This window comes from Dactylosporangium sp. NPDC005572 (assembly GCF_040605515.1).
Classification (GTDB): domain Bacteria; phylum Actinomycetota; class Actinomycetes; order Mycobacteriales; family Micromonosporaceae; genus Dactylosporangium.
Map to the genome: position 1 here is coordinate 1 of NZ_JBEXCY010000022.1, position 57,671 is coordinate 57,671.

The following is a 57,671-nucleotide window of genomic DNA, read 5'->3' on the forward strand; positions in this document are numbered from 1 at the left end:
GAGAGGACGCCAGCCCGCCGCCGCGAAAAGCCAATAAACCGCCAAAAGCGGACACAACCCCGGCGGCTGCCCGGCACCGGGGCCCGGTGCTTGGCGACACCTCGCTGCGCTTCGAGCCGCCGCCCCAGGACGTCATCGCGCCTGAGGACGCCCAGCCGCCGGCGCCGCCGCGTCCGCGGACGCCGTCCGCCACACCGTTCGCTCCGCCCGCCGGCCAGAGCCCGTTCCGTTCCGGCCCGCCGCCGGTGGACCCGGACCCCCCGTCCCGGCCGCGGTCCGTGCCGGCGGCATTCGGGGATCCGACGGTGCTGAAGGAGCCTCCCGCAGCGGGGCGGCCCGAGGTTGCGAAAGCGGTACCGAAGCAGGCGGTGCCCAGGAAGGTCGACGAGGTCGTCACGGCTGAGGCCGACCGGGTGGAGGTCACCCGGACGGAGGAGCCCGCGCCGGCTCCTGCCAAGAAGGCGCCGGTCAAGAAGGCGGCGAAGAAAGCGGTCAAGAAGGCGGCGGCCAAGGCGGCCCCGGAGACCGAGCAGCTCGATCTCCTCGGCGACACGCCGGTCAAGAGGGCGACCAGGAAGGCGGCGGCGAAGAACGCGCCGGCGAAGAAGTCTGCTGCGGCTGCCGAAACGCCGATCAGGGAAGCGTTGATCGAGGCACCGCCGAGGCAGGAGCCCCCGGAACCGCCCACGGTGATGGAGCCAGCCGCGGTCGTGGAGGCTGCCCCGGAGCCGGAAGCGGTGGTGGACGCTCCCGAGCCGACCGCCCCGGCCGTGGTTGTGGAGGTCCCCGAAACGGCCGCCATTCAGCCGATCGCCCCGGAGCCGGTTGTGGTCGTGGGGCCCGCCTCTGAACCGTCTGCCCCGGTCACGGACGCTGTCGCCTCGGAGGTCGCCCCGGCGTCGGCCGCGGTCGTGGAGCCCGCCTCTGAACCGACTGCGCCGGAGCCGGCCCTGGTCACGGAGGCCGCCCCGGCACAGGCCGTCGCCTCGGAGGCCGCCCCGGAGTCGGCCGCGGTCGTGGAGTCTGCCTCGGAGTCGGACGCTGCCTCGGAGACTGCTCCTGAACCGGCCGCCGCCGAGCCGGTCACGGAAGCCGCAGTCGAGCCGGTTGCATCGGAGCCGGTCGTGGTGGAAACCGCTCCCGAACCGGCCAGCCCCGAACCGGCCGTTGTCGTGGAGGTCGCTGCCGAAGCGGGCGGTTCTGGGTCTCGTCCCGCGGGTGGGGTGGGTGGTAATCCGGCCTACCTTCCCGAAGTGCTGGCGCTTGCGGCCGTCCGGCGGCTCGGTGAGGAGGCTCGGCGGAAGGTCGGCTGGTACAAGGCCACCTACCCCTCCGCCACCAGCGACGCCGTTGCGCGGGCCGTCACGATGGAGTTCGTGCGGCGGGCGCGGCGGCACGGGGCGGCCGCGGGTGCGGTCGGGGCGGTCGGGCTCGTTGTCGAAGGGGCGGCGCTCTCGTGGCTGCAGGCGCGGCTCGTGCTGCACCTCGCCGCTGTGTACGGGCACGATCCGGTCGGCTCCGAGCGGGCCGCCGAGCTGCTCGTGATTCAGCGGGTCCACGGCAGCGTCGAGACCGCCGAGGCCGCCATCCGGGCCGCGCAGCAGGCCGGTCCGGGTGTCGGGACCGCGCGGCTCGGGGCGCCGCTCGTGCGGGTTGTCGGGCAGGGGATCGTGCGGGCCGCGGCCGCGCGCCTGGCGAAGCGGGTCGTGCCCGGCGCCGGGCTCGTCGTCGGGGCGCTCAGCGCCGCCCGGGCCACCGAGCTGCTCGCCGCGCGAGCCATCCGCTACTACCGGCGCTGAAGGGCGCCGAACGGCGCTGCGAAAACGCGGTGCAGAGGGCCTGACGCCGGCAGTACCGTGGCGTATGGCAGACATCGAGCAGCTCCTGCACGCCAGACTGGCGCGTGCGTTTGCAGCAGTGGCCGGTGGGCCCGTCGATCCTGCCGTGCAGCGATCCCAGCGGGCCGACTACCAGTCCGGTGCCGCGCTCGGGCTGGCCCGGTCGCTGAAGACCGACCCGCGTGCGCTCGCCGCGAAGGTGCTCGAGCACGCCGACCTCGACGACCTGTGCGGTGAGATCGCGGTGTCCGGGCCCGGCTTCATCAACCTCACGCTCGCCGACGACATGCTCGGGCGGATGGTGGCGGGGCTGGACGACCGGCTCGGGGTGTCCACGGTGGACGAGCCGGAGACCGTCGTCGTGGACTATTCGGGGCCGAACGCCGCCAAGGAGATGCACGTCGGCCATCTGCGGTCGACCGTCATCGGCGACGCCGTGCTACGACTGCTGGAGTTTCTCGGGCATCGGGTCATCCGGCAGAATCACCTCGGCGACTGGGGCACGCCGTTCGGGATGCTCATCGAGCAGCTGGCCGGTGACGAGCGCGCCGGCATCAAGGAGCTCGGCGAGCTCTACGTGCAGGCGCGGCAGCGGTTCGACGCCGAGCCCGGGTTCCGGCAGCGGAGCCGGGAGCGGGTCGTGCTGCTCCAGGCCGGTGACGCGGACACGCTGCGGCTGTGGCGCGCCGTCATGGAGACGTCCCGGCGGCACTTCCTGGCCATGTACGCGCGGCTCGGCGTCCGGTTGCAGGAGGCGGACTTCGCGGGGGAGAGCAGCTACAACGCCGAGCTGGACGGCATCGTCGGCGACCTCGACACCAGCGACAGCGACGGCGCCGCCTGCGTGTTCCCGCAGGGGTTCACCAACCGCGACGGCGGCCCCCTGCCGCTGATCGTCCGCAAGCGCGACGGGGGTTACGGCTACGCCGCCACCGACCTCGCGGCCCTGCGGCACCGGATCGAGGACCTGAAGGCGACCCGGATCCTGTACGTCATCGGCGAGCCCCAGCACCTGCATCTGCAACTGGTCTTCGCGGCCGCCCGGGAGGCCGGCTGGCTGGTGCCCCCGGTGCGGGCGGAGCACATCGGGTTCGGCTCGGTGCTGGGCACCGACGGCAAGCTGCTGCGCAGCCGCGAGGGCGGCACGGTGAAGCTGTCCGACCTGCTGGACGAGGCGGTCGAGCGGGCCGCCGTCTACAACCCCGACCCCTCCATCAGCGAGGCGGTCGGCATCGGCGCGGTGAAGTACGCGGACCTGTCCAACGACCGGGCGCGGGACTACGTGCTCGACTTCGACCGGATGCTGGCCCTGAAAGGGAACACCTCCGTCTATCTGCAATACGCACACGCCAGAATCCGGTCGATCCTCCAGGAGGCGAACGCCGAGGCGACCGAGCCGACGATCGAGCACCCAGCGGAGCGCAAGCTGGCACTGGAGCTCCTGCGGTTCCCGGCCGCCGTCCGCACGACGAGCCAGACGCTGGAGTTCCATCACCTGACCGGATACCTCTTCGGGCTGGCCGCCACCTTCACCGGCTTCTATGAGCATTGCCGCGTACGGGGGAACGGCAGCCGGCTCACCCTGTGCGAGCGCACGGCGAGAACGCTCAGTACGGGTCTCGGACTCCTCGGGATCGCCGCCCCGGAGCGGATGTAGCCTGAGGCGCATGACCGTGCTGTCCGCCGTTCACCAGCAACTCGTCGAGACGGTGCAGGCCGGGGCCGGGGCCCGCGTCGAGGACCGCGTCGTGCCGTATGAGCACGACGGCCAGGCCCTCGAGGGGTACGCCGCCCACGACACCGCGATCGTCGAGCCGAAGCCGGCCGTGCTGGTGATCCACGACTGGACCGGCCTGCGGGAGTATCCGAAGGCGCGCGCCCAGATGCTCGCCCGCCTGGGCTACTTCGCGTTCGCGGCCGACCTGTACGGCGCCGGCCGCCGCTTCGACGGGCACCAGGAGTCGGCGGCCGAGGCCGGGAAGTACTACGGCAACCTCGACCTCATGCGGGCGCGGGTGCGCGCGGCGTACGACGTGGTCGCCAAGGACCCGGCGGTGGACCCGGCCCGGATCTCGGTCATCGGCTACTGCTTCGGCGGCTCGGCGGCGCTCGAGTTCGCCCGGACGGGCGCACCGCTCGCCGGCACCGTGTCGTTTCACGGCCGCCTGCTCACGCACGAGCCGGCCGACGTGGCGGCGATCAGCGGGTCACTGCTGATCACGACCGGCGCGGCCGACCCGGTCGTCCCGGACGAGGCGATCGAGCAGTTCCAGAACGAGCTGCGCACCCGCCCGGAGCTCGACTGGCAGGTGACGAACTACTCCGGTGCGCAGCACGGGTTCACCCTGCCGGGCACGCCGGCCTACCACCCGGTCGCCGACCGCCGGAGTTGGCGCGAGATGGTCGCTTTCCTGGAGGAAGTCAACAACGGGTAGAGCGGGCCCGGCGCCCCTGACGGCCGGACCCGCTCCCTTACCCCTCCCAGAATCAGGTCAGACGGCGCTCCACAGCGCCGGGACGTTCGGGGGCTCCCAGCCGACCTGCGAGGTGTGTCCCTGCAGGCAGCGGTACGTGATGCCGCCGTAGGTGACGGTCGCGCCGGTCGCGTAGCTCGTGTACGGCGCCCAGGTGCCGCCCTGCGGCGGGCTCGACGTCGAGGTCGCCGTGGGCGTCGGGGTGCCGCCGCCGGAGGTGACCAGGGCCAGGCCGTAGGCCTGGAGGATCTCGTTGACCGGCTGGTAGTACATCGTGCCGCCGCTCGTGCAGTTGCCCGAGCCGCCGGACGTGACGCCCTGCGCCTGGCTGCCCGACATCCAGGAGCCGCCGGAGTCACCCGGCTCGGCGCAGGCGTTGGAGCGGACCAGGCCGGTGACCGTGCCCTGCGAGTACGTCACCGATGCGTTCTTCTGCTGGATCGTGCCGCACCGCCAGCCCGTGGTGGAGCCGGAGCGGCACACCGACGCGCCGACCGCGGCCTCGGTCGAGCCGGCCACCGCGACGCTGCCGCCGCTGTAGTTGTTGACCAGGCCGCGCGGGGTGTTGCCGGCGTCGACCTGCACCCAGGCGTAGTCGTTGCCCGGGAAGCTGGAGCCGCGGAACGTGCCGCCCGGCTGGGTCGTGCGGGCGCCGGTCGTGCCGCAGTGGCCGGCGGTCACGAACCCGCCGTTGACCGAGAAGCCCACCGAGCAGCGGGTGCCGCTGCCGATGTAGTACGCGTTGCCGCCGACGACGTCGATGTACGGGCGAGGGTCCTCGCTCGTCTTCTCGACCCGGACGGCCGCCCGGTCGACCCCGCTGGCCGCGAGGAACCCGCCGGCGTCGCCGGTCGAGCTCAGCACGACGACGGCGTTGGTGGCCAGGTCGGCGTACCAGCCCTTGACCGTGCGCGGCGCCGCGGCCGAGTGCCGGTCGAGGGTCGCCACGGCGGCGTCGAGCTGGGCCTCGCTGCGGGCCACCACGAAGGGGACCGCGCCGAGCGCCCGGACGAACCGTTCCTGTGCGTGGTCGGTGATGGCGACGGTGACGGTACCGGCATCGGGTGAGAGCCAGGTGCCGCCGTACGTGCCGCCGAGGGTCTTGCGCAGCACCTGTTGGGTGCGGGCCGCGCGGTCTTCGTTGGCCAGGCGGGTACGCGCCTGGGCGGGGGTGATGTGCAGGTCGCGCTGCATGGCGCTGAACACGGCCGGGGCGATGCCCGGTGGGGCCGCCTCGGTGGCCGGTGCGTTGCCGGCGGCGTTGGCGTACGCCAGTGCGCCGGCGGTCGTGGCCAGGGCGGTGGCCACGACCGTGCACAGGACCAGTGACGTCTTGCGCATCGCGGATCCTTCCTTCGGACGGGGGTGGAGACCGGCACCGGGACGGGGAGGCTCAACCCGGCATCCCGGCGCCGGTGGCGCGCGCAACAAGCGAGATAACTGTAGTTACTATCGCTGTTGCGTGAACGGTAGGACGCGCATCGGGGACTGTCAACATGGCAAGGTGAGTCGATGACGGACGACGAGACGCTGGGCGCCCGCGTGCGGCGGCTGCGCCTCGACCGCGGCCTGACCCAGAAGGACCTGGCCGAGCCGCGGTACACCCGCGCCTACCTGGCCGCGGTCGAGGCCGGGGTCCGCGCGCCGACCGACGAGGCCCTCGCGCACATCGCGTCCGGGCTCGGCGTCGACCCGGACGATCTGCGGCACGGCCGCCCGCCCGGCGCCGCCGAGGCGCTCACCCGCACGCTCGCCGAGGCCCGGGTGCGCCTGTCCCGCGGCGAGACCGGCGCGGTCGAGGAGATCGCCGCAAGCGCCGAGCGCGACGCCGAGCGGTACGCGCTGCCCGAACTGCGCTGCCGGGCCGTCTACCTGACCGGAGAGATCGAGCTGCATCGCGGTCGGGTCGCGGAGGCCGCTGCCGCCTATCATCGAGCAGGCTCGATGCTGCCGGACGGGCAGCCGGACCTGCGCGCGGCCGTCAAGGCCCGCGAGGCGTACTGCCTGCAGATCGACGGTGCGACCGGCGCCGCCGTGGCGCTGCTGGAGGCCGAGCTGCGCACCGTGCGCGCCGCCGCCGAGCCGGACCCCGACGCGCAGGTCCGGCTGACCAGCGCGCTCGTCTACACGTTCCTGGAGCAGGACTGGCGCGAACGGGCCCGCCGGCTGGAGCGCGAGGCCCTGCCGCTGCTGCCGCACGTGGTGAACCGCGAGTGGGTGGCCCAGTTCATCGCCACCGTCGCCCAGCTGCGCCGCGAGCACGACCTGGCCGAGACCGAGCGGCTGCTCGGCGAGGCCCTCGCCATCTACACCGACCTCGGCCTGACCCGCGAGATCGGCATCTGTGAGTGGGCCCGCGGGTACGTCCTGCGCCGCGTCGGCCGGGCCGGCGAGGCCGCCGACTGCTTCGAGCGGGCCCGCACGGTCCTCGGCGACGTCGGCGCGGTGCAGGACCACGCGGGCGCGACGCTGGAGCTGGCCGAGGTACGCCGGCTGGAAGGCGCCCTCGACGAGGCCGAGCGGCTGGCCCGGGCCGCCGCCGACATCTGCCGGCAGACGCATCACGTCGAGTGCATGGCCGAGGCCGACCGGCTGCTCGGGCGGATCGCCGCGGCGCGGGGCGCCCCCGACGCCGAGCGCCTGCTGCGCAGCGCGGCCGACCGCTACGCCGCCGCCGGCCTGGCCGCCGAGCTGGTCACCACCAGCCGCCTGCTCGGCGAGCAGCAGCGCGTCACCGGCGACCTCGCGGGCGCGGCCGAGAGCTTCCGGCGCGGCCTCCAGGCCGCCACGAGACTCGCATGACGACCGGCATCGGCGCGCGCATCCTCGCGCTGCGCACCGGCCGCGGCCTCACGCAGCGCGACCTGGCCGAGCCCAACTACACGGCCGCGTACGTCTCGTCGGTCGAGAACGGCCACCGCGTCCCGTCGAGCGACGCGCTGGCCCACTTCGCCGCCCGGCTGGCCGTCGACGTCGCCGAGCTGTCCACCGGCCGCCGCCCCGGCGAGGCGCTCGAGCTCGACATCGAGCTGCTCACGATGAGCCATTCGCAGCAGTGGTACTCCGGGATCGCCGCGTCGTCCACCGAGCCCGGCGAGCGGCGGGCGGAGGCATCGATCGTCCTCGGCCGGATCGAGTCCGCGGTGGACGCCGCCGCCGCGCACTTCGAGCGCGCCCACCGCCTCCTCGCCGACGCCCCGCCCCACCACCGCGCCGCCGCCGTGGCCGGGCGCGCGTGGTGCGCCCGCCGCCAGGGCGACCCGGGCTACGCGGCCTACCTGCTCGGCGCGCTGCGCGACGAGCTGGTCCGCGCGGAGCTTCCGGCGCCGGGCGCGCTGCTGGCGGTACAAACGCTGCTTGGTCTTTGTCAGAACGACCTCGGCGAGGATCCCGCGCCCGCCGTCGCGACGGCCCTGGAGCTCGCACCGGCCGGCGACCCGGCGCGCACGGCCGAGCTGCACCTGACCGTGGCCCGCACGCTGGCCGCGACCGGCGACCCGGGCGGTGCCGCGGCGGCCCTGGACGCGGCCCGTCAGGCGCGCCTGGCGGACTGGCTGGCGGCCCCGATCGCCGAGGTGCGCCGCCTGCGCGGCCGAGCCAGGCTCGCGACGGGCGACCTGGGCGGCGCGCTGGCCGACTTCACCGCTGCGTCGGCCGGCCTGCCGGGCGACCCCGACCTCGCCGCAGACCTCGCCGTCACGTACCGCGCCCTGGGCAGCTCGGCAACCGCGGCCGCGCTGCTGGCGGACGTCGCGTCCGACACGGCGGCGGTCCACCGCGCGCGGGCCCTCCTCGACCCGGAGGCGGCCGAGGGCCACCTGCGCGCGGCGATCGCCCTGCTCAAGCCGACGGGCCCGCGCCGCGACCTGGCCGACGCGGTGCTGGCCCTGGCCGACCACCTCACCGCGGCCGGCCGCACCGAGGAGGCCCTGGACACCCTGGCCGACGGCCTGGCCGCGGTCGACGCACTCGGCCGGCCGTCATGACACTGGACCCCGGAGCGCCGCGCGCAGGCCGCGTGACTCAGGGCTCGACCGTCGGCACGCGGCTCGCCAGCGTGCTCAGCCCGCGGGCGAGCAGCCGGGCCTCGCGTCGCCGGGCGTACTCCAGGTCGAGTACCAGCTCGGGGTCGAGCCGCTCGGTCGGCCGCTCGGCCAGCGCGAGGACGCCGGCGGACCAGCGATGCAGGTCGCGGACCGCGAGGCTCAGCCGGCGGTGCACGGCGGCCTGGCCCGCGCGCAGCGGATCGGCCGCCCACGGTGCGGTCGTCCGGGCCATCAGCCGGGGCACGCCGGTGCGTTCCAGCTCGGCCTCGACCCTCGCGGGTCCGGTCGAGCGCTCGTCCTTTCGTAGCAGCGCCACGGCCGCGCGGGACCGCAGCTCGACGACCGCGTCGTCCGGCCAGCCGTCCGGCAGGCCGAGCCGGCGGTGGCAGGCCCGTACGACCCAGGCCCGCAGGTTGCTGGGTGTCGAGCGGCTGCGCTCCACGCCGTCGACCGCCACCGTCACGCGGTCCGGCCCGAGCACCCGGTGCGCCGCGGCGATCCAGCTGCCGAGCGCGGCCAGCGGCTCGTCCCCGTCGACCAGACGCTCGTAGTCGACCGCGACGACGACCGCGTCGGCGTCGAGCAGCTCGGCCCGCAGCAGCGCGGCGACGCCGGACGCCGCCGGGTCGGGCGCCTGCTGGCGCGGGTGCAGCGTCGCGCAGGTCAGGACCGGGCCGGCCGGGCCCTCGGCCGGGAGCCCGAGCACGGCCGGGTCGCGCAGCCGCCCGGCGAGCACGGCCGGCTCGGTGCGCGCCGCGTGGCTGACGAGCGCGGCACGGCGCGACACGGCCGAGCGGGCCTCGTTCCAGCCGAGGTACCGCGCGGCCACCGGCTCCAGCGGCCGCGCCTCGGGGAGATCCGGCGGGGCGGGGTGGTGCCGCAGCGCCGCGCGCAGGGCGTCGTCGTCGCGGCCGGACCGGTACACCGGCACGGAAGCGTCGGCGGGCAGCGGCTCGACCCGGATCGGCGCGGCAGCGACGAGGTCGTAGGGCGAGTTGCCGTACCACAGCAGCGGCAGGGCCGCCGCGTCGCGCGTCGACAGGGAGACGACGACGATCCGCTGCGCGACGACGGCCCCGGCCAGGACCGCCTCGACGTCGGCGAGCAGCCGGCCCGGTACGACGGCGTGCCGGACGGGATCGGGGAGCGCCGCGAGGACGCCGGCGAGCGCCGCCCACCGCCGCGGCGCCTCGGTCACGCCCGGGTGCCGTACAGCACGCGGCCGGTCTCCGGCGGGTCGACAATGCGCGGGAAGCGCAGTGTCCACAGCACCTTGCCCTCCTCGGCGGGCGGCACGCCCGGGACGGCCAGGCTCGTCTCGTCGAGTTTGCGCTGCCCCACGAGCTTGCTGTACCACAGGTGCGGCGGCCGCACGGCGAGGTCGTAGTCCCGGTTGCGGATGTGGCCGCTCAGCATGTCGTAGGTCTCCGCCAGGCGCTCCAGCCACCAGCTGCCCTTGGCCGGCAGCGGCAGCGGCACCACGCCGCGCAGCAGCTCGTCGACGTTCGCGAGGGCCCTCATCTCGGCGGCCGAGCCCGCGTCGGCCTCCAGCAGGTCGTTGAGGCGCTGCCCGATCTCGGTCTGCAGGATCTGGGCCTGCTTGGTCTCGAACCGCTGCAGCCCGTCCTGCCCCGCGAGCAGCGACGCGCCGCCCACCCAGACCGACGGGTCGTGCGCGGCCAGCCAGACGAACCGCCGGACCAGCTCGTGCAGCTTGCGCCGGTCGGGCCGGGTCGGGTCCTCCAGCCCGGCGACGGCCGCCGCGGACAGTTCGACCGTGCCGCGGAGGTCATCGCCGGCCCGGCCGAGGACCGGCAGGCCGGGCACGAACTCGTTCGTCGGCGCGTAGCCCGGGTCCAGCCGACGAACCGCCCCGACGGCCCGCTCCCTGATCTCGTCGGCGTCGCCCGTGGCCACGCGCAGGCGCAGCAGGTGGATCCGCGCCCACGTGTCCCAGGCGGGTTCGCCGCTCTCCTCGGCCGCCCGGAACTGCCGGGCGAACGGGCCGATGACGTCGTCGGCGGCCAGCTCGCGCCACAGCGCCGCCAGCTCGTCGGCGAGCCGCTCGGCCGGCGGCCGCTCGACGACCACCGGTTCCGGCTCCGGTTCCGGCTCCTGGATGACGACCTCCGGCGGCGGTGGCGGCTCGTCCCGTACCTCCGCGACCGCCGGCTGGGAGCCGCCGCGGGAGAGCAGCGCGAGCAGCGCGTCCTCCACCGGCCGGAGCGACTCGACGCGGTGCTCGTTGAGATCGGCCAGGAAGCGCAGCACGTTGCGGCGCACCAGCTGGTCGTCGGGGCCGCGCAGCGCGTCCAGCAGCAGCTCGTCGAGGCGCGGTGACGTGTCCATGTCAGGCATCAGTGCATCCCGTTGAAAGGTTCCCAGGTAGGCCGGAGCTCGGCCTCGCTGCGCTGCATCGCCGCCTTGAAGACGACGCCGGCCGTGCGCTCGACGTCGCGCAGCTTCTTCGTGCTCCAGTACCGCGGCGTGCCCCGGTGGATGGTGGCCCGGCCCCGCACGTCGAGTCCGAGGACGTACGGCCCCGAGGTCTGGTCGGCCGGCCGGGAGACGTGGAGCGACCCGATCGGCACGTCGCGCGGCCCGCCGCCGGCGCCGCCCGGGTGCCGCAGGTACAGGTTGTAGTCGCCGTCCTTCGACGGGGCCGGAAGCGGCGCCGAGAGCCGCCCCGGCACGCCCGGGCTGTCCTGCTCGTCGAGCTCGTGGAAGAACAGCGGGAACTGCTCGACCAGCGGCCGCTTCGCCGGCCAGGCCGGGAACACGAGCCGCTTGCCGTCCTTGGCCTCCGGGTCGTCGGGCGGGGCGTCGACCACGATCTCGCACGAGAGCGAGCGCAGCCGCCCCTCCGCCTCGTCCCAGTCGTCGTACAGGTCGGCCCGGAGGTCCAGCGCGTGGGCGGCGGGCACCAGGTAGTGCGGGTCGCCCTGGCAGATGTTGACCCACGGCTTGAGGTTCTGATCGATCTGCAGCTGCATCCGGACCCGCGACTCCCGGCCGGAGCTCGGCTTGGCCAGCCAGATGCCCGGATCGGGCCGGAAGCCCTCCTGCTCGCGGGCGTAGGTCTCGTACCGGAAGACGCCCCACTGGATCGACTCGGTGTCGTCGATCGGCCGGTGGACGTCGAGCAGCGGGACGAGCGGGCCCCACGCCGACCGCACGCCGATCAGCGCGCCGTCGTCGAGGTCGTCCATCCGGATGCCGCCCGAGATGAGGTCCGACCACGTGCGGCCGAGCTTGAGCTGCTTGAAGCTGCACGGCAGCGTGTGCCGGAGATTGTCGACGTCGATGCTCACGATGGTGCGGCCCTCGGTGAGCTCCTTGCGCTCGTTGACCACGCCGCCGACCCGCAGGCCCAGCGAGTGGCCCCAGCAGGCGCCGATCGCCGCCGCCTGCTTGGCGTACGCGCTCTCGACGGTGAGCGCCGCCGGGTTCCAGCGCAGGCGGGTCGCGTCGGCGTCGCCGCCCGGGAGGTCCTTCGTGACCACCTCGCGCATCAGCGGCATCTTGCTCGTCTGGCCCGACAGCATGACGCGGTCGAGCCGCTCCGGGTCGTCGAGCGTGGAGCGGGCCAGCCAGCCCGCCAGCGAGACGGCGCGGGCGAGCACCGGCCGGGCCAGGGTGACGAAGTCGCTGCGGGACAGCGGGATGCCGGCGGACGGGACGAGCGCGGCGAGCTTCTGCTTCGTGTTCACGTCGACCGGGTTGAGCACCCGCTGCACGGCCTCCCGCGGGATGACGTAGTCGCCGTCGCGGTCGGCGCCGAGCTCGATCTTCGCCGTCTCGGCCAGGTCCCACAGCTGCTGGAACGGCAGGCGATCGCCGTCGGCGGCGTAGTGGGTGGGCACGGCCTCCCGCAGCGCGTCGACGAGGTCCGGCGGGACCGGGTGGGCCATCGGCGAGCGGACCACCCGCGGCGCGAGCCGGGCGCCGCGCAGGTCCTCGGGCAGTGAGGCGTCCACCTTCTCCCGCAGCTGGGCCCGGGCGCCGCTGTTGCCGTCGTGGGCGTCGCCGGCGAGGAGGGCGTCGACGATCGCCGCCTTGAGCCAGTAGAACACCCGCAGGGTGAGGTAGTCGCCGCCGAGCTGCGGATGCCCGGTCGAGTTGATGACCTCGGGCCGGATGACGTAGAAGCGGCCCTGCACCACCTCGTCCACACCGTCGAACTTCGGCGTGACGTCGACCAGAGTCAGCCGGATCAGGGCCAGGTCGGTCGTGCCGGCGCCGATGTCGATCACCAGCATGTTCTGCCGCCAGGTCGGCGGCTCGCCGGGCCGGGTGTCGACCCGGCGGGACTGCGCGCGCAGTGTCTCCGCGCCGAACTCGCGCCGCTTGCCGCCGAAGTCCTGCATGAGGAAGAACAGGCCGGCCGCGACGCCCTCGTCGTAGGCCATGACGACGTTGGTCACGTCGAGGCAGTGCTCCAGGAGCGTCCGGAGGTGGCTGCGCTCGTGCGGCGGCGTGGTGGTCGGGTAGGTGACCACCAGGTCGTTGAGCCACTTCGGCTCGCCGTCGCGGTCCTGGTGGGCGTACCCCTCCGACTCCCGCACGAGCTGGTGGTACACGTGCACGATCAGGTTGTCGGTCGAGGCGGCCTGCTGGCGGTCGTCGAAGACGTCCTTCAGTACCTCCGGCTTGAGCAGCTTGGACTTGAGCCGCTGCCAGACGTCGGAGCCCTTGCCGCCGAGCTCGATCGCGAGCGGGTTGCGCTCGGTGATGCGCACCGTGCTGGCGATCTCCTTGCGCGGCTCGCGCCCGGGCCGGCGAAACTCGACCTGCCGCAGTTGGTAGTCCCACATGGGCGGAACCCGGAACGCCTTGTCGTAGCAGGCGAGCAGCCGCGGCGCGAGCCACAGCTTCAGCGGCTTGTCGGCGGCCGAGAGCCGGCCCTCGAAGGCGAGGCTCACCGCGTCGAGGAGCGGGTCGGTCGAGTCCTCCCGGGCGTCGCCGGTGCGCATCCGGCCGATCAACAGGTCGGCGAGGCTGCCCGCGTCGTCGGCGTCGGCGTCCGGCACCGCCGCGTTGACCTCCTTGACCAGCGTCTCGAGGTGCGTGAGCCAGTCGGCCCGCAGTTCGGGCGGGGCCGGCTCGCGCAGCAGGTCGGCGAGCTGCCGGCTCAGCGACTCGGCCTGGCCCTCGTCGAATCCGCTCAGGGTGAACGTCCGGGCGTCGAACAGGGCGACCGTCGACGCCGACGTGCCGAAGTCGATGGCGGCGAACCCGGTGTACGGGTCGCGCTCGCCGGCGCCGCGATGGCGCAGCGGCGCCGGCAGCCCGCGGCTGTCCGGGTCGGCCCCGACGATCGGCGGCGCGGGCGTGCCGCGGGGCGCGAACTCCAGCGTGACGAGCACGCGCTCGGCGATCGGGGTGCCGGCCTGGTCGGTGTAGGAGTACCGCCAGGTGACCTCGACCGGGAAGGCCGGACCGTTCGCCGGCGCGAGGTACGGGTCGAGCGCCTCGACCCGCAGCGTCCGGTCGCGGCTCACCTCCTGCCGGCCGTGGACCCACTCCGATGCCGCGGTGGCCGCGTCCCAGGCGGAGCGCAGCGCGTGACGCAGGTCGCCCCGGTCCCCGACGGCGTGGTACGTCACCTCGGCGATGCGCACGTCGCTGACCTGACGACCGTGCCCGCCCGGCTCCGTCTGCAGGGCGACGACGGGCAGGGCGTACGCGCCGTCCCGCTCGAACAGCCGGAACTTGTGCCCGCCGAGCGGCTGGACGTTGGGGTCGGGCGCACCGTCGTGCGCACCCGGCCGCTCAGTCGTCAGATCGATCATCGCGTTCCTTCCACTCGCGCAGCACCTCGCGAAGCGGCGACTCGCCACGCGGGGCGTCGCCGGACTCGGTGTCGCCGCCCGGCTCGGCCGGGAACATCCGTCGGATCTCGTCGGTGCGCAGCAGGGCCAGGGCCGCCTCCGCGATCGACTGCTGCAGACCCCGGTGGAACTCCTCGATCTCGGCGACGAGCTTGGCCGCCACCACCGCCTTGGCGGCGTTGTTGAGATCGCGGCGCTGGCGGAAGACGTAGGACTGGTGGCGCACCAGCTGCGCCTGCCGGTCGCCGCCGGGCTCCTTGATGGCGGGGTGCCAGGGGAGTGCCCGCTCCTGCGCGGTCGGGAAGCCGGCCAGGATGCCTTCGGCGGTCGCCTCGTCGAGCTCCGCGTTCTCGTCCGGGAACGGCTCGCTGGTCCAGCTCACGTCGGTGATCGCGGCGAGCACCAGGTGCCGGTTCTCCGCCTCCTCCGGGTCGTCGCTGATCCGCACCAGCCCGTCGCCGAGCAGCTCGGCGATGTCCGGGTCGTTGAACCGCTCGCGCAGCTCGGAGGCCTCGTCGTTGCGATCGGCGATCCACTGCTCGACGGTGGCGGCGAACGCCGTCTGGCCCTGCTGGATCTGCTCCTTGCAGGTGAGGGCGAACGGCTTGCGGAACGACTCCGTCGTGCTGTGCTCGCTCGCCCGGCCGGAGCGGACCTTGCCGGGCAGCCGGAACTTCGAGCTGAGCTCGGTCGCCTGGTCCTTGCGGATCAGGCCGCGATCGCTGCGCAGCAGCAGCGCCTTCCAGACGTCCCAGGACGCGACGGCGGTGTCCGTCGCGGTCTGGATCTCGGTCAGGAGCTCGTTGCCCTCGGTGGTCCTGATGGCCAGCGGGTCGCGGAACTCGGCGACCCGGGCGGTCAGCTGGTCGTGGTGCGCGCGGAGGTCGTCGCTGAGCGCGGTGAGCTTGAAGCGGGCCTGCTCCGCGGCGCCGGCCGCCTTCGGCAGTCCCACGTCCGGCAGCGTCCGGCACAGCCGGGTCAGCGCGTCCTTGAGCCGGTCCGCCTGCCGCTGCAGCCCCTTGAGCTTGTTGTCCAGGCCGTGCGCGGTCGCGTGCCGCTCGATGAGGCGGCGCAGGTGGTTGAAGCCGCCGTCGGCGACGAACCCGGCCATCGTGGCGACCCAGGGGCTGTCCGGCTCCGCCTCGGCGACCCGGGTGCCGATGTCCCGCCAACGGGCGACGACCTCGGGCACCGCCTGGCGGGCGGTCGCCAGCTTGGCCGACTCCTCGTCGGGGAAGCTCGTCGGGATCCTGCCCAGCTCGATCGCGACCACGGAGGACGTCAGCACGATGCGGTCGTCCTGCTGCCGGACCAGGTCGACGGCGCCGTTGTAGAACTCCTTGAACTGCTGGGACGCGGAGCGCAGCTCCTCCATCGTGACCGGGCCGGCCGACGGCAGCACCGGCTGGCCGACCTTGTCCAGCGCGTTGCCGACGGCCAGGATCGACTCGCGCAGCTCGGCCCGGTCCCGGCCGTGCTGCTCCAGCATCGTGTAGAACGTGTCGGGCACGTTCGTCCCGGCCTTCGCCGCGTCGTAGACGGTGAGGATGGTGTGGGTGTCGCGCAGCACGCTGCGCGAGAGGAACTCGTCGCGCTTGGCCGACCGGCGCGCGGTCAGGCCGGGGAAGTCCAGTAGCAGCACCTCGTTGTCCCCGGTGAGCCCTTCCAGCGGCCAGCACAGCGGGTCGACGAGCACCCGGTAGCGCACCCGGCGGATGAGCGGGAACGTCCGGCGCAGCGCCGCGCCGTCGGTCTCGACGTCGCCGGCCGACAGGGCGCCGCCGCCGGGGCGCGGCGGGAAGGTCTTGCTGACGCTGGTGCCGTCGCCGAGGTCGAGGGCGTCGCGGACGATCGTCTTGTCCACGCTGATCGACGACTTGAGCAGCTCGCGGCCGCAGAGATGCCCGTCGCGCACGGCGAGCAGCTCGATGACGATCTTGCGAACTTCCAGGTTGTCGACGGGCTCGCCGTGGTCCGGCCAGATGTGCGTGCGGCACCAGGCGTCCAGGCGGTTCCAGCCCTCCGCGATCGGGTCGTACCCGTCGAGGGCGGGCAGGATGTCGTCGCGCTTGATCGCTCGTACCGCGGCCGCCAGCTCGCCGAGCATGTACTCGACGCAGCGGGTCAGCTCCGACTCAGAAAGGTAGTCGATGGTGGCGTTGCCCTGCAGTTGCGTGGGCTCGCCCGGCTTGCCGGGAAACAGGTACAGCGCGGTGACATTGCCGGTGCTCGCCCGCTGCTCGACCGGCAGCAGGTCGGGCCGGCCCAGCAGGGTGCCGATCAGCATGGACTTGCCGACGCTGAACTCGCCGACGACGCCGATCGCGATGGGGTCGCGCACCTGGCGCAGCAGATCGTGGGCGTGCTGCTCGACGTCCTGGCAGAGCTTCGAGACAGGGCCGGAGTCGGGGAGTTGTTCGGCACCCAGCGCCGCGATCACCGCGTCGCCGAACTCGCGTGCCTGGGCCACGGAAATGGTCAACTGCACTCCTCGAGCTGAGCCGGCCGATGCGGTGCCGGTGGCAAAGGCGTGGCGCCCCGATGGTGACGGAGCCCGCTGCGTTCGCACAATGGCCTGAACTCTCGACCGGCGGGCGCTCATCGGTGGATCACTCTCGACCGAAGCGGGGGTGGTTTCCGCGTCGGCCCGGCCCGACACTCGGGTGGCCGAGCCAGTCGACGCCGAACGGTGGACGATGACTACCGCCTCGCCCATTGCCGCTGCCCGTACTGACGAGACCGTTGTCGACCGCGTCGGCCGGGTGCCGCACGTCGCCGGCGAGCTGCTGAGCCTCGCCGAGGACACGCCGGAGCTGGGCCCCTGCCGCGCGCAGCTCGTCGCCCTCGCCGCGGCGCTCGACCCGGACGCCCCCGACGAGGGGTGGGCCGACCTCGACGTGGTCGCCACGTTCGGCCGGCCCGAATCCGTGGCGCCCGCCCAGCTGCCGCGCCAGTCGTGGCGAATCGCCCTCGACGAGGCGCCGGCCGTGCTCGTGTTCCTCCCGGTGCTCATCACCTGGTTCGGGCTCGCCATCGCCACGCTTGCCTACGGTCGGATGCTCGCCGACCCGGCGACCCGTGCCGCCGCCGAGGGGCGCAGCTTCCTGCAGCTGTGGCAGGAGGGCTTCGGCGGCAAGCTGCCGACCGTCTTCGACTTCGGTCACATCGCGTTCGGCGCCCTGGTGCTCATCGGGCTGCTCATCATCGTGACCGTCGTGGGGCTGGTGCTGCGCCGCCGTGACGACGCCCGCCGCCAGGCCCGCGCCGCCGAGGTGAGCGCCCAGCTGCTCAACGCGCTCGTCCGCGCCCAGCTGGTGCTCAACCAGCGGCGGCTGGCGTCACCGGTCCGCTTCGCCGCCGAGCTGTCCCAGGCCGCGCTGCTGCTCGGCGAGCTGCTCACCCGCACGGGCGCGGCCCAGGACAGCACCGCGAGCCTCGCCGACCGCAACGCCCGGGCCGCCGAGGAGCTCTCGACGTCCATCGTGGAGCTGCGCGGTGCCGTGTCCACACTGGACCAGACCGGCGCCGGGGTGCGGCAGGCCACGGAGACGCTCGACGCGGCGACCGCCCGGCTCAGCGACGATCTCACCCATCGCGCCACCGCGGCCGCCGACCGGCTCGAACAGGCGACCGCCGCCACCGTGGGCCGGCTCGACGCGGCGAGCGAGCAGGCCACCACCAACGTCGGCCGGTTGCAGACGGCCGGGGAGGCGACCCTGCGCGAGGTCGCCGGCCGCATCGACGGCGTGCTCGGCGACGTCGCCGTCCGCATCGGCACCACCACCGACGGCCTGCGCGCCGCTGGCGAGCGGTTCGCGGCGCAGATGGCCGACTCGTCCCGCGACGCGTCCGTCCACATCGGCGAGTTCTACGGCGACGCGGTCGCCACGGCCGCCGTCACGCTGGCCGCCCGGATGGCGGAGGCCGGCCGCGAGCTCGACGCCGCGGTCGAGGTGATCCGGGCGAGCGCCGAGCGCAACGCCACGACGGTCGAGTCGGCCACCGGCGTGTACACCGCACTCGCGGCGGCGCTCACGGAGGCCACGACCGCGCTGCGCGACTCGGCGTCGCTGATGAACGCCTCGGTCGAGCGGCACGCCGGCGTCACCCGCGACTCGGAGTTGGCCATCGGCGCGCACACGGAGCGCCTCGCCGCCTCGGCCGACGCCATCGACGGCACCGGCCGCTCGCTGGTCGCCAGCACCGGGCGGATCGACGAGGCCGGTGTCGAGGCCGCGCGGCACGCGAGCGCGGTGCGCGAGCTCGGCGAGCTGATTCGCACCGTTCTCGGTGAGGTCGGGACCACCGCGCGGGCGGCCGAGGCGACGGCGGACGCGGCCCGGCGGGCGGCCGAGCAGACCGAGCGGACGCTGCGGAGCATCGAGGCCCGCGGCGAGGCGCAGGCGGCCGACCTGCGCGAGGAGGCGGCGCTGATCGGCGCGGCGGTCGACCGGCTCGCGACGGTCTTCGACGGCGTCGCCGCGCGGCTCGCGCAGCCGCCGGCCCCGGCCCCGGCGTCGCCGCCCACGGTGAACACCCCGGGCGCGGCACCCATCAACGATTGGACGGAGTGGTCATGAGCGGACACGTCGTGGCCGAGATCCTGCTGTCGATGGTCAGCCTCGGCCTGCTCGGCTGGGTGCTGTACCTGCGGCGCCGCCCGGCGCCGCTCCCACCGCCGGCATCCCCTTCGCTGCCGCCTTCGCCCGCGCCGGACCCGGTCTACATCGACCGGCCGGTGATCGAGGAGCGGATCGTCGTCCAGGAGCGGGTCGTCTACGCCGATCCCGTGGAGCCGGACCTGGCGATCGGCCCGATGGAGTACCTCGCCGAACCGCAGGCCCTCCCGGACGTCCCCGACGCCGTGCACGACAGCATCCTCGACGGCGCCCGCCTCGGCGGCCTCGTGGTGCGCGGCGCGGCGGTCCGCGGCGACCTGGCCCGTCGCGAGGCGCGGCTGCGCCGCCAGGCGATCTCCATCGCACTGCTCAACCAGTTCAACCCGCCGGTCCTGCTGTCGACGATCGCCACCGGACTGGCCGGGGCCGAGCGCTCGCAGGTCGGCGCGGCACAGGTCTGCCGCAGCGCCCAGATCAAGGTGGCCGACCGGGCCCGCGAGCTCGACGCGGCCTGGCGCAACGGGGCCGGCGAGGAGATCGGCGCGCTGCTGCGCGAGGTGGCCGCGGCGCTCGCCGACGCGCTCACGCTGGCCGCCCGGCACCGCAACCAGCCGGAGAGCGCGCTGGCCACCGAGGTGACGTGCGTGCTGTCCCGCCTCGGCGACATGCCGGCCCGCCAGCACCTGGCGTTCGGCGTCGGTGCCGCCCCGGTGCTGCGGCTGAGTCCGGAGAAGGGCTTCGAGGAGCTGTTCCGGCCGGCGCCCGCCCCGTCCGGCCGGTCGCTGCTGCCGCAGACCCCCACCGCCGTGTCCTGGCAGGCGTTCGAGTCGCAGGCGGGCGAGGTCATCGTCGCGTGCACGGCGAGCACCGCCGAGTTCCTGCGCCGCGAGCAGGTCCGCGACCGCATCGTGCCGCTGTGGTCGCAGGAGGAGCCGCCGGGGTTCGCCGCGTTCCTGGCCCAGCTCGGCATGACCCATCCGGCGTACCGGGAGGACCGCGCCGCCGTCGGCCTGTGGGACGGCCGGAGCCGCAAGCAGTGAGCGGCCCGCGTTCGGTCCTGCTCAACCCCCGGGTGCTCGCCGGCTGGCTGTTCGCCGACCTGCTCGCCGCCTTCGTGCTGATCGTCATGGGCTCGCACATCACCGCGCCGGACCCGCTGGCGGCCGCGGCGTCGCCCTCCGCGTCGGCATCCGCGTCGCTGCCGGCGTCGCCTTCCGCGTCGCCGAGCGCCGCCCCGTCACCCTCGGGACCGCCCGGCGGCCTGGAGAGCGAGCCCATCGCGATCGAGCTGCCGAACACCGCGTCCGTCGAGACCATCCGGCAGGCGATCGTCGCGAGCGGCAAGGCCCAGCTGCTGCAGGGCCGCCGCGCCGGCATGGTCCTCACGTTCGGCAAGGGCGGCCTCGCCACCGGCAACGCGGAGGCGCACCAGGTCAACGCGAAGCTTCCCGCGGTCTATCCGGACCTGTTCGGCGGGAACACCGTGTTCCGCGACTTCATCACCACCCGGGACGTCACGAACATCGAGATCTTCCTGATCGCGCGCTGACCGGCCCGCCGGCGGCCGAGGGTGAGACGACCGTCGCAGACCATCCCGGAATCCGGGGGTCTACAGTGGGGAACCGATATGCGATACGTGGCAATCGGGGACAGCTTCACCGAGGGAGTCGGCGACGAGCTGCCGGACGGGACGGCCCGCGGCTGGGCCGACCTGGTGGCGGCGGGGCTCGCCGAGGTGACCGGCGAGACCGTGCAGTATGCCAACCTGGCGATCCGCGGCCGCCTGCTCGAGCCGATCGTGACCGAGCAGCTCGAGGTGGCCCTGGCGATGTCGCCGGCGCCGACGATGATCACGCTCAACGGCGGCGGCAACGACATGATGCGCCCCGGCACCGACCTGGCCCGGCTGATCGCGCTCACCGAGCGGGCGATCGTGCGCTGCGCCGAGGCAGGGGTGCGGCTCGTCGTGCTCAGCGGCGCCGACCCGTCGGCCCGGCTGCCGTTCGGGCGGGTGATGCACCGGCGGGCCGAGGCGCTCACCGCGGCCGTCGCCGAGCTGACCGCGCGGCACGGCCTGCTGTTCGTCAACTGCTTCGGCGACGAGGAGGTCCGCCGCGCGCCGTACTGGTCGCCCGACCGCCTCCACCTCAACGCCCCCGGCCACCAGCGGGTCGCCGGGCTGGTGCTCAACGCGCTCGGCCACCCGCGCGAGGCGCACCGCGTCGACCCCGGGCCGGTGGCGGCCCAGGGGCTGTTCACCGAGGCCCGCTACTACCGCGAGCACGTGCTGCCCTGGGTCCGCCGGCGGGTCGGCGGGCGGTCCTCCGGCGACGGCCGCGCCGCGAAGTACGCGACGTGGCGGCCGATCCCCGGGAGCGGTTAAATCACCGGGTGACCTCCGACGCACCCGGCTGGGACGCCATCGACGCCGCTCTGGAGCGGCTCTATCCCGGTGTCGAGCCGAAGCACTTCGCCACCCTGATCAAGTGGCGGCTCGGCGGGCCCGACCCGCTCGACGGCATCAGCTACTACCCCCGGCTGGATCCGGTGCCGCACTGGCACATCGTCAGCTACGGCATGACCGAGCTCTACGAGAAGGAGTCGGAGAACGCCGAGGAGTCCGGGTGGGGCTTCGAGTTCACGTTCCGGCTGCGCCGCGATCTTGACGACCCCGCGGACCAGGACCCGCCGATCTGGGCCGCCAACTTCCTGCAGAACCTCGCGCGGTACGTCTTCGAGACCGGCAACTGGTTCGAGGTCAACCACCACATGGACCTCAACGGGCCCATCGCGCTCGACCAGGAGACGCTCATCCGGGCGATCGCGTTCACCGAGGATCCGGAGCTCGGCACGATCGAGACCCCGCACGGCATCGTGCAGTTCCTGCAGATCGTCGGCCTGACCCCCGACGAGTACGCGGCGACCCAGGCCTGGAGCGTCCGGGACCTGCTCGACCTGCTCGCCGAGCGGCTGCCGCTGCTGGTCACCGACCTCGACCGCGGCTCGGCCATCGACGACCCGGTCATCGCCGAGGCGGTCGAGGAGGGCCGCCGCCGCGACGGCTCGGCCACCGGCACCCTGGCCGTCGCCGAGTTCTCCTGGCGCCCCGACGGCGACCTGATCCGGCTGGTCGTCGGCGCGCACATCGCCGAGCGGGTGGCCCAGACCCTGCTCGGCCGCCTGCCGTTCGGCCGGGCGCTGACCGTCAACGGCCCCGACTCCACGGCGGTGTTCACGTCCGGCAGCTACTTCGTCGGCGCCGAGGAGGAGTCGAGCACGCTGGAGGTCGTGCTCACCGTGGAGGCGCTCGACGGGCTGGCCGCGGTGCTGATCCCCGAGGCCGGGGTGCGGGCGGTGCCGGCCGCCGAGTCGCTGGTCGTCGAGATCACCCGGTCCGGCCTGCGCGACAGCGACGGTAATGTCGTGGAGACGATCGGCTGACGCACTATCGTGTGCGGATGTGCGGACGGTGACGCTGGTGCTCGTCGACGGTTCGGGATCGGTGCTCGGCTCGTTACCCGCCTTCGACGTCGATCTTCCGTGGTGGGCCGAGGTGGCCGACGTCGTCGACGGCGCCCGTGAGCGGTTCGGTGCCGACGTCACCGTGCTGCGGCTGCTGCACGCCGACCGGCCGCAGCAGCCCGGCGGTGCGGTCACCTACCTGGCTTCGGTGCGCGGCCCGGTGTCCGGGCTGGCCCCGGCCGACGTGGACCTGCACCCGCATCCGCGGCGTGCGCCGTACGCGGAGGTCGGCGGGCCGGAGGCGAGCCTGCGGTGGGCCGCCGCCGAGCTGCGCGACCTGGGCCTCGGCGCGCCGGTGCGCACCGTTCAGCGCAAGACCTGGAACCTCTCCGCGTTGTGGCAGCTCGACGGGGTTTCCCGGCGGTACTGGCTGAAGCATCTTCCGCCCTTCCTCAAGGCCGAGAGTGAGGTGCTGGCCTGGCTCGGGGTGGTCGCCCCGGGGGCCGCACCCCGCCTGCTCGCCGCCGACGGCACGGGGCGCCAGCTGCTCGGCGACCTTCCCGGCGAGGACCGGTTCGGCGCCCCGGCGGCCGAGCGCTTTGCGATGGCCGATCTGCTGCACGGGGTGCAGCGCTGGGCCCTCGACGAGCCGCCGCTCGGTGTTCGCGACCGGCGGGGGGTGCTCCTGTACCGCCAGATCATGGTCGCGGCGGAGCCGTGGCTCGCCGAGATCTTCGGCCTCGGCGACCTGCTGAGCGGGCTCCCTTCGCGGTTGGCGGCGGTGGCCGACTGCGGCGTGCCGGACACGCTCGTGCACGGCGACTTCCATCCGGGCAATGTGCGGGCGGCTCCGGGTGTACCGCCGGCGGTGCTGGACTGGGGCGACGCGTTCCTCGGCCACCCCGCATTCGACATCCTCCGCCTGGTCGAGGGCCTGCCCGACGCCGATGCCTCGGCGTTGATCGAGCACTGGGCCGGGCTGTGGCGGCGGGTGGCGCCCGGCAGCGACCCGATCCGGGCGGCCTCGCTGCTGCGGCCGGTCGCCCCGCTGCTGGGGGCCGCGGTCTACGCCAACTTCGTCCACAACATCGAGCCTAGTGAATGGCCATACCATTCGCTCGACGTCCCCGACTGCCTCCGGACGGCCGTCAACCTGGGCTGATCTGGTTTGTCGTACCGGTGCTGTACAACTACCCGCGTGGATCTGGACTTGGATTTCGCGCAGCGGTCGGCGGCGCCGGTGATCGCGCCGGTGCGACCCCGGAAGCTGGCCAAGGTCCCGTTCGTCGAGCTCGCCGACGGCCGCCTTCAGGGCGTCGTGTCGAGCGGCTCGGACATCGAGCGGGTCTATGTCTCCTCGATCGGTGCCGGCTCGCACGGGCTGAGCTGCAGCACCAACAACAACCGGCCGTGCGGTGGGTTACGCGGCTCCTATCCGTGCAAGCACCTCCAGGCGCTGCTCGACGAGGCCGTGCTGCAGTACGGGGCCGATCGCGTCGCCCGCTACCTGCGCATCGAGGTCGAGGAGGGCAAGAGCCTGCTCCAGGGCCTGCACTCCCACCACGAGCCGTCCCCCGCCGCCACCGTCTTCAGCAGCTTCCTGCGCCACCTGGCCTATCTGGAGCTGCCCGTCACCACCGACCCCATCCCGGAGCTGCACTGGTTCCCGGGGACAGGAGCTCGCTGATGCTCGCCCTGCTCGACAACACCGAGGACGAGGGCCTTCCCGAGGCGCTCGACCTGCTCGCCGCGGTGGACGAGGGACTCGTCGCCGGGTTCGCCCGTGTCGACGAGGACCGCGCCGCCGCCCTGACCGCCCTGGCCGGCGCCTTCGCCGGCAGCCCGCTGGCCGACCGGGTCGCCGAGGCCGTGGAGAAGATCGCGGCCGGCTCGATCGCCGACGAGCACCTGTTCGCCCTGGCCGCCGCCCGCGTCGCGATCCTGGGCGCAGCCCACGACGCGCTGCTCGCCCGGGCCGACGCTGCCCTGAGCCGCACCCGTGCGGCCTGGTCGGGCGAGCCCGGCCCCGCCGCCGCGGCGGTCAACCTGCTCGCCGGCAGCCGCTCCTGGCTGCGCGAGCTGGCGATCACCGGCTGGCGCGGCGTCGACCACGACCTCGTCTCGGCCGCCGGCCAGGTGATCGAGGCGACGCTCGCCGACCCGGAGCTGCGCCGCCTGGCCGTGCTGCTCGACGGGCTCGCCGCCGAGCTGCGGGCGTCCAGCCCCATCGCCACCCTGGAGCGGGTGCCGGTGCGCCGCTGGGCCGACCTGTGGAGCCGCGCGCTGCTGCTGGCCCAGGACGGCGGGCGCGCCCAGCGGGCCGCCGGCGCCGAGCCGGTGACGGGCCGCCTGCTGGTGCTCGGCGCCGACGTCCACGAGCACGGCACGGCCGTGCAGGTCCAGGTCCACGGCGTGCTGGAGGCCGGCGGCGCCGAGCCGCGGCTGGTGCGCGCGAGCGTCGCTGCCGCGAAGGTCGACACGATCGTCGGCCCGGCCGTCTGGGGGCTGTTCCAGGGCCAGCCGATGCTCATGACCGCGCTCGCCGAGCGCCGCAGCCTCGACCTCACCGACATGCCCCTGCTCGCGAGCGGCGACCTGGTCTGGCACGACGACCGGGCCAAGCCGGGCGCACCGGCCGAGCCGTTCGCGACCGCCCGGGTGCTGCTCACCGGCGCGCTGGCCCCGGCCGTCCCGCCGCTCGACCGGCACCCGGCCCGCATCGCCGAGCCGGTGTTCGTCGAGGGCCAGAGCCCGATCCCGGTCGACACCACGCGGCTGCCCGCCTGCGGGCCGCTCACCCCCGAGGCCGTGACCGCCGCGTCCGCCGTCATCGGCCTGCTGCGCTGGGACGCCGGGCGGTGGACGGTCCAGCCGATCTCGGTCGAGACGACGGTGAAGAAGAAGACCGCCGCCGTCCATACCACCGACTGGGCGCTCGGCCCGACCGACAGCAAGGCCGCGAAGGCGGCCGGCGAGGCGGTGCAGGTGCTGCGCGAGCGCGCGGGAAGGCTGCTGCGCAAGTGAACGCCGCCGACGAGAACCGCCGCCAGGTGCTCTACTGGCGGATGCTGGGCCGGCTGTTCGAGGCCGACGAGCAGCTGTCGCTGGAGTCCGCCAGCGTCGCGATCGTCAACGACATCGGCCTGCCACCCGCCCTGCTCGACCCGGGCGTCTCGGTCGACAACCTGGTGCAGCGCCACCCCGAGCTGGCCGACGAGTTCGACGGCCTGATGAAGCCCGAGGGGGAGGGCGCGGGCGACTCCGGGGACGAGGTCCGCCGGGCCGCGCTGGTGTCGAAGCTGCTCGTCAACGTCTTCGCCACCGGCACCGGCAACGTGAGCGCCACCCAGCTGGCGACCTGGCAGTCCGACGCCGGCTGGTTCGAGCGGGCCCTCGGCATGGACCCGGGCGAGCTGCGCGGCCGGCCCAACGCGGGCGGCCTCGGCTCGGTCCTGGCCGGCCTCGAAGGCGACCTGGTCAAGCGGATGCACCTGCGGGAGGTGCTCGCCAACCCGGCGCTGGCCAAGCAGCTCACCCCGAGCATGTCGCTCATCGAGCAGCTGCTGCGCGACAAGGACAACCTCTCCGGCGTCGCGCTGGCCAACGCCAAGGCGCTCATCCGGCGGTTCGTCGACGAGGTCGCCGAGGTGCTGCGCACGCAGGTCCAGCAGACCAGCGTGGGGGAGATCGACCGCTCGGTGCCGCCGAAGCGCGTGTTCCGCAACCTCGACATCGAGCGCACCATCTGGAAGAACCTCACCAACTGGAGCCCCGAGGACGAGCGGCTCTACGTCGACCGGCTCTTCTACAAGCAGACCGCCAAGCGCACCACGCCGGCCCGGCTGATCGTCGTGGTCGACCAGTCCGGCTCGATGGTCAACGCGATGGTCAACTGCACGATCCTCGCCTCGATCTTCGCGGGGCTGCCCAAGGTCGACGTCCACCTGATCGCCTACGACACGCGGGCGCTCGACCTGACGCCGTGGGTGCACGACCCGTTCGAGGTGCTGCTGCGCACCCGGCTCGGCGGCGGCACCGACGGCACGGTCGCCATGGCGCTCGCCCAGCCCAAGGTCGCCGACCCGCGCAACACCGTCGTGGTCTGGATCTCCGACTTCTACGAGTGGCACCAGCAGCCGCTGTTCGACTCGATGCAGGCCATGCACCGGTCCGGGGTCAAGTTCATCCCGGTCGGCTCGGTCAGCAGCGGCGGCCAGCAGAGCGTCAACCCGTGGTTCCGCCAGCGCTTCAAGGACATGGGCGCGCCGGTGCTGTCCGGGCACATCAAAAAGCTTGTCACCGAACTCAAGAGCTTCCTCGCTTAGGAGAAACCCCTCATGACCGACATGCTCCGCGCCCCCGCCGAGGTGAAGTACGCCGAGGAGCTCGACTGGCTGGAGTCGATCGACGACTCGCCCAAGCCGTTCACGTGGCGGCTGAGCCCCAAGATGGTGCGCCTGTTCGTCCTCGGCTCCGAGCGGGCCGACGGGCTCGACCGCGAGATCTCCCAGAAGTGGTTCGGCGACCGCAGCTTCGTCGAGCGCAGCATCGTCACCCTGGCGTCCGACCGCGGCCTGCTGCTCATCGGCGACCCCGGCACCGGCAAGAGCTGGCTGGCCGAGCTGCTCGCCGCGGCGATCTCGCGCAACTCGACGCTCGTCGTGCAGGGCACCGCGGGCACGACCGAGGACCACATCAAGTATTCGTGGAACGTCTCGATGGTCATCGCCAAGGGCCAGTCCCGGTCCTCGATGATCCCCTCGCCGATCATGACCGCGATGGAGCGGGGCGTCATCGGCCGCTTCGAGGAGCTGACCCGGTCGACCAGCGACGTGCAGGACGCGCTGATCTCGATCCTCTCCGAGAAGTACATCTCGATCCCGGAGCTCGACCAGGACAACATCGTCTTCGCCCAGCCCGGCTTCTCGATCATCGCCACCGCCAACAGCCGCGACCGCGGGGTCAACGACCTCTCCTCGGCGCTCAAGCGGCGGTTCAACTTCGTGCGCATCCCGGTGGTGACCAACAAGAAGAGCGAGGCGGAGATCGTCCGCTTCCGCACCAGCGAGCTGCTGCGTCGCCACCAGATCGAGCTCGACGTCCCGCCGAACCTGCTCGACATCCTGCTGCAGAGCTTCGCCGACCTGCGCGCCGCGGCCGCGTCGGCGACCAGCGACGACGAGAAGCTGGAGTCGGCGCTGTCCACGGCCGAGCAGATCGGCGTGCTGGAGGACGCGATCCTGCACAGCACGTTCTTCGGTGACCGCACACTGCGGGCCGAGACCCTCGCGGGCTCGCTGGTCGGCTCGCTCGCCCGGCGCAGCCCGGAGGACCTGGCGATCCTGAACAAGTACTGGCACGGCGTCGTCGAGCCGCGCAGCAAGGAGGACGGCGGAGACTGGCCCCAGTTCCTGGAGGGCGGCCGCCAGGCGATCGCCACCCTGTCATGACCGAGCCGTTCAACGCACTGCGGACCCAGCTGGTGGAGGCGGCCACCGCCTTCGCCGCTGGGCCCAGCGCCGTGCCGGAGATCCTGGCCGGCATCGTCGACGACGTCGACCGGGCGCTGCGCGAGGAGCTGGAGATCTTCCCGGTCTGCCACCACTCGCCGGCGTCCGGCCTGGCCATGGTCCGCCGCCTGCGGGAGAAGCAGCCCAAGGTCATCTACCTGGAGCTGTGCGAGGACCTCCAGCCCCTGCTCACCGAGCTGCGCAACTGCAAGCTACCGGTGGCGCTCCAGGCGTTCGCGTCGGAGCTCGACGGGTTCCCGAAGGATTGGGGCCCGCTGAGCATCGTCGCGCCGATCACCGAGGCCTCCGCCGAGTATCAGGCGATCGCCTACGCGCTCGACACGCCCGGCGTGGAGCTGGTGCTGGTCGACCGCTCGACCGACCACGTCTTCCAGTGGGAGCCGCAGGAGAAGCCGGCCGCGGCCGGCTCCGAGGACGCCGAGGTCGACCTGCACGGCGACGCCGTCGGCATCGAGATCGGCGACCTGCGGCCGCGCTTCGCCGAGCTGGAGGAGCACCTGCTCCACCACGGCAAGGTGCGGCACTGGTCGGAGTGGTGGGACCAGTATGTCGAGCAGCCGCTCGCCGGCGCCGACTACGCCACCTACCGGCAGGTCATGGTCCTCATCGGCAGCCTGTTCCGGCGGCTCTCCCCGCCCGCCGCGCGGCGGGTGCGGGTCGACGAGGACCGCGAGCGGTACATGTGGACCCGCATGCGCCAGCACCTGGCCGCGTCCGGCGTCGACCGGGCCGACTGCCTCTACGTCTGCGGCGCGTTCCACGCGGCCAGCCGGGTCGCCGAGTTCGGCACCGCCGACGGCGTGACCGACTTCGACATCTCGGCGCGCTCAGCGACGAAGTGGCTCTACGGCCTGATCCCGTCGAGCCACTCCGCGATCGAGGCGCAGTTCGGTCTCGCCTCGGGCTCGGTGTCGATCGCCGCCGCCACGTGGGCGAAGGCGGTCACCCGCTCGCGGCTCACGCCGTTCCAGCTCACCGGCCAGCAGGGCACCCGCAAGCGGGCGGCCAAGGCGCTGCCGGCCGTCGCGTCCGCCGATGCCGCCGAGCCGGTCGCCGACCGGCTGTCGGGGTTCCTGGCCAGCCCGCCCACGCTCGACGGGCTGGACGAGGAGGAGCTGCTCGGCTGGTGCGTCGACATCGTGCGGCTGGCCCGCCGCAACGGCTACCTGGCCAGCACCGCCGACGCCATCGCGATCTTCGAGACGTCGATCCTGCTGGCGGGCATGCGCAACCGGGCCCGCCCGACGCCGTACGACTTCCAGGACGCGGCCGTCACCTGCATCGAGAAGGACTCCGTCCCCGGCCGCCGCGACGTGCGGCGCCTCTGCGAGATCCTGCTCGGCGGCGACCGCATCGGCCAGGTCGGCTACGACGCGCTGCCGCCCTTGGCCCGCGACGTCTACGACCGGCTCGCCCCGATCGGCCTCGACCTGCAGCGCAACACCGTGCAGCGGGCACTGCTCGACCTCAACGCCCGGCCCGAGCTGGTCCCGTGCTCGCAGCTGCTGTGGATGCTGCGCTACCTGCTGCCCGACGGCGCGGTCCGCCCGATCATGGGCACCCGCCGGCTCGGCGAGCGCTCCATCCAGGAGAGCTGGGACCTGGCCATCGGCAAGCACCAGCGGGTGGTCATCGAGCTCGGCTACGAGGGCGTGACCGTCGAGCAGGTCGTCGAGCAGCGGCTGCGCCGCTCGGTCTGGGCCCAGGACGCGACCGCGGCCGTGGCCCTGCGGGCCGTCGAGGACTCGATCCTGTTCCTCGGCAGCCGCCGCTTCACCGACGAGCTGGGCGCCCGCGCGGTCGAGCTGCTGGCCGCCGAGCGCACGGTCGACGACGCCCCGGAGGTCCTGCGCCGCATCCGCCGCCTCCTGGCCCACTACCGGGCGACCGAGCCCACCCTGCCGGCCTGGTGCGAGTCGTTCGTGAAGGCCGGTTACGCCCACTACTGCACGCTGCTCCCGACGGCGTTCGTCGACGACGAGACGGGCGTCCGCCAGGTCGCGGCGATGCTGGGCTTCCTGTTCACGATGGAGGGCCTGGCCCTGTCCCTGGGCTGCGATCGGGCCCAGCTGGAGCTCGCCGTCCGCCAGTCCCACCCCGAATCCCCGGCGAAGGTCGCCCTGCTCTGGTCGGCCCACCACCAGCTGGGCCTGCTCCCGCTGCCGGAGCTCCGCGCCCGCTGCGCGGCCCTGCTGGCCAACCCGCTGGTGGTGCCGTCGTTCCCGCAGTACCTGAGCGGCTTTGTCCAGGCCCTGGAGCCCGCCCCCAAGCTGGCCCCGTTCGTGGTGGAGCTGATCTCGAACGCCTTCGCCAAGCTCCCCGACCCGGTCCTGCTCCCGTGGCTCCCGACGCTGATCACCACCCTGCGCGACCAGGCCGGCGAACTGGTCCCGGTCCTGATCCGCGAGGCCGGCCGCACGTTCCCGGCCACCCTCCCGGCGGTCGACGCCTTCGTTCCCCCGTGGATGTCGGCCAAGCCCACCGCACCGAAGGGGCCGGCCGTCGCGACGTCCGGCCCGGTTCCGGCCTTCCTGTCGGCGCACCCGGCCACGACGGACGCCCTGGCAACGCTGCTCGGCCTGGACCCGACCTGGCAGCCACTGACCACCGCACCGCCGTCCCCCGCGCCGCTGGCCCTACTGTCCGCCCACCCGGCGACCGCCGAGGCCCTGGCCGAGTTGCTCACCGCCTGACGCCCTGCCCCGCCCGGCCGTGGACCCCAGATCCCCGGCCGGGCGAGGCGACCCATCGGTGTCGATGATCGTGGGAAACATCTGGCTGCCCTGGCAACCGGATGTTTCCCACGATCATGAAAGCGGACCTACGGGGCCCAGGCGGCGTCCACGGACCAGGTTGTGTCGGCCAGGAACGAGGACGGGTTGTCGTACGTGCTCGCGCCGCCCGGCGTTGCGAGCCATAGTTCGGCGTTGTAGTGGCGTAGGTACTGGCCCGGGAAGTTCCAGGCCGTCAGGCGGACGCCGCCCGTGGCCGACTGAGCGCACCATGTGGCGTCCGCGCGGAACAGGGCCGAGTTGTCGTTCGTGTCCATCCTGACCCGGAACGCCTGGTGGCGCAGGTAGCGGCCGGGGTAGTTGCGGGACTCGAAGGAGTAGCAGGACGAGTCGGCCAGGCCGGGGACGATGCGCCACGTCGCGTCCTGCTTCAGCAGCGTCGTGCTGCTCGCGGTCACCACCTCCGTGTAGCCCAGGCTGTTCTGGTGGCGGATGTACCGCGTCGTGCAGCAGGCCGTCGTCGCGCGGAACGAGCGGTACACATTGGAAGGCAGGGAGACGAACGAGCCCGGGTTTGCCGATGCGGCGATCAGGGCCTGGTTGCTCGCCCGCAGGCGGGCGGCGTCCACCTTCACGACCTGGCGGTCGTAGGTGAGCAGGCCGTTGACCTCGTTCTCCACGTCGGTGATCTCGGTGTAGACGGAGGCGGACAGGCCCGACGGGAGGCCGCCGGTGCGCAGTTGCTCGTAGAGGCCGTTCAGTCGGTCGTTGAGGCGGGTCGCGTTGCCCTGGTCCTCGTAGCTGAAGCCGTTGCCGGGGGACCACTCGTGGCCGGAGACACGCAGTCCGAGGCCGCCGAACTCGCCCAGCACCGCGGCGCGGGTCGAGGACGGGCGGGTGGCGCCGGGGCCGACGTAGACGTGGAAGTCGACCACGTCGCCGTTGCCGCCGTCGACCGAGCCGCAGCAGTTCACGCCGCTCATGTTGTTCACCAGGCGGGACGGGTCGTAGGCCTTGACCTCGTTGGCGATCCGCGCCTGGTCGTACTGGCCCCAGCCCTCGTTCTGGTTGACCCACATGACGACCGACGGGGAGCTGCGGTGCTGGTCGATGATCCGGTCGTACTCCAGCTCCCACTGCGTGCGGGCCGCCGACGACGGTACGACGCCGGTCGGCATCGCCGGCATGTCCTGCCACACGAGCAGGCCCAGCTGGTCGGCGGCGTAGAACCAGCGCTGCGGCTCCACCTTGATGTGCTTGCGCACCATGTTGAAGCCCAGGTCCTTGTGTGCCTGGAGGTCGTACCGCAGCGCCGCATCCGTCGGCGCCGTGTAGATCCCGTCCGGCCAGTATCCCTGGTCGAGCGTGCCGGTCTGGAACACGAACTGGCCGTTGAGCAGGATGCGCCGCTGGCCGTTGACGACGCCGGTGGAGATCGAGCGCATGCCCGCGTAGCTGCCGACCGAATCGACCACCGTGGAGCCGCTGCGCAGCTCGACGCGGACGGTGTACAGGAAGGGATCGCCGGGCGACCACAGGTGCGCGTTCGGCACCGAGACGGAGAAGGCGGCGCCGGTCGAGCCGCTCGCGGTGCCGACCACCGTCGTCCCGGAAAGCACAGAGGCAAACGCGGTGTGGCCACTCAGGCCGGCGCCGAAGACGGTCACCGACAGCGTGTTGTTCGACAGGTTCGGCACCAGGTCGACCCGCGTGATGCGGGCCGCCGGCGTCGGCTCCAGCCACACGGTCTGCCAGATGCCCGAGGAGCCGGTGTAGAAGATCCCGCCGCCGGGGTGCGGCAGCACATCGTTGCGGCGCTGCTTGCCGACGGCCTGGCTGCCCGCGTCGGTGGGATCCCAGACGCCGACCACGATCGTGTTGGTGCCGCCGTTCAGCAGGGAGGTGATGTCGTACGAGAAGGCGTCGTAGCCGCCGCTGTGGACCGCACCGGCCTGCGTGCCGTTGACCCAGACGGTCGTCTGCCAGTCGACGGCGCCGAAGTTCAGCTGCACCTGGCGGCCGCTCCAGCCCGCGGGGACGGTGAACGTGCGGCGGTACCACAGCTTGTCGCCCTCGGTGACCCGGCGCTGGATGCCGGAGAGCGCCGACTCGACCGGGAAGGGCACCCGGATCTGCTCGGCGAACGTCGCCGGCGGGGTGCTCTGCCCGCTGCCGGTGACCGCGAAGTCCCAGATGCCGTTGAGGTTCTGCCAGTCCGGCCGGGTGAGCTGCGGCCGCGGGTACTCGGGCAGCGGGTTGGTGGTGGAGACCGAGTTGGTCCAGGGGGTGGTCATCGGCGGGGTCTTGGGGGTCCAGGCGCTCGCCGGCCCGCCCGACACCGCGAGCAGTCCGGTGGTCGCGAGCAGCGGGACCAGCGCGAGCGCGACCCGTCTGCCGAGGGAGAGCTTCATCGAGGGGCTCCTTGAGGTATGCGTCGACCCCGGTGGCGGCCGAGGCCGGTCCGTGGGGACGGCGCGGCGACCGTCCCCACGGACCAACACATACACTCACGATCCAACGGAGAGTGTCAAGCGTTAAGCATCAATATGCTCACGCTCCGACGAGATCGAACTTCTCCCACGGTCCGATCGCCGCCCGGTTCGCGATCAGCGAGCCGGCGCCGTTGTTCTCCGCGACCACGTACAGCCCGTTGACCTGCGCCTGCAGGCTCTCGCTGCCATCGGAGTTGCGGATCAGGATGAACGTCTCCCACGCCCCGGCCGTCGCCCGGTTGGCGAGAAGGGGGTTCGCGCCCGCGTTCTCGGCGCAGACGAACATGTTGTTCGCCTTCGAACGCAGCGCCACCTTGCCCCCGCCGAGGTCGACGAGGTCGAACTGCTGCGCCAGGCCGACCGTCGACGAGTTGGCGATGAGCGCCGTCGTCGCGTTCGGTGCGGAGACGTACAGGTTGTTCGTCAGCGACTTCAGGTTGACCACCGGTGTGCCGGGGTTCGAACCGCCGGTCGTGAACGTGAACGCGTCAACATCGAACAGGTTCCCCGCACCGCCCTTGAACACGAGGTACAGCGTGGTGGCGGTCGACGGCGCTCCGGAGATGTTCGCCGACACGTTGGTGTACGTCTCCCAGCTGCCCGTGTTGGGCACGGTCGCCGTGCCGAGCAGGGTGCCCGTCGCCGAGCCGGCCCGCACCTCGATCGTGCCGCCGGCCCCGGCGGACGCGACCCGCGCGGTGAACTGGGTGGCGTTGTTCAGCAGGTACGGCGTGTACGAGATCCAGTCGCCGTTCTCGATGAACCCGGCGGTGGCCCCGCCCTCGGCCGCGGTGTGGTTGGCGATCTGGATGCCCGACTGGGCCCCGAAGTGCTCGCCCTGGCGGTGCTTGGGCTGCAGGGTGGTGATGCTGTGCGTGGTCAGGCCGCCGTTGTCGGTGTAGGCGGCATCGAACAGGCCGTAGATGTTGGCCGCGGCGTCGTGCTCACCGTCGACCGGGATCGTGATGGTGCCGGAGCAGCCGGTCTTGCCGGTGATCTGGTGCGAGTGGCTGTCGTGCCCGAGGAAGTACGTCACGCTCACCCGCGAGCAGTTGATCGTGCCGTCCTCCGGGTCGGTGACCGTCACCTGGAACGGGATCGTGTCACCGAAGTTGAACAGCTGGCCGCTGGCCGGGAGGGTCAGCCGGACCGTCGGCGCCGTGTTCCCGACCGTGATCACCGTGCTGGCCGAGCCGGTCAGCCCCTGCGGGTCCCGCACGGTCAGCGTCGGGGTCTTGGTGCCGTTCGTGGTGTACGTGAACGACGGATTGGCAGCCGTCGAGTCCGTAGTACCGTTGCCGTCGAAATCCCAGGCGTAGGTCAGGGCCCCGCCCTCGGGGTCGGTGCTGCCCGCGGACGAGAACGCCACGGTCAGCGGGTTCGGCCCCGACGTGACCGACGGCGTGATCTTGGCGGTCGGCGCGCGGTTGCCGCCGCCGACGTACTCGACCCGGTAGAGCGCCTGGTTGTTGCTGCCGGTGCCGTAGTCGAGCACGTAGAGCGCGCCGTCCGGGCCGAAGGTCATGTCCATGACCTGCGTGCCGGCCCAGGGGAAGGTCGAGATCTCGCCCGGCGAGCCGTCGGCGTTGATCTTCACCGGCTTGATCCACCGGCGGCCGTACTCACCGGCGAAGAAGTTGCCGTCCAGGGACTGCGGGAACTTCACCGCCGAGTTGAGGCCCGCGTTGTAGCGGTACACCGGACCGCCCATCGGCGACTCCGAGCCGGTGCCGAACTCGGGCGGGGTGCCGGCATCGCCGGCGTAGCGGATCCACGCCGACTTGGCGGCCGGCAGGGTGGTCAGGCCCGTGTTCCGGAAGGAGTTGTTCGTCGGGCCGCCGGTGCAGTTGTACTTCGCGGCGCCGGTGTTGGCGGCGAAGTCCCACTCGTTGTAGGTCTCCGTGGTCGTGTTCGTGCCGGTGCAGTACGGCCACCCGTAGTTGCCCGGGCCGGTGATCCGGTTGAACTCGACCTGCCCGGACGGGCCGCGGGTGCTGCTGGTGGTGCCCGCGTCGGGACCGTAGTCGCCGAGGTAGACCACGCCGGTGGGCTTGTCGACGCTCATCCGGAACGGGTTGCGGAAGCCCATCGCGTAGATCTCCGGACGGGTCTTCGCGGTGCCGGGAGCGAACAGGTTGCCGGACGGGATGGCGTACGTGCCGTCCGTGTTCGGCTTGATCCGCAGCAGCTTGCCCCGCAGGTCGTTGGTGTTCCCCGAGCTCCGCTGGGCGTCGTACTGCGGGTTGCGGTTGGTCCGCTCGTCGATCGGCGAGTAGCCGGCCGACTCGAACGGGTTGGTGTCGTCGCCCGTCGTCAGGTACAGGTTGCCCTGCGCGTCGAAGTCGATGTCGCCGCCGACGTGGCAGCACTGACCACGGTCGTTGTCGACGGTGAGCACCACCTTCTCGCTGGCCAGGTCGAGCGTGTTGTCGGCCTTGAGCGTGAAGCGGGACAGGTTCAGGTGTCCCTTCCAGGTGTTCCAGTTCGCGTCGGTACCGGTGGCCGGCGAATCGCCCGCGGGCGTGGACAGCGTCGGCGAGTAGTACAGCCAGACCCAGCGGTTGGTGGCGAAGCCCGGGTCGGCCGCGACGCCCTGGAGGCCCTCCTCGTCGTGCGTGTACACGGAGAGCTTGCCGGCCACCTTTGTGTTGCCGGCGGCGTCGGTGAAGCGGAGTGTGCCGTCGCGGGCGGTGTGCAGCACCGACCGGTCGGGCAGCACGGCCAGCGACATCGGCTCACCGAGCTCGGCGCTGCCGAGGGCGAGCTGGACGTGCTGGTAGTCGGTGGCCGGGAGGGGGATCGCCGTGGCGGCCGGCGCGTTCGCGAACGCGGCCACGACGGTGCTGCCGGCGGCGACGGTGGCTGCGGTGAACAGCCGTCGCCATCGGCGCGGGGATGGTGCCATTGCGGGTGTCCTTCCTGAGCTGTGGGGGTCAGCCAGGCAAAGACGCGCGCCGATCGCGCTTTTCCTGAGCGCTCGGGCGGTGGGGCGCCGACCCTGCCGCCGCGCTTGTTTCATATCCGGCGAGATGGATGGCGGCCACCTCGTTAGTTATTGGAGCTAACTAACCATCGCAGCGCAATGCCGAGTTTTGCGGGATGCCGGTTTTGCAGCTTTTGCGCTTAAAACGAACATCGTCGATGGTGGAATAAGAACCTCCGAGGTTTGTCGTTATGGAACCGTGACCTGGGCCAAGATCGCTTACGTGTGGTGACCGTCACACCGCCGTCTTGTCCGAATTCGGGAGCTTTGATGGCCCGACCTTTTGTTTCCCCGACCCACCCGTTGGTTACGGTCCGTGAAATTTTCGCCGTAACGCGGTTACCGGCCAGTAACGACCGGCCTTGAACCCGCTCGGGGGAGGGGGCAACATCGTCCGCACGCCCCGCCCCGCCCTCCTGCAAGAAACCGCCCGGCAGCGAAACAGGAGGTCGGCCGCAGGAGCGAGTTGCGTGCGCCCGCACCGCAGGAGCGCCGCACACCAGCACCCCGCGACCAAGAGGAGCCCTACGTGTCCGTAGCTCAGGGCAGCGCGGTGAAGGGCCGCACGAGATGGAAGCGTTTCGCGACCGTCGTCGTGCCGGCCACCTTCATCGCCGGCGCCATCGTCTTCGGCCAGGCGACGGGCGCGATCGCCGCGTCCTTCGCCGTCTCCGGCCAGCAGTTCAAGGTCTCCGCCGACAAGCTGGAAGGCACCGGGTTCGTCCAGTACGGCGGCCTCGCCACGGAGAAGGGTGGCAACCCGCAGAACCCGGCCGACCCGAAGAACCACTTCGTCGCGGTCTCCGGCATCAAGCAGGCCAAGCTCTACAACCTGTGCCAGTCGGTGAAGGTCCCCGGCCTGCCCGTCAGCATGGTCATCCACGCCGGCCAGGGCGGCACCCCCGCCGAGGCGACCGACCTGCTCATCGACCTGTCGTCGCTCAAGGGTGACGCCACGTTCAGCAACATCCAGATCGGCATCGACGCCTCCGACCTGACCAAGGGCGGCCCCAACGCTCGCGGTCTCCAGGGCAGCTTCGCCCAGCAGGCCGACAGCGTCGTGATCACCAACCTCAAGCAGGTCGCGTGGTCGACCACCGCCGGCACGTTCAAGCTCACCGGCCTCGACCTGAGCGTCTCCACGGGTGCCAACCCGGAGGAGTGCTTCTAGTTCCGCCGAAAGGGCCCGCGGGTACCGCCCGCGGGCCCGCGCTTTGCTTCGTGAGTTCTTCTGGAGGACGTCCGTGACCACCTCTTTCCGTGCGGGCTTCGGCCGGTGGCGCGCCCAACGGCCGTTCTGGGGTGGCCTGTTCCTGCTGCTGTCGGGCCTGGAACTGTTCCTGAGCGCCAACCTGGAGCTCGCCCTGGAGGTCCACTTCGGGCCGACCGGGTTCCTGTCGTACGTGCTGCCCGCGATGCTGCTGCTGTGCGGGTTGCTGACCTGGCTCTCGCCGGGGCAGCGGCTGTTCTACGGCATCCTGGGCACGCTGACGGCGCTGTACTCACTGATCGGCTTGAACCTCGGGGGCTTCTTCCTCGGCACGGTGCTCGGCGTGGTGGGCGGCGGCCTGGCCGCGGCCTGGTCGCCGGGCGCGCCGCCGGCTCCTGCGCTTGACGAGGGGCCTTCGGACGAGGACGTTCCGCTCGACGACATGTTCGACGAGCGTCCGACCCTGGACGTGCCTCGTCAGTCGTCGGGTGTGCTCACCGATGAGCTGCCGACCGCCGAGTACAGCCCGTTGCACGGCGCCGGGAGCGCCGACGAGCAGGTCCCCCCGTCCGGCAACGGCGACCTGCCGAAGCGCCGGGCGCTCGGCCCGCTCCTGCTGGCCGTCGTCCTGGCGGCGTCGATCGCCGGGGCGACCCACCACGCGGGCACGGCCTACGCCGCCCCCTGTGGCAGCCCCACCGCACAGCCCACCGCTCGCCCGTCGGGCTCGGCCACCGTGCCGGGCCCGGGGGCGAGCCCCTCGGTGGCGCCGTCCCCGTCGGCGTCCCCGTCGCCGACGAAGTCCGAGGACCCCACGCTGCTGGGCTGGATCCGCGGCCTCATCACCGGCGACGAGGCGTCTCCGTCGGCGGCGGCTCCGGCCGCCACCACCAGCGCCCCGGCCGCGAGCCCGCCGGCGCCGACGACGACCACCAAGGCTCCGTCGAAGGCCCCGAGCTGCGCCCCGTCGTCAAGCCCGCCGAACGACAAGAAGGCCGAGATCGCCCCCGGTCAGCCCCACGTGGCCGCCGCCCCGTCGATCCTGAAGGCCGACGTCATGACCATGGACAGCCTGACGTACGACGGCGTGGCAGAGTTGGAGCGCAAGGACGGCAGCAAGGTCAAGGTGCTGGCCTTCAGCATGAAGAAGTCCACCTCGACCCCGTTCGAACTGCGGACCCCCGGCGCCCCGAAACTGCTCCTGACGAAGAGCTCGTCGCTGACGGTGGAGGGCGACGTGAAGTTCTACACGTCGAAGTTCTCGGCGAACGTCCTGGGCATCCTGCCCCTGACCTTCACCCCGTCGTTCCCGCCCCCGCCGATCCCGCTGCCGGGCTTCTACACCAACTGCACGATCGAGCTGGTGTACGTGCAGTCGAACATCCTGCGCGCCCCGGACATGAACATCGCCTACGCAACCTGACACCCCCACGGTTCCCCGAAGCGCCCGGTCGACCACCAAACCGGGCGCTTCGCCGTTGACGCCTGAGGTCGCCTGTCCCCGTCGACGTCGCTGGCCTCGGAGAAGATCCGCGGCACGGACAGCATCTATACCTCGGTTCGAGGATCTCGGCTTCCCCGATCGATTGCATCCGGGAGGAGTACTCGGCGCGTTGGCGCCGCACCCGATCCTCGGCCGAGATGTCTTACGGCTAAGCCGGATCACGAACATGGGCCGCCGAGCGTTGCTCGGCGGCCCATGTCATTTGCCCTAGCGGGCTAGGCGAGGCGGATGAGCCGCCACGTGACCGCCTTGCTGTTGTATGGCGGCATGACGTTGCCCTTCGCGATCGGCGCCGTGGTCGACGGGCTGCCGACCACCTCCCACACGCCGCTCTCGGGGCAGCGCTCGCCCGTCCGCGCGGTCGTTCCGATGGCTGTCGTCACCGGTATTCACTCCCTTCTGCGCGAAAAAACGCCGAAGGAAGACGGGCCGATCCATACCGGCATTCGGCTCGTCCTGCTACCGTGACCTCCTCACCACCAATGAGAGATGGCCCCGGTTCGGCGTCCAGACCTGCGTCTCGGACCTTCCGAGTCGGGGCGTGTCTTTCGCGCTTCTAGCACTCTACAGGACCGAGTGCCAGCAATCTTGAAACGAACTACAGCCGTGCAAGTAAGGCCATGCTAGTTCCGAATGTCGAGACGTCCGCCCTGGTGGATCCCATTTTTTTGACACACGTTCGAGCGGACAACAAATTACGTGTGCCAATGAGGAAGATCGCAACAGATGGTTCTGACATGGGTCCCTAATCCGGCCCTAAGAAACGACTGGGTGAATGGCAACCGATAGGCGTCGATAATACCAGCGAGTAGCTTGCTAAACTGGACCGACTCCAATTTTCCTGGTGTAGATCAATTGGGTTGTCGACCACAACTGCAAGCGGTCACTTGCTGATCCGTAAAGATTGTTGGCGATTCGACCCGCGCCTCAAATTCTGCGGCCGTGACCCTCATCTGACGCGGGCGGTGCTGACCTGGCCGCCTCAGTTGCCGCCTCACTCGTCTGCGTCCGCCGGCAGCCTCGGCCGTCCGCGTCGCCCCACCAACGCCAGCTCACGAACGGTTCGGGTCGCCCCCGGACACCGGAGGGCAGACCTCGAAAGCGTGTGAGGGTTTACGCCCTCCCGGGGTTCGAATCCCCGCGCCACCGCCCTTGGTCAGCCCGAACGCCCGGCACCTCCCAGCAGAGCCGCCCGGCGTTCGGCTTCGTGGTCTCATTTCGTCTCAGTTGCGATCGCCGTAGCGTGGGCGGAGGCGCGCCCGAACGGCCGGCTCGCCGAGCGTGCGACAAAGACTTGTGGCCGCTGCGCCTGTCCTGTGCAAGACCAGCGAAGCCGTGTACAACAGGAGCGGTTGCTGTACAACGAAGTCTGTCCCTGTACCACAAATCTGTGGAACAATCTGTGACACACGCGTTGTACAGGAGGAGGTCCCATGGTCCCGGCGGACATCCCGGGGCTCATCGCCGAGCTCCGGCGGGTCGGCAATGATCACTTCCTCTGTGAGGTGAAGCGCTCGCAGGGCGGCCTGCCGGCCACACTGTGGGAGTCGATCAGTGCATTTGCCAACGCGCAGGGTGGATGCATCCTCCTCGGCGTTGATGAGCGGTCCGGCTTCACCGTGGTGGGCGTCAACGACGCCGGCGCGATGGAGAGCCAGCTCGGCGCGGTCTGCGCCGAGATGGAGCCTGCAGTCCGGGCGGAGATTTTCACCGCGACCATCGACGACAAGAACGTAGTCGCCTGCTATGTGCCGCCTACGCCTCGGGACCAGCGACCGTGCCACCGTAGGAGTCTCGGCCCCTGGGCGGGCTCGCGGATCCGGGTAGGGGACGGCGACCGGAAGCTCACCGACTACGAGGTCGCGCTCTTGCTGGCGAATCGGACCGAACAGAAGTACGACGTCCAAGCCGTGCCTGGCAGCAGCTCCGCGGATCTGGACCAGACGGCGATCGGCCGGTTTCTGAGCCGAGTCCGCGACACCAAGGGCGAGATCTTTCGCAAGATCGACGACGAGCGCGCGCTGACCATGCTCAACGTCCTGACCATGCACAACGGGATGCTCGTCCCGACACTGGCTGGGCTGCTCGCATTTGGGATCTATCCGCAGACGTTTGAGCCGCAGCTCAACCTTACATTCGTGGCTTATCCCGGCACCGAGCCCGGTGTGCTCGGCCCGGCTGGAGAGCGGTTCATCGAGAACCGCTCGGTGGACGGCTCGATTCCCCTCATCGTGAACGAGTGCGTGCGCATCCTGAAGCGGAACATGAAACGTCGCAGCATCGTCTCCGGAATTTTTCGCATCGATGAATGGGAGTACCCTGAGGAGGTCCTGCGGGAGGCGTTGGTCAACGCACTGGTGCATCGCGACTACTCGGACTTCGCCCGCGGAACGCAGGTCCAAGTCGAGATGTATCCGGATCGGCTGGTGATCCGAAATCCCGGCGGGCTGTACGGACCGGTCGACGTCGGTGCACTCGGGACGACGACGGTGACGTCCTCCAGAAACAAGGCGCTGCTCAAGATTCTTGAAGACACGCCGTACTTCGATGGCCACATGGTGTGCGAGAACCGCGGGAGCGGGATCACTCGAATCCGAATGGTCCTGACCGAAGCCGGCATGGAACCTCCGGAGTTCACGGACGGGATCTCCTCGTTCACCGCCGAGTTTCCCAACCACGCGCTGCTCGACCAGGACGCGATTGAGTGGTTGCAGTCGCTGGACAATCGGCCGCTGTCGCGGTCTCAGATGACCGGGCTCGTCATGATGCGCAACGGCGCGGTGCTGACCAACGGCAGTTATCGCGCTTCCACTGGAGTCCAGGACAGCCGGACCGTGAGCCGAGAGCTCCGCGATCTCGTCGAACGCGGCTTGGTCGAGCAGCAGGGCACGCGTGGCACGACAACCTACCGGCATTCGGACGGCAGGACGTTCGAGCAGGAGGAGGATCTCTTCACGCTGACTCGGCTCGGCGACCTGAACGCCGATGAGACCCCTCCAACGGCTGCCGCATTCACCGACAGTGAGACGCTCGTGCTGAGCGTCCTCTCAAGCACCGAACTGTCGCGCACGGAGATCGAACGGCAAACCGGCCTGAAAGGTCATCAGGTGCTCCGGGCGCTGCAGTCGCTACGGGACAGAGGTCATGTTCGCATGATCGGACAGCCTCGATCACGGAGCACGCGCTACGTCGCAACCACACCGGATTCAACACCGCGGACATGAACCCTCATACAGATAACGCTTCGTCTCAGTTGCCGTCTCGTTCGTCCCCGTTCGCGAGTGATCTCGCGCGTCCGTTGCCACGTGCAGGCGCAGCGCACGGACGGCGCGAACCGTCGCTGGACACTGAAGAGCAGACCTCGAAAGCGTGTGAGGGTTTACGCCCTCCCGGGGTTCGAATCCCCGCGCCACCGCCAGCAAGCAGGCCAAACGCCCGGCCCGTCGATGAGACGGCAGCCGGGCGTTCGTCGTTTCAGGGTCGCTGGTCTCAGCTACCCGGGGGCCGTAGCGTCGAACAGCACTTGCCGCCTCCCGTCGGAAGTGGTGGACAGCCTGCTCTCCTCGGGCGGCGGTTGACCCTCCCCGTTCGACCCATGCCTCGGCAGTACTGGGCGGTTGACTGCAACGAGGCGGCTTCTCGGTTCGGGCAGGCAGATCGGACCGGCACCGAGCGCAGGGCCTCGATCGAGCGGTAGGGGCTCCGCCGGCCGGGTGGACGCGCGGTCGAGGGCGGCGGCGCGCGAGAAACTGGATCTGGAGCATCGCCGTGAACAGGCTTGCGGCATGGTGACGCCATCGGCCGTGGTCTTGGCGGGCCGGGTTAGGTTGTGGCGATTAGCTTGGGTCTATGGACTCGGCGGGGTTGCTGCTCATCGGGGTCGGCTGCGTCGGGCTCTTCCTGGTCGCCGTCATCGCCGGCGCGGTCGTCGCGCGGCGGAAGGAGCGGGAGCGGGTCGAGCGGATTCGGCAGTGGGCCGGTGCGGCCGGGTGGCGGCTCGAGGTCCGGCCGCAGGTCGAGTGGGGGCGGCGGATGCCCGGGCGGAACCGGCGGGGCGTGTCGCTCGCCGTCTCCGGGCAGCTCGACGGCCGGCCCGTGACCGCCGCCGAGTACTCCTACACCACCACCACGTCCACCGGCACCAACGGGACCAGTAGTACCACCACGTACCACTACGTCATCCTCGTCGTCGGGATGCGTGGGGTCTGGCCCGTCGTCGCCGTGCACCGGCGGGGGAAGCTGTCGAGGTTCGGGCGGGCCCTGTTCGGGGATCGGGCCACCGCGGTCGGGTACAAGCCGTTCGACCGGGACTACCGGGTCACCGCCGACGATCCCGCCCGGGTCCGTGGGGTCCTCGGGCGGGATCTCATCGCCGCGCATGCCGCCGGGCGGCTGCCGCAGTGGAGTCTCGGCGGGCGGGAGCTGCTGACCTTCCGGGAGGGCCGGATCGTCCAGCCGGAGGCCCTCCCCGCGGAGCTGGCGCCGCTCGTGCGCGTCGCCGACCTGATCGAGCCGCCCCGCTAGACGTGCCCTACGCCTTCTGGATCGCCTCCTCGAGCGTGGTGGTCGGGCGGCCGATGAGGCGGCTCAGGTCGCCGCTGACCACGCCGAGGGCGCCCGCGGCGATGGCCGCGTCGGAGCCGGCGAGCGCCTTGGCGAAGCCCTCCGGCACGCCGAAGCCGATCAGGGCCTGGGCGTAGTCGGCCTCGGACAGGTCCCGGTACTCGACCTCGCGACCGGCCCGGGCGCTGATCGCGGCGGCCACCTCGGCCAGCGTGAACGCGTGGTCGCCGCCCAGCTCGTAGATCTTGTTCGCGTGGCCCTCGCCGGTGAGCACGGCCGCGGCCGCGGCGGCGAAGTCGGCCCGGGTGGCGCCGGCGATCCGGCCCTCGCGGGCGGCGCCGAGCAGCACGCCGTGCTCGATCGTGGAGGCCAGGTTCCCCGTGTAGTTCTCGATGTACCAGTTGTTGCGCAGGAACGCGAACGGCAGGCCGGAGGCCCGGATGTACTCCTCGGTGAGCTTGTGCTCGGGCGCGATCGGGATCGTCGAGGTGTCGGCCTCGGTGATGCTCGTGTAGGCGATCAGCCCGACGCCGGCCTTCACCGCCGCGTCGACGACCGCCCGGTGCTGCGCGGCCCGCCTGCCGACCTCGTTGGCCGAGATGAACAGCAGCACGTCGGTGCCGGTGAAGTCGAGGGTCTCCGGGCGGTCGTAGTCGGCGTGCCGCGTCGGGACGCCGAGGTCCTGTGTCGTGTCGCGGACAGCCGCGACGACGTCGCTGCGCCCCGCCTGCCGCAGCTCGGCGAGGACAAGGCGGCCCAGGTGGCCGGTGGCGCCGGTGACGGTGATCGTCATGGGATCGCTCCTTCGGTAAGTGCTGGCCAGACTGTAGGCACTAACTTCTAGAAAGTGCAACCCGTCAGTTATCGTTGTGACCATGGCCCCCAGGGACGAGCTGGTGTTCGACGTGTTCGCGCGGAACTGCACGTCGCGCCCCGTCATGGACACGGTCGCCGGCCGGTGGGGCATCCTGACGCTCGCCGCCCTGCTGGAGGGCACGCACCGCTTCAACGAGCTGCGCCGCCGGGTCGACGGGGTGAGCGAGAAGATGCTGTCCCAGACGCTGCACGCCCTGGAGCGGGACGGCCTGGTGACGCGCTCCGTGCTCAGCGCCATCCCGCCCCGGGTGGAGTACAGCCTGACCGCCACCGGCAAGCGCATCGCCGACAAGCTGACCGAGCTCATCGATCTGGTCGAGGCCGAGATGCCGGGCATCTCGGAGTCCCAGGATCGTTACGACACGGCGCGGGAGTAACCCGGATTCAGAACGCCACCGCCACCGCCACCGTTGCCAGGCCGGCGCCGACCAGGGCGATCGCCCATACCCGGTCCAGGTTGAGCCACGACGCCCGGAGGATGGGGCGGCCTGCCAGCTGATAGACGAGCAGGGCCACGGCGCCGGCCACCGTGACCATCGCGGCGGTGTGGACCGTCGTTGCCAGCAGGCCCGTCCACAGGGTCGCCTCGCCGGCGGCGTGGGCGTGGCCCTGCGACGGTGCGTTCGTCACCAGGACCGGGACCAGCATCAGGCCGGCGCCGTGAACGCTCGACATCAGGAACGACCACGCCGTCAGCTGCAGCGGGGAGAGGCGCAGGCCGGGCGGGCCGGTGTGGCGCTGCGACAGGGCGCGCCACAGGCCGAAGGCGACCAGGACCGCACCGCCCGTGATGGCCACCGCGCGGGTGGCCAGGATCGACTGCAGGGCGCTGACCAGGCCGGCCACGACGAAGATCGACAGGGCGTGGCCCGCCGCGATGGGGATCAGGGCGCGGACGATCGCGCGCCTGCTCCGCTCCTGAAACCCGGTCGCCACCGCGAACAACCAGCCCATGCCCGGGTTCAGGCCGTGGAACGCGCCCATGGCGGCGAGTGCTAGGTACGCTCCGATGCTCACCGCCGCCGACCCTAACTCAACTCGTGCCATCCGTTCGGCTCATGTTCGAGGGCGGGGTGCTCATCCTGCGGGTCGAGACGCCGATTGCGGCGTGACGCCCTGACCTGGGAGCACGGATGCACCCACGCATCTTCCCGGCACTCGCCGTGGCCGCCGCCCGGTTCGTCGTCGCCCCGGCTGCCCCGGCCCGGGCCGGCCAAACCGCCCCCGGCGGTGGAGCCTTCCCCCACGCCGCCGCGCGGGGTGGGGCGGCGCCGGCCGCCCCACCCTGTGTTCACACGCTGGAGCTGAACGTCGACAGGTACGGCAGATCAACCGCCGCGCCGGAGTTGGTGAAGCAGGCGGCAGTGACCACCGCCGTTCCCCCGGCATCGATCCACAACTCTTTCAGGCCGCAGTATCCCGACGTGTCGCCGTAGGCCGTGACCTGCGCGTGGGTCTGCTTCTGGTGCAGGTCCGGGTACTTCACGACCGGCCCGCCGATCCCGTTGGCGCCGAAGCCGTAGAGGCTGTTGAAGTTCGTCTGGCCGGGCGGCGACCAGCTGGCCACGTAGCCGAAGTACCGCGGCGGGTAGACCGCCGCGTACACCGAGCGCTCCCGGTGGAACGACGCGGTGAACTCGGAGTCCATGAGCGCACCCGTGGCCGGGTTGAAGCAGGCGACGAGCGCGACCACGTCGGTGCCGCTCCAGGTCCAGCGGGCGACCTTGCACCGCCGCGGCTGGGCGTTCGGCTGCACCGCGGTGACCTGGAGGTTGCCCGAGAGCGCGCCGGCCACGCCGACGCTCTTGAAGCGCACGGTGTAGTACCCCGGCGGACTGGGCACCACCGAGTTGGCACTGCCGGTCGAGTTGTACTGCTGGGCGATCCCGCCGACCGAGTTGACCTGCACCGACGCGTACGCGCCGGGCACGGCCGTCCCGGAGCTCACCGTCCACAACACCGTGAACTGGCTGTCGATCGGGGCGCCGCCGGGCTTGAAGCACTGGACGTCGACGACCTGGTCGGCACCCATGGCGTACCAGCGGACCGCCTCGCAGAACCGGCCGTCGGCGCTGACGGCGGTGACGTGCGGGATGCCCCGCGACCCGGTGCCGATCTGCGGGAAGCGGACCAGGAACCGGCCGGTGGCGATCTTGATGCCGTCGGCCTGCAGGCCCGGTGCGAACGTCATCCAGCTGCCGTACTGGTACGCCGGCGGCAGCGGCGTCCAGGCGACCGTGGTCGGGTCCTTCACGAACGCGAAGCCCCACCGGTCCGGGGCGGCCGCGCTCGCCGGCGCGGCGGGAATGAGGAGAACGGCTGCCGCCATGGCGGTGGCGGCGGCGAGAGTGATTCTCATCAATGTAATGTGCGCGATGATCCGATTGAGTACTGTCAGTTTCGCTACATTGACACACAGCTATTTCGGGATTCGTGACAACGTACCGCCCGGTCCGCACCGTCCACTGTGGCGTGGAGGTGTCAATGACCAAGGGTGGTATTTTCGCGATCACCCATTTCCGGGCACCCGCAACCCGGCTCCGGTCGATACCCTGGGCGGGCTTCGATCGGCTCGATCTGGGGGTTGCACCGGTGCGAAGATTGTTGTCCCTGTTCACCGCACTCGGCCTGCTCGCGGGCTGCACGCCGTCGAGCGCCGAGGAGCGGGCCAATCCAAGCCTCGCCGAGCGAGGCACCGCCATGACCACCGTCAAGCCGGCCCGACAGGACCTCACCAACCGGGTGAGCCTCACCGGCAAGGTGCAGCTCGGCCCGACGTTCGGGCTGGTCGCGCCGATCGACGGCGAGGTGCGCTATCTCGACGTGAAGGCGCCGACGTCCACGCCCACGAAGCCGACGAAGGTCGCCAACGTGTGGGCCAACGGCAAGGCGACCCCGATCGAGGTGCCGGCCGGCGCGCTGTTCACGGGCCGGCTGGTCGACGACCGGTCGAAGGTGACGGCCGGGATGCCGATCGTGTCCGCCAAGTACGTCGGCTACGGGATCGTCGCCGACATCGACGGCTCCCAGGCGTACCAGATCAGCGACACCCTGGAGTCGGTCCAGGCGCAGATCAAGAGCGGTCCGGGGCCCTTCCCTTGCAGTGTGCTGGGGACGCTCGCCGCGCTGCCCGCCGGTACCATTCCGGAACCGAAGCAACCGACGGCCAATCCCAGCGCGAGCGCGCCCCCGCCGGTGGTCGAGAAGAACCCGCAACAGCCGTCGGAGTCGACCGGCATGCGGCTGGTGTGCGTCGGCCCGGCCGGCGCGAAGCTCATCAACGGCGCCTCCGCCACCGTCGAGGTGGTCACGGCGAAGGCGAGCAACGTGCTGGTGCTGCCGGTCGAGGCGGTCGCCGGCTCGCAGGGCCAGGGCCAGGTCGAGGTGGTCAACGCCGACCAGACCCGGGAGGTCCGGCAGGTCACGCTGGGCCTCAGCGACGGCAAGGTCATCGAGATCAAGTCCGGGCTGACCGGTGACGAGACGATCGCCGTGCCCGGCCCCAGCCTGCCGGCCGCCAAGCCGAACCAGACCGGCGGCATGCCGTTCCCGGGCAAGTCATGAGCCCGCTGATCGAGCTGGTCGGCGTCACCAAGACGCTCAAGGGCCAGCAGCAGCCGCGCACCATCCTCGCGGGCGTCGACCTCACCGTCGAGCCCGGCGAGAGCGTCGCCATCCTGGGCCGCTCCGGCTCCGGCAAGAGCACGCTGCTGAGCCTCATCGGCCTGTTCGACCGGCCCGACACCGGCCACTACTTCATGGGCGGCCGCGACCTCGCGCGCCTCCCCGAGCGCAAGGCCGCCGGGCTGCGCAGCGCCGAGTTCGGCTTTGTGTTCCAGCGGTTCTTCCTGCTCAAGCACCTCACCGCCGCGCAGAACGTGGCCATGGCGCTGGTCAACGGCCAGGGCTGGCTGCCGCGCCGCAAACGCAAGGCCCGCACGCTGGAGGCGCTCGACCAGGTCGGCATCGCGCACCTGGCCAAGCACCGCCCGGCCAAGCTGTCCGGCGGCGAGCAGCAGCGGGTCGCCATCGCCCGGGCGCTGGTGCGCAACCCGAGCGTGCTGCTCGCCGACGAGCCCACGGGCGCGCTCGACACCGAGACCGGCAACCTGGTCATCGAGGTCATGCGTGCCGCCACCGAGCGCGGCTGCGGCCTCGTGCTGGTCACGCACGACGAGGCCCACGCCGCCAAGATGCACCGGGTCCTGCGCCTGCAGGACGGCGTGCTGGAGCCGGCATGATCAGACTGTCGGGCCGGCTCCGGTCGGCCGTCATCATCGGCGGGCAGGGCATCCGAGCCCGCAAGATGCGGACCTTCCTGTCCATGCTCTCGCTTTTCCTGGGTGTACTGGCAGTGGTCGCCGTGCAGGCCGCCGCGGAGACCGCCAAGACGCTCCGCCTCGCCGACCTCGAGCTCCATGCGGGCAAGGACGGCACGCGGCAGCTGTACGTGCCGCCGATGGGCGACGCCGTCTCGACCACCTTCGACACCATCGCGGGCAGGCCGGGCGTGGCGGCGATGATGAGCTACCAGGCCATCATCGGCGAGCCGAAGGTCACCCCGATCAACCCGGGCGCGGCACCGTTCAACAACGAGGCCGCCTACGGCTACGGCCCGATGCCGGGCTCGTTCCAGGTGCAGTGCGACTCGTCGGGCCTGTGCCGGCCGGTCCCGGTCGATGCGGGTGACGTACCGCCGAAGGGCCAGGCCATCGAGGTCGTGCTCAACGCCGTGTCGGGTGACGTGCGGCAGTTCCGGCCGTTCCGCCCGGTGAGCGGCTCCTGGCTCGACGAGTCCGGCCCGCCGTCGTACTCCCCGCGGCTCGTGCTCAACAAGGAGGCCGCCCGCGGCTTCAGCGAGCACGTGGTCCCGGCCGAGATGCGGATGGACGGCGCGACCGCCAACCCCACCCCGCGCATCATCGGCGTCGTCGACGACGGCAATCCCCAGCCCACGGCCTACGTCCGCATGGACGACCTGCGCAACTGGCTCCCGTCGTCGGCCGGCAGCAGCCAGTACGGCGGCGGCCTGCTGGTCCTGCTCTCCCCGTCGGCCGGCGAGACCGAACGCCTGCTGGTGCACAAGCTGACCAGCGCGGGCCTCCCGGGCGAGGCGCTGCAGGTCCAGGTGGTCGACGCCCGCAAGACGATCGAGTCGGAGCTGTCGATCGTGCGCTGGATCTTCCTGGGCATGGCCGGCCTGGTCCTGCTCATCGGCGTGGCCGGCATCCTGAACGTCGGCCTGGCGACGGTCGGTGAACGGGTGGAGGAGTTCGCGCTGCGCCGCGCGGTGGGCACCCCGAGATCGCTGCTCGCGGGCATCGTGCTGGCCGAGACGCTGCTCACCGGCCTGCTCACCGCGGCCGCGGCCATCGGCCTGTCGGTCGTCGCGCTCGACGTCGCGTCGGCGATGTTCGCCTACCGCTTCCCGGAGTTACGGGACATGACCTTCCCCTGGCAGGCAGGCGTCGCCGGCGTCATCGCCGGCCTGGTCGCGGGCCTCCTCGGCGGCGCGATCCCGGCCGCGCGGGCCGCCCGCATCCCGATCGCGACGGTGATGCGCGCCTGACCGCCCACCGCTCGTCAGTGAAAGCCGGCCGCGGCGTACTGGGCGAGCGCTGTCCGCAGAGCCTTCGGGACCTCGTCGCCGGCCTGGTCTTCACGGTCGGCGACGAGGTACGGGTGGCAGCCGCCAGACCAACTCCCACCGGCGGTCCTCGTCACCGCCGGAGGCCGCGCGGAGCGCTTCGTCGACGGCCTCCGCCACAGCGGCCTCCGACATCGACATGGCGGCCATCCTGCAGAAGGCCCGAACCGAGCGCAATCGCAATCCTGCGGCGGAGGCCGCCCGCCCGTCCGTCGTAGGCCGAAACGACGGACACCCGGTCGCGTCCGAAGGGACGGCCGGGCGTTCGTGCTGGCCAGAGGGCGGTGGCGCGGGGATTCGAACCCCGGGAGGGCGTAAACCCTCACACGCTTTCGAGGCGTGCTCCTTAGGCCACTCGGACACGCCACCGCCGAAGACCTTACAGGACCCCCCACCCATCCCACACGGGGGACCGGCATTTGGCAGGATCAGGGGTATGAGCACGCACATCGGGGCCCAGGCCGGTGACATCGCTGAGCGGGTCCTGCTGCCCGGCGACCCCCTCCGGGCCAAGTGGATCGCCGAAACCTTCCTCAAAGACGCCCGTTGCTACTCGACCGTGCGGAACATGCTCGGGTTCACCGGGACCTATGACGGGGTCGAGGTGTCCGTCCAGGGGTCGGGCATGGGCATGCCCAGCGCCAGCATCTACACCCACGAGCTGATCAACGACTACGGGGTCAGGAAGCTGATCCGGGTCGGCAGCTGCGGGGCGATCGTCGAGTCGCTCAAGCTGCGGGACGTGGTGGCCGCCATCGGGTCCAGCACCGACTCCATGATGAACCGGCAGCGGTTCGACGGGCTCATCGACTACGCGCCGGTGGCGGACTTCGAGCTGCTGCGCACGGCCGTCGACGTCGCGCGGCAGCAGGGCATCGAGATGCAGGTCGGGCCGATCCTGGCCGCCGACGCGTTCTACACCGACCGGCCCGACCTCTACGATCGTCTCGCCGACTACGGGGTCCTCGCCGTCGAGATGGAGTCCGCGGCCATCTACACCATCGCCGCGCGGTTCGGGGCCAAGGCGCTGACGCTGCTGACCGTCAGCGACCACATCAAGACCGGCGAGCGGACCACCGCCCAGGAGCGGGAGCAGACCTTCGGGCAGATGGTCGAGGTCGCGCTACGGACGATCATCAGCTAGCCGCCAGCGCCACGGTGGGGGAGAGGCGGGCCGCCCGGACGGCCGGGTAGAGGCCCGCCACTGCGCCGACGAGCAGCGTCACGGCAAACACCCCGACCGGCACCCACAGCGGCACGGCGAACAGCCAGTCCCGCCAAGCCGCGTAGGACAGCGTGACCAGCACGCCGAGCAGCACGCCGGCCAGGCCGCCAAGGAAAGACAGCAGCAGCGACTCGGTCAGGAACTGGAGCCGGATCTGGCCGCGCGTCGCCCCGAGTGAGCGACGCAGGCCGATCTCGGCGCGCCGTTCGAGCACCGAGATGACCATCGTGTTGGCCACCCCGACGCCGCCGACGAGCAGGGCCACCGCGCCGAGGCCGAGGAGCAGGCCGGTGAACGTCGCGTCGGTCGCCTCGCGGGCGGCCAGGGCGTCGGAGGGGCGCGAGACCTGCACCTCGTTGGGCGCCGACGGGTTCGCGGTGGCGGCGAGGACGTCGGCGACCGCGGTGACGGCGTCGTCGCGGGCGCGGGCGTAGATCGTCGTCGCGTACCCGTCGAAGCCCAGGACCTGCTCGGCCACCGGCCAGCCGATGAGCGCGGCGGTGTCGAGGGCGGGCGCCAGCGGTGCCGGGGCGAGGATTCCGACGACGGTGAACCAGCGGTCGCCGAGCCAGACCGACAGGCCCAAGCCGTTCCGCAGGCCGAGCAGGGTCGCCGCCTTGGAGCCCAGCACGACGGTCGGGTAGGTGGGCGCGGTCAGCCAGGTGCCGGCCTGCATGCTCGCGCCGACCGTGCCCAGCAGGCCGGGCCGCGCGGCCAGCACCGCGATGCCGCCCGACTCGGCGGCCGGGATGCGGTCGGTGCGGTACACCCGGGCGGTCTTGACCTGGCCGGTCGCGGACACCGAGGTCACCGGGCCGATGCGGGCGACCATCGCCTCCGCCGAGGAGGGCAGGTGCGAGGAGTCGCCGAAGAAAGTCTTGCCGGGTCCGGCGGTCAGCAGGTTGGTACCGAGGGCGTCCAGCTCCCGTGAGAGTTGCGCACGGCTGGACGTGGAGATCCCGACCACGGCCACCATCGCCGCGATGCCGATCGCGATGCCGAGGGCCGACAGCACGACCCGCAGCGGCCGCGTCCGCAGGCCGGACCCGCCGACCCGCACGACGTCCCAGAACGACAGCCTCATCCGACGATCCTTCCGTCGCGCATCTCGACCCGGCGGGGCAGCGCGGCGGCGATCTCCCGGTCGTGAGTGATCATCACGACCGTCGTCCCCTCCAGCGACAGGAGCAGGTCCAGCACGACGCGACCGGAAACCGAGTCCAGGTTCCCCGTCGGCTCGTCGGCGAGCAGCACCGGCGGCGATCCGACCAGCGCCCGCGCCACCGCGACCCGCTGCCGCTCGCCGCCGGAGAGCTGGTGCGGCCGGTGGTCGACGCGGTGGGCCAGCCCGACCCGCTCCAGCGCCGCGGCCGCACGGCGCCGGCGGTCGCGGAGCGGCACGCCCGAATACAGCAGCCCGTCGGCCACGTTGTCCAGCGCCGGTACCCCGGCCGCCAGGTGGAACTGCTGGAACACGAAGCCGATCGCGGTGGCCCGCAGCCGGCTCAGCCCGGCGTCACCGAGCGCGGCGACGTCCTGCCCGGCGACGGACACCGTCCCGGAGGAGGGGCGGTCGAGCGTGCCGATGAGGTGCAGCATCGTCGACTTCCCCGAGCCGGACGGCCCGACGACGGCGACCATCTCCCCGGCCGCGACGTCGAGGTCGACGCCGTCCAGCGCCGTGACGCCCCCGGGGTACACCTTCCGCACATCACGCAGGGAGATCATCCGGCCACCCCGACGGTCAGGCCTTCGGACAGGTCGGCGCCGGAGACCTCGACCCGGCCGGCGGCGAACAGGCCCGTCTTCACCGCGACGGTGCGCACGCCGCCGGCGTCGTCGACGAGCTGCAGGCCGTAGCCGCCCTCGGCGAGCGCGACGAGCGCGGCGACCGGCACGGTCAGGACGTTCTCGCGGGACTCCGACACGAGGGTCACGTCGACCGGCGCGGCGTCGTACGTGCCCAGCCTGTCCTGCGCGGCCAGGGTCACGGTGACGTCCACGGTCACGGTCGTGGTGTTGCCCTGGACCGTCGCGGTGGCGACCGCGCCGATCGCGCTGATGGTGCCGTCGACGACGGTGTCATTGGGCAGTCGTACCTCGGCCACGTCCCCGACCGACGCGAGCTCCTGCTTGGTGACGTCGAGCTTCACCGTCACCACGCGGGCCGAGCCGGTCCAGTCGAGAACCGCCGTCGTGGCGTTGTCGCCGAGGTGGGCCCGGACCTGGCCGACGCGGACCGCGGCCGGCGCGACGACGATCCGGCCGACCTCGACCGTCCCGGTCCGGGGCAGCCCCAGCGACTCCTGCCAGTCGCGCACCACGTCGGCGGTGGCCGAGGTGTAGGAGTCGTCGGCCGTGAACCCCTTGTATCCCAGCGCCGCCAGCCCGGCCTCGAACATGGCGACGTCCGCGCCCTCGTCGCCGGGCTTCAGCGGGCGGTACAGCGGGGCCGTCCCGTACCAGAGGAGCACCGGCCCGCCGTCCACGCGGTACAACTGCTGCCCGCGCTGCACCGTGGAGCCCTCTCCCGGCAGCCCGGTGATCATGCCCGGCAGCCGCCCGACGACGGTCGTAGCCGTCCCGAAGCCGAGGGTCCCGTCCACATCCTCGGTCGTGGTCAGCGTTCCCCGGGTGATCTTCGTGGTCGACGGCTTGGCCGGAGGCACCGGATCGGCGTGCCGCGGATAGAAGATCGCGCCGGCGAGAACGACGGGCACCCCCAGCAGAAGCCAGCGGCGCCTCACCGGCCCACCGTCCCCTTGCACGCCTCGGCCGCCGCCTTGAAGGCCGGGCTGTTGACGTCGATGTCGCTCTTCAGGAACGAGCTGAGCCCGGTGTCCGGGTCGGGATCGGGCATGTCGACGCCGTGCTCGCGCATGCACTTGGCGAAGGCCCGGGCCTGCTCCAGCTGCTCGGGCGAGAGGTTCTGCAGTGACCCGCCGTTGGGCAGGAACTCCTGGCAGGCCTCGCTCGCCGCGAGCACCTTCGAGCGGTCGGCGCCCGGCGCGATCTCGATGTTGCCGTCGGGGCCGGGGTCGGGCATGTCGACGCCGTGCTCCCGCATGCACTTGGCGAACCGGCGGTTGGCCTCGGCCTTGTCGGCGGACGGGGAGGCCGACGCGGCGGCATCGCCACCGGCGGTCGCGACCGACGGCTTCTCCCCCGACGAACACGCCGCCAGCAGGAGCAACGTCAGAACCACAATGGTCGTCTTCATGCCCGACAGTGCAGGGCAGCGGCCATAAGACGGTCGTCAGCCGGGCACCTTATCCCGCGCTTACAGCCGGTGGCGGCACCATGGACGGCGTGCGGGTTCTCGTGGTGGAAGACGAACAGCTGCTGGCCGACGCGGTCGCGGAGGGGCTCCGGCGGGAGTCGTTCGCGGTCGACGTCGCCTACGACGGTGACGGCGCGCTCCAGCGGCTCGGCGTCAACGAGTACGACGTGGTGGTCCTCGACCGCGACCTGCCCGAGGTGCACGGCGACGAGGTGTGCCGCCAGGTGGCGAGCGCCATGCCGGAGACGCGGATCCTCATGCTCACGGCCGCGTCGGCGGTGGCCGACCGGGTCGACGGGCTGTCCCTGGGCGCCGACGACTACCTGGGCAAGCCGTTCGCGTTCGCCGAGCTCGTCGCCCGGGTGCGGGCGCTGGGCCGGCGGGCCCGGGCCGCCACCCCGCCGGTGCTGGAGCGCGGGGACCTGCGCCTCGACCCGAACCGGCGCGAGGTCTTCCGCGGCGGGCACTACGTTGCCCTGACCCGCAAGGAGTTCGCGGTACTGGAGGAGCTCCTGCGGGCAGACGGAGCGGTGGTCTCGGCGGAGCAGCTGCTGGAGCGCGCGTGGGACGAGCACATCGACCCGTTCACGAACGTGCTCCGGGTGACGGTGATGACCCTGCGGCGCAAGCTCGGCGATCCGCCGGTCGTCGAGACCGTCGCCGGCGTGGGGTACCAGATCCGATGAGGCACCTCGGCATCCGGACCCGGCTCACCCTGCTCTACGGCGTGCTCTTCCTGGTCGGCGGCACCATCCTGCTCGGGCTGACGTACGTGCTGGTCAAGCAGAACATCCACCAGCGCAGCGCCGGCTCGGTGTCGACCCTGCCGGCCGAGCTCAAGGTGGGCCTGGGCGACCAGTCGATCCGGGTCAACGAGATCCTCAAGGACCTCCAGGCCCGCCAGGAGCGGATCGAGCAGGACACCCTCGACGCGCTCATCACCCAGGGCTCGATCGCGCTCGGCCTGGTGACCGTCATCGGCGTCGGGGTGGGCTGGCTGATGGCCGAGCGGGCGCTGCGTCCGGTGCATCGCATCACCGAGACCGCCCGCCGGGTGGCCGGCGGCAGCCTCCACGAGCGGATCGCGCTGCACGGGCCGGCCGACGAGATCAAGGAGCTCGCCGACACCTTCGACTCCATGCTGGAGCGGCTCGACCAGGCCTTCGACGGGCAGCGCCGGTTCGCCGCGAACGCCTCGCACGAGCTGCGCACGCCGCTGACGATCAACCGGACGCTGATCGAGGTCGCGCTGGGCCGGCCGTCCCCGCCGCCGGAGCTGGTGCAGCTGGGGGAGACGCTGCTGGCCGTCAACGCCCGGCACGAGCGGCTCATCGACGGGCTGCTCACGCTGGTCGCGTCCGAGCAGGCGCTGACCGTGCACGACCCGGTCGACCTGGCCGAGGTGGCCCGGCACGTCATCGGCGACCGTCCGATCAGCGTGTCGTTCGTCAGTGCCCCCGCCGTCGGCGACCCGGTGCTGCTCGAGCGGGTCGTGCAGAACCTCGTGGACAACGCGCTGGCCTACAACGTGCCCGGCGGGCAGGTCTGGGTCTCGACCGGACCGACGTGGGTGACGGTCTCGAACACCGGGCCGGTGGTCCCGCCGTACGAGATTCCCGGGCTCTTCGAACCGTTCCGCCGGCTGCGGTCGCGGACCGGCTCGGCGAACGGCACCGGGCTGGGTCTGTCGATCGTCCGGTCGGTGGCGGTCGCCCATGGCGGCACCGTGGAGGCGAAGCCGCGCGACGGCGGTGGGCTGACCGTGACGGTGACGCTGCCCACAAGAAAATAACCGACCGGTCGGTCGCATTGTTGGTACCGTGAGCGCATGACCGTTGACGGGCGCTTGGTCCGCGGCGAGCGGGCCCGCGCCGCCGCGCTCGACGCCGCCGTGGTGCTCGCCACCGAGTCCGGCCTCGACGGGCTCTCGTTCAGCCAGCTCGCCGACCGGCTCGGGGTCAGCAAGTCGGGCCTGTTCGCGCACTGGCGGACCAAGGAGGAGCTCCAGCTCGCCGCGGTCGGCCACGCGCAGCGGCGGTTCACCGACGTCGTCATCCGCCCGGCCCTGCACGAGCCGCGCGGGCTGCGGCGGCTGTGGGCGCTGCACGACTACCGCCTGCGCGACATCTTCTCGGGCGCCCTGCCCGGCGGGTGCTTCTTCTGCAACGCCCAGTTCGAGTACGTCGCCCGGCCCGGCGCCGTCCGTGACGCGCTGACCGCCGCGCTGGCCGACTGGCACGTCCTGCTGGAGCGGCTCATCACCGAGGCGATCGAGCTCGGCGAGCTGCGGGCCGACGTCGACCCGGCGCAGCTGTCGTTCGAGCTCAACGCGCACGGCACCGCGGCCGTCTACGAGTCGCGGCTGCTCGACTCGGACGAGATCCTCACCTACGCCCGCACGGCCGCCCTGGTGCGGCTGCGCGGCCTGAGCCCGACTCCTGACCTACTCCCTGACTGAGAAGCTGCCGGAGGTTGAGTTGACCACTGTCGAAGCCGTCGGACACGTCGAGCCCTTCACCGTCCACTTCGACGACCTGGACGCGATGGGCATCGTCCACAACGCCCGCTACGCCGTCTTCCTGGAACGCGCCCTGTCCAACTGGTGGGGGGAGCGCGGCCACTCCTACGCCGGCGGCCGCCCGACCACGTCGGACGTCATGCACGCGGTCGCCGAGTACTCGATCTCGTACCGGACGCCCGTCCGCGGTACCGGCGACATCGGCGTGCACTTCTGGCTGGAGTCGCTGGGCGAGAGCTCGGCGGTGTACCGCTTCCGGATCGTCTCGGCCGACGGGCAGACCGTCCACGCCGAGGGCCGGCGGGTCAACGTCAAGCTCGACCCGCGCACGCTGCGCCCGGCGCCGTGGAGCGACCACGCCCGCAGCGTCTGCCAGGTGCTAATCGCCCCGCCGGTGCCCGCGGAAGAACTCGAGCAGCAGGGCTGAGCACTCCTCCTCCAGCACCCCGGCGATCACCTCCGGCCGGTGCGTGAGCCGCCGGTCGCGCAGGACGTCCCACAGCGAACCGGCGGCCCCGGTCTTCGGCTCCCACGCGCCGAACACGACGGTGCCGACCCGGGCCAGCACGATCGCCCCGGCGCACATCGTGCACGGCTCCACCGTGACGACGAGGGCACAGTCCTCCAGGCGCCAACCGTCCAGCGGTACGGCGGCCCGCCGCAGCGCCAGCAGTTCGGCGTGCGCGGTCGGGTCGCCGGTGAGCTCGCGCTCGTTGTGGGCGGCGCCGAGCTCGGTGCCGTCCGGGCCGAGGATCACGGCGCCGATCGGCACGTCGGCACCCGCGCCGGAGGCCACCTCGATGGCCCGCCGCATCGCGGGCTCCCACCGTCGCACCACGC

45 protein-coding genes and 1 tRNA gene are annotated in these 57,671 nt (G+C 72.0%); 30 read left to right on the plus strand and 16 right to left on the minus strand.

Annotated elements, in window-relative coordinates:
* Positions 1–368: 368 nt before the first annotated feature.
* The 3 genes from ABZS66_RS13960 to ABZS66_RS13970 all read left to right on the plus strand — a co-directional run bounded on the left by ABZS66_RS13960 (position 369) and on the right by ABZS66_RS13970 (position 4,273).
* On the plus strand, positions 369–1,799 hold the full coding sequence (locus tag ABZS66_RS13960) for an EcsC family protein (protein WP_354757497.1): 1,431 nt from the start codon (positions 369–371) through the stop codon (positions 1,797–1,799).
* Positions 1,800–1,863: 64 nt separating this feature from the next.
* Positions 1,864–3,495: an arginine--tRNA ligase gene (gene argS, locus ABZS66_RS13965; RefSeq protein ID WP_354757498.1), complete on the plus strand. Its 1,632-nt coding sequence runs from the start codon at positions 1,864–1,866 to the stop codon at positions 3,493–3,495.
* Between the two features lie 10 nt (positions 3,496–3,505).
* Entirely contained in the window at positions 3,506–4,273 is a 768-nt protein-coding gene (locus ABZS66_RS13970) for a dienelactone hydrolase family protein (protein WP_354757499.1), read from the plus strand.
* A gap of 57 nt (positions 4,274–4,330) precedes the next feature.
* On the opposite strand, the gene ABZS66_RS13975 is transcribed toward ABZS66_RS13970, so the two are convergent.
* Positions 4,331–5,653, minus strand: coding sequence for a carbohydrate-binding protein (locus ABZS66_RS13975; protein WP_354757500.1), 1,323 nt, complete (start codon positions 5,651–5,653; stop codon positions 4,331–4,333).
* Positions 5,654–5,824: 171 nt separating this feature from the next.
* On the opposite strand from ABZS66_RS13975, the gene ABZS66_RS13980 reads away from it, so the two are divergent.
* Both ABZS66_RS13980 and ABZS66_RS13985 read left to right on the plus strand, forming a co-directional pair.
* Positions 5,825–7,114, plus strand: a complete 1,290-nt coding sequence (locus ABZS66_RS13980; RefSeq protein ID WP_354757501.1) for a helix-turn-helix transcriptional regulator — start codon at positions 5,825–5,827, stop codon at positions 7,112–7,114.
* Positions 7,111–8,298, plus strand: a complete 1,188-nt coding sequence (locus ABZS66_RS13985; RefSeq protein WP_354757502.1) for a helix-turn-helix transcriptional regulator — start codon at positions 7,111–7,113, stop codon at positions 8,296–8,298. Before ABZS66_RS13980 ends, ABZS66_RS13985 begins: the two co-directional genes overlap by 4 nt.
* 37 nt (positions 8,299–8,335) lie before the next feature.
* Here ABZS66_RS13985 and ABZS66_RS13990 read toward each other — a convergent pair whose 3' ends face one another.
* From ABZS66_RS13990 to ABZS66_RS14005, 4 genes are read right to left on the minus strand one after another with little or no spacing between them, the layout of a single operon-like run.
* Positions 8,336–9,556, minus strand: coding sequence for a hypothetical protein (locus tag ABZS66_RS13990; RefSeq protein WP_354757503.1), 1,221 nt, complete (start codon positions 9,554–9,556; stop codon positions 8,336–8,338).
* Positions 9,553–10,716, minus strand: a complete 1,164-nt coding sequence (locus ABZS66_RS13995) for a hypothetical protein (RefSeq protein WP_354757504.1) — start codon at positions 10,714–10,716, stop codon at positions 9,553–9,555. Before ABZS66_RS13995 ends, ABZS66_RS13990 begins: the two co-directional genes overlap by 4 nt.
* Positions 10,716–14,150 (minus strand): hypothetical protein, encoded by a 3,435-nt coding sequence (locus tag ABZS66_RS14000; RefSeq protein WP_354757505.1) that lies wholly within the window; start codon positions 14,148–14,150, stop codon positions 10,716–10,718. The genes ABZS66_RS13995 and ABZS66_RS14000 overlap by 1 nt, the downstream gene beginning before the upstream one ends.
* The gene (locus ABZS66_RS14005; RefSeq protein ID WP_354757506.1) at positions 14,131–16,671 is read right to left on the minus strand and encodes a hypothetical protein; all 2,541 of its coding nucleotides are present in this window, start codon (positions 16,669–16,671) and stop codon (positions 14,131–14,133) included. Before ABZS66_RS14005 ends, ABZS66_RS14000 begins: the two co-directional genes overlap by 20 nt.
* A 214-nt stretch (positions 16,672–16,885) precedes the next feature.
* On the opposite strand from ABZS66_RS14005, the gene ABZS66_RS14010 reads away from it, so the two are divergent.
* The 11 genes from ABZS66_RS14010 (at position 16,886) to ABZS66_RS14060 (ending at position 30,494) form a co-directional block, all read left to right on the plus strand.
* Positions 16,886–18,769 carry a hypothetical protein gene (locus ABZS66_RS14010; RefSeq protein ID WP_354757507.1) on the plus strand — a complete coding sequence of 628 codons (1,884 nt, stop codon included), beginning with the start codon at positions 16,886–16,888 and terminating at the stop codon, positions 18,767–18,769.
* Positions 18,766–19,848, plus strand: a complete 1,083-nt coding sequence (locus tag ABZS66_RS14015) for a protein phosphatase 2C domain-containing protein (protein ID WP_354757508.1) — start codon at positions 18,766–18,768, stop codon at positions 19,846–19,848. The genes ABZS66_RS14010 and ABZS66_RS14015 overlap by 4 nt, the downstream gene beginning before the upstream one ends.
* Positions 19,845–20,357: a hypothetical protein gene (locus ABZS66_RS14020; RefSeq protein ID WP_354757509.1), complete on the plus strand. Its 513-nt coding sequence runs from the start codon at positions 19,845–19,847 to the stop codon at positions 20,355–20,357. The genes ABZS66_RS14015 and ABZS66_RS14020 overlap by 4 nt, the downstream gene beginning before the upstream one ends.
* Before the next feature lie 78 nt (positions 20,358–20,435).
* Positions 20,436–21,191, plus strand: a complete 756-nt coding sequence (locus ABZS66_RS14025) for an SGNH/GDSL hydrolase family protein (protein WP_354757510.1) — start codon at positions 20,436–20,438, stop codon at positions 21,189–21,191.
* A gap of 8 nt (positions 21,192–21,199) precedes the next feature.
* A complete protein-coding gene (locus ABZS66_RS14030) occupies positions 21,200–22,249 on the plus strand; it encodes a suppressor of fused domain protein (protein ID WP_354757511.1) in 1,050 nt (349 codons plus the stop codon).
* 19 nt (positions 22,250–22,268) lie between these two features.
* The gene (locus ABZS66_RS14035; RefSeq protein ID WP_354757512.1) at positions 22,269–23,432 is read left to right on the plus strand and encodes an aminoglycoside phosphotransferase family protein; all 1,164 of its coding nucleotides are present in this window, start codon (positions 22,269–22,271) and stop codon (positions 23,430–23,432) included.
* A gap of 42 nt (positions 23,433–23,474) precedes the next feature.
* On the plus strand, positions 23,475–23,957 hold the full coding sequence (locus ABZS66_RS14040; protein WP_354757575.1) for a hypothetical protein: 483 nt from the start codon (positions 23,475–23,477) through the stop codon (positions 23,955–23,957).
* Positions 23,957–25,294 (plus strand): hypothetical protein, encoded by a 1,338-nt coding sequence (locus tag ABZS66_RS14045; protein WP_354757513.1) that lies wholly within the window; start codon positions 23,957–23,959, stop codon positions 25,292–25,294. Before ABZS66_RS14040 ends, ABZS66_RS14045 begins: the two co-directional genes overlap by 1 nt.
* 41 nt (positions 25,295–25,335) lie before the next feature.
* Entirely contained in the window at positions 25,336–26,595 is a 1,260-nt protein-coding gene (locus tag ABZS66_RS14050; protein WP_354757576.1) for a VWA domain-containing protein, read from the plus strand.
* A gap of 12 nt (positions 26,596–26,607) precedes the next feature.
* The gene (locus tag ABZS66_RS14055) at positions 26,608–27,720 is read left to right on the plus strand and encodes an AAA family ATPase (RefSeq protein WP_354757514.1); all 1,113 of its coding nucleotides are present in this window, start codon (positions 26,608–26,610) and stop codon (positions 27,718–27,720) included.
* Positions 27,717–30,494, plus strand: a complete 2,778-nt coding sequence (locus ABZS66_RS14060) for a DUF5682 family protein (protein WP_354757515.1) — start codon at positions 27,717–27,719, stop codon at positions 30,492–30,494. Before ABZS66_RS14055 ends, ABZS66_RS14060 begins: the two co-directional genes overlap by 4 nt.
* A 128-nt stretch (positions 30,495–30,622) precedes the next feature.
* Here ABZS66_RS14060 and ABZS66_RS14065 read toward each other — a convergent pair whose 3' ends face one another.
* The gene (locus ABZS66_RS14065; RefSeq protein ID WP_354757516.1) at positions 30,623–32,944 is read right to left on the minus strand and encodes an AbfB domain-containing protein; all 2,322 of its coding nucleotides are present in this window, start codon (positions 32,942–32,944) and stop codon (positions 30,623–30,625) included.
* Positions 32,945–33,083: 139 nt separating this feature from the next.
* On the minus strand, positions 33,084–35,930 hold the full coding sequence (locus ABZS66_RS14070) for a PQQ-dependent sugar dehydrogenase (protein ID WP_354757517.1): 2,847 nt from the start codon (positions 35,928–35,930) through the stop codon (positions 33,084–33,086).
* Between the two features lie 607 nt (positions 35,931–36,537).
* On the opposite strand from ABZS66_RS14070, the gene ABZS66_RS14075 reads away from it, so the two are divergent.
* The 5 genes from ABZS66_RS14075 to ABZS66_RS14095 all read left to right on the plus strand — a co-directional run bounded on the left by ABZS66_RS14075 (position 36,538) and on the right by ABZS66_RS14095 (position 43,246).
* Entirely contained in the window at positions 36,538–37,179 is a 642-nt protein-coding gene (locus ABZS66_RS14075) for a DUF6230 family protein (protein WP_238008225.1), read from the plus strand.
* 73 nt (positions 37,180–37,252) lie between these two features.
* A complete protein-coding gene (locus tag ABZS66_RS14080) occupies positions 37,253–38,641 on the plus strand; it encodes a DUF6114 domain-containing protein (protein WP_354757518.1) in 1,389 nt (462 codons plus the stop codon).
* A gap of 321 nt (positions 38,642–38,962) precedes the next feature.
* Positions 38,963–39,190: a hypothetical protein gene (locus ABZS66_RS14085; protein ID WP_354757519.1), complete on the plus strand. Its 228-nt coding sequence runs from the start codon at positions 38,963–38,965 to the stop codon at positions 39,188–39,190.
* A gap of 965 nt (positions 39,191–40,155) precedes the next feature.
* Positions 40,156–41,946 carry an ATP-binding protein gene (locus ABZS66_RS14090; RefSeq protein ID WP_354757520.1) on the plus strand — a complete coding sequence of 597 codons (1,791 nt, stop codon included), beginning with the start codon at positions 40,156–40,158 and terminating at the stop codon, positions 41,944–41,946.
* A gap of 625 nt (positions 41,947–42,571) precedes the next feature.
* Positions 42,572–43,246, plus strand: a complete 675-nt coding sequence (locus ABZS66_RS14095; protein ID WP_354757521.1) for a hypothetical protein — start codon at positions 42,572–42,574, stop codon at positions 43,244–43,246.
* Positions 43,247–43,253: 7 nt separating this feature from the next.
* Here the strand turns inward: ABZS66_RS14095 and ABZS66_RS14100 are convergent, their stop codons facing one another.
* The gene (locus tag ABZS66_RS14100) at positions 43,254–44,078 is read right to left on the minus strand and encodes an SDR family oxidoreductase (RefSeq protein ID WP_354757522.1); all 825 of its coding nucleotides are present in this window, start codon (positions 44,076–44,078) and stop codon (positions 43,254–43,256) included.
* Positions 44,079–44,160: 82 nt separating this feature from the next.
* Between ABZS66_RS14100 and ABZS66_RS14105 the strand changes: the two genes are divergently transcribed.
* The gene (locus tag ABZS66_RS14105) at positions 44,161–44,538 is read left to right on the plus strand and encodes a helix-turn-helix domain-containing protein (RefSeq protein WP_354757523.1); all 378 of its coding nucleotides are present in this window, start codon (positions 44,161–44,163) and stop codon (positions 44,536–44,538) included.
* A 7-nt stretch (positions 44,539–44,545) separates the two neighbouring features.
* On the opposite strand, the gene ABZS66_RS14110 is transcribed toward ABZS66_RS14105, so the two are convergent.
* Positions 44,546–45,178, minus strand: a complete 633-nt coding sequence (locus ABZS66_RS14110) for a hypothetical protein (protein WP_354757524.1) — start codon at positions 45,176–45,178, stop codon at positions 44,546–44,548.
* A 274-nt stretch (positions 45,179–45,452) separates the two neighbouring features.
* Positions 45,453–46,520, minus strand: coding sequence for a hypothetical protein (locus tag ABZS66_RS14115; RefSeq protein WP_354757525.1), 1,068 nt, complete (start codon positions 46,518–46,520; stop codon positions 45,453–45,455).
* Between the two features lie 113 nt (positions 46,521–46,633).
* On the opposite strand from ABZS66_RS14115, the gene ABZS66_RS14120 reads away from it, so the two are divergent.
* The 3 genes from ABZS66_RS14120 to ABZS66_RS14130 are packed head-to-tail and all read left to right on the plus strand — an operon-like array spanning position 46,634 to position 49,730.
* Complete coding sequence (locus ABZS66_RS14120) at positions 46,634–47,725, plus strand: efflux RND transporter periplasmic adaptor subunit (RefSeq protein ID WP_354757526.1); 1,092 nt, start codon at positions 46,634–46,636, stop codon at positions 47,723–47,725.
* On the plus strand, positions 47,722–48,402 hold the full coding sequence (locus tag ABZS66_RS14125) for an ABC transporter ATP-binding protein (RefSeq protein WP_354757527.1): 681 nt from the start codon (positions 47,722–47,724) through the stop codon (positions 48,400–48,402). The genes ABZS66_RS14120 and ABZS66_RS14125 overlap by 4 nt, the downstream gene beginning before the upstream one ends.
* Positions 48,399–49,730, plus strand: coding sequence for an FtsX-like permease family protein (locus ABZS66_RS14130; protein ID WP_354757528.1), 1,332 nt, complete (start codon positions 48,399–48,401; stop codon positions 49,728–49,730). Before ABZS66_RS14125 ends, ABZS66_RS14130 begins: the two co-directional genes overlap by 4 nt.
* 360 nt (positions 49,731–50,090) lie before the next feature.
* On the opposite strand, the gene ABZS66_RS14135 is transcribed toward ABZS66_RS14130, so the two are convergent.
* Positions 50,091–50,177, minus strand: a tRNA-Ser gene (locus ABZS66_RS14135).
* A gap of 67 nt (positions 50,178–50,244) precedes the next feature.
* On the opposite strand from ABZS66_RS14135, the gene deoD reads away from it, so the two are divergent.
* The gene (gene deoD, locus ABZS66_RS14140; protein ID WP_354757529.1) at positions 50,245–50,952 is read left to right on the plus strand and encodes a purine-nucleoside phosphorylase; all 708 of its coding nucleotides are present in this window, start codon (positions 50,245–50,247) and stop codon (positions 50,950–50,952) included.
* Here deoD and ABZS66_RS14145 read toward each other — a convergent pair.
* The 4 genes from ABZS66_RS14145 to ABZS66_RS14160 are packed head-to-tail and all read right to left on the minus strand — an operon-like array spanning position 50,945 to position 54,253.
* On the minus strand, positions 50,945–52,117 hold the full coding sequence (locus tag ABZS66_RS14145; protein WP_354757530.1) for an ABC transporter permease: 1,173 nt from the start codon (positions 52,115–52,117) through the stop codon (positions 50,945–50,947). The genes deoD and ABZS66_RS14145 overlap by 8 nt on opposite strands.
* The gene (locus ABZS66_RS14150; protein ID WP_354757531.1) at positions 52,114–52,761 is read right to left on the minus strand and encodes an ABC transporter ATP-binding protein; all 648 of its coding nucleotides are present in this window, start codon (positions 52,759–52,761) and stop codon (positions 52,114–52,116) included. Before ABZS66_RS14150 ends, ABZS66_RS14145 begins: the two co-directional genes overlap by 4 nt.
* Positions 52,758–53,780 (minus strand): peptidoglycan-binding protein, encoded by a 1,023-nt coding sequence (locus tag ABZS66_RS14155; RefSeq protein ID WP_354757532.1) that lies wholly within the window; start codon positions 53,778–53,780, stop codon positions 52,758–52,760. Before ABZS66_RS14155 ends, ABZS66_RS14150 begins: the two co-directional genes overlap by 4 nt.
* Complete coding sequence (locus ABZS66_RS14160; protein WP_354757533.1) at positions 53,777–54,253, minus strand: hypothetical protein; 477 nt, start codon at positions 54,251–54,253, stop codon at positions 53,777–53,779. Before ABZS66_RS14160 ends, ABZS66_RS14155 begins: the two co-directional genes overlap by 4 nt.
* Positions 54,254–54,342: 89 nt before the next feature.
* Here ABZS66_RS14160 and ABZS66_RS14165 point away from each other — a divergent pair, with 89 nt between their 5' ends.
* Genes ABZS66_RS14165 through ABZS66_RS14180 form a run of 4 tightly spaced genes read left to right on the plus strand, consistent with a single transcriptional unit; the run spans position 54,343 to position 57,258 of the window.
* Positions 54,343–54,999: a response regulator transcription factor gene (locus tag ABZS66_RS14165; RefSeq protein WP_354757534.1), complete on the plus strand. Its 657-nt coding sequence runs from the start codon at positions 54,343–54,345 to the stop codon at positions 54,997–54,999.
* The gene (locus tag ABZS66_RS14170; RefSeq protein ID WP_354757535.1) at positions 54,996–56,105 is read left to right on the plus strand and encodes an ATP-binding protein; all 1,110 of its coding nucleotides are present in this window, start codon (positions 54,996–54,998) and stop codon (positions 56,103–56,105) included. Before ABZS66_RS14165 ends, ABZS66_RS14170 begins: the two co-directional genes overlap by 4 nt.
* A 36-nt stretch (positions 56,106–56,141) precedes the next feature.
* Positions 56,142–56,771, plus strand: a complete 630-nt coding sequence (locus ABZS66_RS14175) for a TetR/AcrR family transcriptional regulator (RefSeq protein WP_354757536.1) — start codon at positions 56,142–56,144, stop codon at positions 56,769–56,771.
* 19 nt (positions 56,772–56,790) lie between these two features.
* Positions 56,791–57,258 carry a thioesterase family protein gene (locus tag ABZS66_RS14180; protein ID WP_354757537.1) on the plus strand — a complete coding sequence of 156 codons (468 nt, stop codon included), beginning with the start codon at positions 56,791–56,793 and terminating at the stop codon, positions 57,256–57,258.
* Here the strand turns inward: ABZS66_RS14180 and ABZS66_RS14185 are convergent.
* Entirely contained in the window at positions 57,211–57,666 is a 456-nt protein-coding gene (locus ABZS66_RS14185) for a nucleoside deaminase (protein ID WP_354757577.1), read from the minus strand. The two genes, ABZS66_RS14180 and ABZS66_RS14185, sit on opposite strands and share 48 nt — an antisense overlap.
* Positions 57,667–57,671: the final 5 nt, after the last annotated feature.

Bases quoted from the DNA above. Each gene is read 5' to 3' on its own strand.
- argS (WP_354757498.1), top strand. From the start codon at position 1,864: ATGGCAGACATCGAGCAGCTCCTGCACGCCAGACTGGCGCGTGCGTTT.
- ABZS66_RS13970 (WP_354757499.1), top strand. From the start codon at position 3,506: ATGACCGTGCTGTCCGCCGTTCACCAGCAACTCGTCGAGACGGTGCAG.
- ABZS66_RS13975 (WP_354757500.1), bottom strand. From the start codon at position 5,653: ATGCGCAAGACGTCACTGGTCCTGTGCACGGTCGTGGCCACCGCCCTG.
- ABZS66_RS13980 (WP_354757501.1), top strand. From the start codon at position 5,825: ATGACGGACGACGAGACGCTGGGCGCCCGCGTGCGGCGGCTGCGCCTC.
- ABZS66_RS13985 (WP_354757502.1), top strand. From the start codon at position 7,111: ATGACGACCGGCATCGGCGCGCGCATCCTCGCGCTGCGCACCGGCCGC.
- ABZS66_RS13995 (WP_354757504.1), bottom strand. From the start codon at position 10,716: ATGCCTGACATGGACACGTCACCGCGCCTCGACGAGCTGCTGCTGGAC.
- ABZS66_RS14000 (WP_354757505.1), bottom strand. From the start codon at position 14,150: ATGATCGATCTGACGACTGAGCGGCCGGGTGCGCACGACGGTGCGCCC.
- ABZS66_RS14010 (WP_354757507.1), top strand. From the start codon at position 16,886: ATGACTACCGCCTCGCCCATTGCCGCTGCCCGTACTGACGAGACCGTT.
- ABZS66_RS14015 (WP_354757508.1), top strand. From the start codon at position 18,766: ATGAGCGGACACGTCGTGGCCGAGATCCTGCTGTCGATGGTCAGCCTC.
- ABZS66_RS14025 (WP_354757510.1), top strand. From the start codon at position 20,436: ATGCGATACGTGGCAATCGGGGACAGCTTCACCGAGGGAGTCGGCGAC.
- ABZS66_RS14045 (WP_354757513.1), top strand. From the start codon at position 23,957: ATGCTCGCCCTGCTCGACAACACCGAGGACGAGGGCCTTCCCGAGGCG.
- ABZS66_RS14050 (WP_354757576.1), top strand. From the start codon at position 25,336: ATGCTGGGCCGGCTGTTCGAGGCCGACGAGCAGCTGTCGCTGGAGTCC.
- ABZS66_RS14055 (WP_354757514.1), top strand. From the start codon at position 26,608: ATGACCGACATGCTCCGCGCCCCCGCCGAGGTGAAGTACGCCGAGGAG.
- ABZS66_RS14060 (WP_354757515.1), top strand. From the start codon at position 27,717: ATGACCGAGCCGTTCAACGCACTGCGGACCCAGCTGGTGGAGGCGGCC.
- ABZS66_RS14065 (WP_354757516.1), bottom strand. From the start codon at position 32,944: ATGAAGCTCTCCCTCGGCAGACGGGTCGCGCTCGCGCTGGTCCCGCTG.
- ABZS66_RS14070 (WP_354757517.1), bottom strand. From the start codon at position 35,930: ATGGCACCATCCCCGCGCCGATGGCGACGGCTGTTCACCGCAGCCACC.
- ABZS66_RS14090 (WP_354757520.1), top strand. From the start codon at position 40,156: ATGGTCCCGGCGGACATCCCGGGGCTCATCGCCGAGCTCCGGCGGGTC.
- ABZS66_RS14095 (WP_354757521.1), top strand. From the start codon at position 42,572: ATGGACTCGGCGGGGTTGCTGCTCATCGGGGTCGGCTGCGTCGGGCTC.
- ABZS66_RS14100 (WP_354757522.1), bottom strand. From the start codon at position 44,078: ATGACGATCACCGTCACCGGCGCCACCGGCCACCTGGGCCGCCTTGTC.
- ABZS66_RS14105 (WP_354757523.1), top strand. From the start codon at position 44,161: ATGGCCCCCAGGGACGAGCTGGTGTTCGACGTGTTCGCGCGGAACTGC.
- ABZS66_RS14115 (WP_354757525.1), bottom strand. From the start codon at position 46,520: ATGAGAATCACTCTCGCCGCCGCCACCGCCATGGCGGCAGCCGTTCTC.
- ABZS66_RS14125 (WP_354757527.1), top strand. From the start codon at position 47,722: ATGAGCCCGCTGATCGAGCTGGTCGGCGTCACCAAGACGCTCAAGGGC.
- ABZS66_RS14130 (WP_354757528.1), top strand. From the start codon at position 48,399: ATGATCAGACTGTCGGGCCGGCTCCGGTCGGCCGTCATCATCGGCGGG.
- deoD (WP_354757529.1), top strand. From the start codon at position 50,245: ATGAGCACGCACATCGGGGCCCAGGCCGGTGACATCGCTGAGCGGGTC.
- ABZS66_RS14145 (WP_354757530.1), bottom strand. From the start codon at position 52,117: ATGAGGCTGTCGTTCTGGGACGTCGTGCGGGTCGGCGGGTCCGGCCTG.
- ABZS66_RS14150 (WP_354757531.1), bottom strand. From the start codon at position 52,761: ATGATCTCCCTGCGTGATGTGCGGAAGGTGTACCCCGGGGGCGTCACG.
- ABZS66_RS14160 (WP_354757533.1), bottom strand. From the start codon at position 54,253: ATGAAGACGACCATTGTGGTTCTGACGTTGCTCCTGCTGGCGGCGTGT.
- ABZS66_RS14170 (WP_354757535.1), top strand. From the start codon at position 54,996: ATGAGGCACCTCGGCATCCGGACCCGGCTCACCCTGCTCTACGGCGTG.
- ABZS66_RS14175 (WP_354757536.1), top strand. From the start codon at position 56,142: ATGACCGTTGACGGGCGCTTGGTCCGCGGCGAGCGGGCCCGCGCCGCC.